The sequence below is a fragment of the Colwellia psychrerythraea genome (genome assembly GCF_000764185.1).
Lineage (GTDB): Bacteria > Pseudomonadota > Gammaproteobacteria > Enterobacterales > Alteromonadaceae > Colwellia > Colwellia psychrerythraea_B.
On the sequence record NZ_JQEC01000002.1, the window covers coordinates 403,701 to 461,371 of the forward strand.

Sequence of the window (57,671 nt, forward strand, 5' to 3'; positions counted from 1 at the left end):
CAGTATGACTGCTTTTGCTCGCATTGAAATTAAAGGCGATTGGGGCAACGCCGTGTGGGAGATCCGCTCGGTTAATCAAAGGTTCTTAGAAACATATTTTCGCTTACCTGAACAATTCCGAGGCATAGAGCCTGTTTTACGTGAACGTTTTCGTAAACAACTTAATCGCGGCAAAGTAGAGTGTAACTTACGCTTTAATGCCAACCCGGCAAATAAAAGTGAATTAGCGCTAAATGAGAAGCTAGCTTTGCAACTTGTTGAACATGCTAATTGGATCAATGGACACACGCTTAACAGCCAAGTTAACCCTATTGAAGTAATGCGCTGGCCTGGTGTGATGGAAGCTCCTGAAACAGACATGAGTGCCATTCAAGCTGAGTTATTGGCTGGTTTTGATCAAGCGCTAAAAGATTTCATTGAAGCCCGCGCTAGCGAAGGTGAAAACCTTAAGGCTATGATTGAACAACGTCTTGATGCTATAGCTACCGAAGCCGATAAAGTACAAACGCATATGCCAGACGTAATTGCTTGGCAACGTAATCGCATTATCGAAAAATTCACCGATGCTAAAATTGATTTAGACTCTGGCCGTGTTGAGCAGGAGTTAGTTTTATTAGCGCAAAAAATGGATGTTGCCGAAGAGCTAGATCGCCTGAACAGCCATGTTAGCGAAACCAAAAAAATCTTGAAAAAAGGTGGCGCTCAAGGTCGCCGTTTAGACTTCATGATGCAAGAGTTTAATCGCGAAGCGAATACCCTAGGCTCTAAATCTATTAATACCGACATTACCGCCAGCGCGGTAGAGTTAAAAGTACTCATTGAACAGATGCGTGAACAGATTGCGAATATAGAGTAGCTTTTCCAAGTCATCACAAACGCATCTACATGCAACTAAAGCCTCGTTTTACGGGGCTTTTTTGTTCCTGCGCATTCCCATCTGTTTACAGGTGTTGTAGTATTTGTGGTGGGCAATATGGTGAGCAAACGATCACCGTAAAAATATCATTGGTGGGCAGGAAGCGATATGGCAACTATTACAGCAAAACAAATACAAGCTTTTGTAAAGGGAGTGCCTAAAAGGCACCCTATTGGTAGCGGACTGTATTTAGTGGTAAGGAATTCAGCAACGCCATATTGGATGTTACGCTATTCGTCAAATGGTAAACGAAAGGAAATAACTTTAGGCCAATACCCTGATTTATCATTAGCCGATGCTAAAGGCGATGCTGCAATTAAAAAACGAGAAATAAACTTAGGCGCTGATCCGCTAATTGCTAGAAAGCGAATAAAGGAACAAGCAATAAGGTTAGTCGATGATTTATTTGCTGATTGGTATGAGAGCGATTTAGTTAAACGTCTTAAATATCCGAACATACCGAAGCGTATTTATACTAACGATGTGAAACCTCATATTGGTGATATGAAAATAGAAGAGGTTAACGCGCGTGATATACGTAATATAATTCAGCTTATCTCTACAACTAGACCAACAGTGAGCAATGATGCGCTAATTTATTTAAAACAGTTATTCAGGCATGGAATTAAGCTTGATCTAACTAGCCAGAACCCTGCCAGTGCTTTTACGTATTCAGATGCAGGTGGTATTGAAAAAAGTCGTGACCGACACTTAACTATTGAAGAATTGACCAAAGTTTTTGACGTATTTAAAAAACACTCTGCTAAGTTTAATCGTGATAATTATCTAGCATGTGCCTTGTTAGTAACATTAGGCGTCCGTAAAAGTGAGCTTTGTTGTGCCAAGTGGGAAGAATTTGAGCTTAATAAAGCTTTATGGCACTTACCAGAAGGTAGGAGTAAAACAGGCGCACCAATTACCATTCCCTTACCTAATCAAGTTTTAGCATGGTTAAATGAGCTATCTATGCGTGCTTGCGGCTCTGATTATGTATTCCCTGCTAGACGAGCATCAAAAAAACCTCATATGGGCGACGATACGTTAAATAGAGCTATTTCATCGATGTTTGGTCATGAGGCTGGCCGTAAAATTCAGCCATCAAACCTAATGGGGGAAATAAAGCCATTTTCGCCACACGATTTAAGACGAACATTTAGAAGTTTAGCGGCATCACAAGGGGTTTCAGGCCATGTTGCGGAACGATGTTTAAATCATAAATTAAAAGGTGTTGAAGGTATTTATGATCGCCATGATTACCTTGAAGAGAGAAAAGAAGCACACGAAAAAATAGCAAATTTGTTAGAGCCAATAATTGATAAATAATTTTAAGTTTATTTCGAGTCACTTCGATATTGGCTCTGACTTAATCGTCCACTTGATTAGGTCAGCTCAAACCTAAAACCGGCAACCTCTTTAAATCTGCGGCTACAACAGAATGTTAAGTAAAGGCTTATGTAATTAAATAACTAACTCAATATAACTATGAAATAGCTAACGATTCCCAAATATTACTGAACACTTAGGAAGTCACCGTGAATATTCCTAGGTTAAGATTAAAGGAAAACATCTTCTGACATAAGTTCAACGCTACCATTATCCATAGTGGCAAGTTCCCATTTTTTCTGGAATTCATTATTTAGCCCGCTTAAGTGTTTGTCAATATAGCGAGACAACACTCTGAATTTATATATTAAATCGAGCTTTTTGTTATGTTTTAATTCTCTGTATTTGTGGTTGATTTTTTCATCCAAAAATAGTAAATCGTATATGCCAACCTGCGCTAAACCAATAGAAAAATGGTCTTGATCTTGAAGGTGAACCTTTTTAATGGCTTGAGCAAAAGTTACTGGTTTCTGCCTTGCCATATAGGCCATAAGTCCCAAGTATTTTCTTTTTAAATTAGATGTTTTTATTCCATAAAAATAATACCATCGAAAGTTTTCTTCTTGATAGAAAATATCAAACAAACCACAGTATTCAAGGAGTTCTAAGCTGTACTCTGGCTGGATATTATCTATCTCCATACCAAAATCGATAATATTTTCCATGTCTTCATCATAACAATCGACCGCATATTTAATATGACGACATATACTTTTACAAGCATTTTGAATATGTATATTTTGAGTAACTTTATTATCAACAGACAATGTTTTTTGCCAAGCCCCTATCGAATTAATCAGGTCTACTGCTATTTCGTCATAGTCAATGATCTCACTATCATACAGCCTCGCATGCGTGTTTCCACGGTCATTAATTAGATATGATGCCCTAGCTAATACTAATTCATACGAATTTCTTTTCATGTCGCTACTTATTTCGTAGATTACTTTTTTAAAATCGATTATAAATTTTTGGATTGGATTAACCATGAAAATTTTCCTTTCATTGTTGTGAATTTAAAAGTTCAGTTAATGTTTCTGTGATGTCATCGATGCACTCATTTTGAGTAGATTGGCTTTCGCGGGTATGCTTTTAATAAATGTGCTTCACGCAAAAAGTCCTATCACCGTCACTTCTACTAAGAGAGGTTATTTTTCAGTTAGCTGAAAAATAATATCTAAGTAGACAAGTAACTTGTTTAAATTAATATGAGCATGCCTAGGTAAGCTTTTTAGCTAAAAAAGCAGAGAATGTATATAGCAATTTCTGACAATATTATTCAACTTGGATTCGCTTTACTGCCATAAAAAACACTTTATATACAACCACTTAACAAAACATATGAAAGGACATAAAAATTAAAGGTTTTAGGGGGTATTTAAGTTCATGAAACTAAATGAATTTCCCAAAATAACTTTTTTATAATAAATATCCAAAAAATTTGCACATAGACAACATGAAACTCAATTTCAAAGGTAAATCCTGACTAATTCACTTTAATAGGTCACTATCAAACCTACGTCCTCTTTTTTTTAAATCTAATTTATTAATCTCTACTTAGACTTAAAACAGATCTAGTTCATATTTATTAATTAACTCCTACCTAGTTCAACCCAAAGTTTGTTAATCCCTAAAATCATGAAGAAATCGTCACGCTTCGTGACTAACTTATATGAAATCGTCACAGAACGTGGCGTAAGTCATTGTTTTATATAAATTAGTTGACCTTTTATTTTTTGCTGCGTAGGATTCCCACACACATTAAGAAACGTACAAGGGAACACCATGACAGCACAATACACACAACCCACTTCAGAGAGACGTCAGGAGTTATTAAAAATAGCTGGTGAATCTGAGCGGCTAGTAAAGGACGAAGAACGAAAAAAAATTACTACTCTGAGCCGTAGTGAAGCATGGAAAAAAGAAAGAGAAGGGGCATATCCTAAAAGGATTCGATTAAGTCAAAATTCTGTGGCGTGGTTATTATCTGACCTTCTCAGCTTTATCTATCAACAAGTTCCAACTAATAAGAAGCCTGATTAATAGATAATTAACTATGAAAAGATTAATCGGTCATCAATATTTTTAGGATGAATGATGGGTGCTGAAAAAAATAAAAGGTTCAAGCCGAAAGAACGCTTCGCAGGAATTCCCCACATAGTAATGAGTCACCCTGATTACATTGGCCTTGGGGGAAATGCGGTTAAATTATTACTAGAAGCAGCTAGGCAATACAACGGAAGGAATAATGGAAAACTATGCTTCCCTTGGTCACAGATGTCTCAACGAGGTTGGAGATCTCAAGAGACATTACAAACAGCCAAGAATAAGTTATTAGCGAATAACCTATTCGTTATAAGTAAATATGGTGGCTTCTTAAATGGTAGAGGGGTTCCGCAATACTACGCAATAACATGGCAATCAATTGATGAAATCATTGGCTTTGAAATGGATATAGAGCCAAGTAATACCCCTGTAAGAAGCTTTAATTTATAAAAATTTCCTTATACGAAATTCGTCTCGATTCACGACGATAATCGTAGGGCTCTCAATACGTTTTTCGGTACACGATGGTAAATTTCAAGACGAAAACCGTAGCAGGGATAAAATAGAAATTACTATTTATAAGGAACTTAAAGGTATGTAGGTACTAACTACAGTAATACGGTTTTCGTATTCCTATATATATAACCATACCTAAACATAAAAAGTGCTCATTAATCGAAGGTTAACCCTTAGCTAGTTAATCAACATAATCATAGACAAAGGAATAGGTATGACAGTAACTGAAACAATAACTTTAAAAGACACCATTGCTACTAAAGCAGAGCAAATAACTGCATTAGCTTTAGTAGCACAAGCAGGAAGCATTGAAGAACTAACCATTGATAAAATTGAAAGCCTATTTAGTTTATTTATTTATCGACTGATATTGCAAACCTTACAGATCAAATTAATTATCCATTCATAAAAATAGAGGTGAAATAATGCCTAGAGTTCATTCAGCAAGAAACCGCGATGAATTTGAAGTGATATTAAATTCATTAGAAAAAAATAGAGGTAAAAAAGCTCGTTGGATAGCTGAGTTAACTTCCCTCTGGGCTTTAAGAATTAGTGACTTATTGGCATTAACCACAGCTCAAATAGATGAATCATTTAGAAAAGGTGAGATTAAAGTTATTGAAGGTAAAACTAAAAAGCGAAAGACAATTACTTTAACCCCTTATGCCATCAATATTTTAGAGGAAATACGAAAAACATATCCATATGAAAAATATTTGTTTGAAAGTCGCTACGGTGGAGCTAGAAAGCCTATTAGTAGAAAAACCGTGTGGGGCTGGATGTGCGAAGTTGAAATAGATGTTATTAAGTGGAGGCGCTCAATTGGCTACATGGGCGGGGTTAATCTAGGCACACACTCTTTACGTAAATCAGGCTCTAGATTAAGGCTACAAGCAGGGATTTCATTAGAAGAAATACAACAACTCTTAAACCATAGTAAGCCTGAAACTACTATTAATTATATTGATAATAATGAACAGGATTTAGTTAATACTTACGTTGTTGGTGATTATGCTTTGTTTGGTAAAAAACCTGATTAAAGACAGTTTATAAGTTACATCCTAAAGGCACCTTAAGTTATTGATTCTACTAAATAATACCAGACCTAAAAAACACACGGATAAAGTTGATTCGTTAGGTCTAGTTTAAACATTAACTAATTGATAAATAGCGGCCTTTGAAACAACGTGAAATATTGGATATTTGCTAGGAGAAACAAAGATTGAATCAATTTAACTGTGATTAAATAGCTCTATTCCATAGAGGGAGGGGTGGGTTAGATTTCTACAGCTTTATACACTCTAGACCGACGCCTAAGTCCACGTGAAATTTTGCCAAAACTGAAAAGTTTTTTTGTACGTGCTTACTGGGCTGTAGCGAAGCATGTTTACATTTACTATTTTGATAGAACCTCAATATGAATAGGGGTTAGAGTGAGTTCTTGTCGTAAATAATGGCCTTGATTCTTGGTCAGACGAAAACGGGATTTTTCTGTGTCACTTTAATCAACTTGTGATTATGTGCAGCATAAAAATTCATTGAAAACTAATTACCACCATCAAGGGAGATTACAAAAATGTTATTAGAACTTAAGAACAGAGCTATTGAAGCAGATCAAGTCCATTCAGAAATTCTCGATCGATGTTGTGAGTGGGATAATATTGTTGAACGTTCGGATGACCTAGTGAAATTTCTAGACTTGGATATCGGTGAAGAAAGTAAAACATTAATCCGGAGGTTGATAGATACTAACCTTGCCTTAAATCTTACTCATGCCGAACTAGAAGCAAAAAGAGATAAATCAGTATTAGAGTATGCATTAGCAAAACTAGGAGGAAATCTTGGGAGTATTATTGATTACGTTGATAACAAAGGAAGAAAGCGGACTATTGTTGTAGAAGACGCTCAACTTCTAGCGGGAGACGTTGCGGTAACAGGCACGCGTCTTCTTCAATCCGGAAAGATTGGTAAGTTAGAAGGCTATGTTTGTCTAGATTCCTGCCAATGGCAGCTAAGATAACAGTGGCTTCGCGTAAAACAGGTCGCCCTTGTAGAAGTTGTAGAGTTGGCATTCATTACGGCTCTGGCTATTGTGATAAGTGCCAAGGCTCCGCAGCAACAAAACGCTGGTCACATCACCACAAAGGGCGAACAACTGATCAACGAGGTTACGGCTCACAATGGAGGGTTATTAGGGAACAAGTTTTAATCCGTGATAAGAACCTATGCCAACCATGCTTACGCAACAATGTTGCAACACCAGCTAAACAAGTCGATCATATAATTGCTAAAGCTCTTGGTGGTAGTGATGCTGAAAGCAATTTAGAAGCTATTTGCATAGAGTGCCACAAGGTTAAAACAGCTAATGAGAAGCATAAAAGGAAGGTTGATTTAAGTACCATCTAGCTTCAAGTATATCTATCAATCAGTGTCTATTAGTACCTGATAAGTAAAATAACAGTTGATAAAGCAGTTAATTGCACCTAAAAAGATACAAAAAAAACCCTTTTTTAGCCTAAAAACAGTAAAAATCATCTTATAATTGATGAATTATTCAACCCGTTGAGAATCGCACGATAATGAGTCTATTATATTAGACCCTTTATTAACAAGGGCTGCATAGGGGGGGGAGGTAAAATCTCTAGAGCCTATAGCATGGTGACCGTACCCTCAGGATTTTTTTTACGTGCGCGCATTAAAAAGTTTCTGACCCCACCAAGATCGAGGCGTAATTGTTGGGGTGTGACACGTCACATTTATACCCACTTAAAAATAGCTCAACAGAAATAAGCATTTTTTCGTGGCTTAAGCCATATAAGCTGGTTTAAATCTTAATATATCAATTCAAAAAATTAGCGTCTTAATTAGAGAGTACAATTGAAAATGAATAAAGAAAAAAGAAAAATAAATGAGCATTGACGAAAGGACATATAGTCAAACAAATGATATATTGAGGCACATAAAAATAATATATTCATGAATGTTCAATGAGCTTTGATTTCCCACAGGATTCCGTGCAATCCAATTATAGTAGCTCAAAACCTTCTGATGAAAGCGTTGCAATCTCACATCACGAAGAAATTGATGCGGAATTAAGTAGGCTTTTTAATAAATTCAAAACTGATGGTCTACCTATAGAGGTAGATTTTAGGGAGTTAGTGAATTGGATTCCATATTCTGATTCATACACACACTATATTCATAGTTACCCTGCTAAACTATTAAAACATATACCTATCTTTTTTTTGAATTCTAAAATTCTTCTTCCAGAAAAAGGAAGTGTAGTATTAGACCCTTTCTGTGGCTCTGGTACTGTTCTCTTGGAATCCATGTTGTCAGGTCATAACAGCCTAGGCTGCGATGCTAACCCTCTAGCTCGCTTAATTGCGAAAGTTAAAACTACAAAGCTGGATAGCAACGTAATCAGAAGTCAAAAAAATAATATTGTTGCTAAAGCTAAAAGGTTAAGAAAGTTCGCTCCTTTAAACGTGACTAATATTGATCATTGGTTCCCAAAAAAGACTCAATTACATTTGTCTAAATTGATTAGAGCGATAGAGGGTTTACCAGAAAGTAATGAAAAAGATTTTTTCAAGGCTACTTTTTCTAGCATAATTAAAAAGGTTAGTTTTTCTGATCCTAACTTGAGCGTGCCAGTAAAAATTAAACCGAGCAAATATAACGACCCTACAACGAAAGAAAAAGCAGAAAAGCAGCTACTTTCGGTTGAAAATACAGATGTGCTATCCGTATTTGAAAAGCATATAGAACAAAATATAAAAAGAATAGATTTACTTGAACAAGTGGATACTGAATCCCTTAAATGTGAGGTAATTTCCAAAGATGCAAGAAAAATATCTAGCTCATTATCCCCTAATTCAGAACCACTCAAAGCAAACTCCGTTGACTTTATAGTGACATCTCCGCCTTATGCTGGAGCACAAAAATATGTTAGATCTTCTTCTTTAAATCTTGGGTGGCTTGGCTTTTGTGAAAAAAACACTCTACGTGACTATGAGCGGTTGAATATTGGAAGAGAGCATTATAGTAAATCTGAATATAAAGATATAATTCAGCTTTCTATCGAAGAAATAGACAGAGTGTTAGAACGAATTTGGGAAAAAAATCCTTTACGGGCTCATATAAATGGCAATTATCTTTTAGAAATGAAATCAGCAATAGCTGAAATGTATAGGGTATTAAAAACAGACAAATATTGCACTATAGTCATTGGAAATAATGAAGTGTGCGGTGAACCTTTTGAGACGCAAAAATTCATTAGGCTTTTGGCTGAACAAACAGGATTTAAAACCGAATTGGTATTAGTTGATGAAATACACTCAAGAGGGCTCATGACTAAAAGGAATAAAACTGCTAGCGTTATTAATTCAGAATGGATTTTGGTTTTCAAAAAATGAATGAATTCGACTTTAAAGAACAATTAGAAATTAAAATAACTAAACTTTCTCAAAATATTTGGGAAGATAAAGTTGGTGGTATAAGTCTTAATAAGTGGTTAGAAAACTTCCAGACTAATGATGATCCGAGTAAATGTGAACAAACTCATGCCTTATATCTAGTTAGCAATTTTATGTATTTTGGTACACGAGAAATTAGAGAGTTATTGAAATCATTGTATAGAGATAAATTCCTAAAGCCACTTGTACAAACAATTAGAAGACAAAATCAAGATACTAAATTACTCCGAGATATACAGAGCAGCATAAAAAAAGATTTATCAGAAACAAGGTTTTTAGGGATTGGAAACCCTTCAGAGAGTGGAACTCACTTGCTCTATTTCTTTCGACAAGAAAATAATTTGAGTAAAGATGATTTTTTACATAGTCATGAAATAATTTCAATGGCTCGTTCGCCTGTCAATCAACAAGTTACTTTAAGATTAAAAAATTCTAAAATTAGAAGATATATTTTTTTAGATGATGTTTGTGGCAGTGGCACTCAAGCAATTGAGTACTCTAAAACACTATTGTCTGAAATTAAAGCTTTAGACCCAACAATTAAGATATGCTATTTCTCTTTATTTTCGACTGCACATGGAATGAAGAATATAAGGAAAAATACTCATTTTGATGAAGTTGGTTGTATTTTTGAGCTAGATGAATCGTTCAAGTGCTTTTCTGATGAAGCTAGGCAATTTAAGGGGGAAGCTGAACTTCCTATATCCAAAGATTTTGCCAAGGCTTTTTGTGAGAAATATGGAATAAACCTTTTAAATTCACAAGAGCATGCTTTAGGCTATAAAAGTAGCCAGTTACTATTAGGCTTCGCCCACAATACTCCAGATAACACTTTACCAATCATTTGGGGCGAAACCGCTACTTGGACGCCTTTGTTCAAGAGATATCAGAAATATTAACTTATCGGTACAACATACTAGGAAAATAAGAGGCCCAAGTGGATTTATTACAGAAGAACCCATTTACAACATTAAAAGCCAATGATCTCAATGATGCTGAAATTAATGAGCAATGGGTGGATTCGCAAGGTGGATTTGCCGATTTTTTTTGTCCTACTCATAAAGTTTCTCAATATATTTTAGGAGGCAAAGGGAGCGGAAAAACTCATTTAATGAGATATTTTTCATATAACTCTCAAATGGTCAGGAATAGTCATTCTATTTTGGAAGGTATAAAAAATGATGGCTATTTTGGAATTTATTTTCAAGCAAGTGGCTTAAATGGAGAGCGTTTTGAAGGCTTACCATTTGCAGCTAAGAAGAAAAGTGCACTCTTTGAATACTCTTATGAACTTTGGTGTGCCGGCTTAATCATACAAGCATTAATTGAAATAAATGCTATTGATCCCCTTTTAGAGGATGAATCTGCTTTTTGTGAAGAAGTATTATCCTTATTTTTTAAGAAAACTGATTTATTTAACCAGGTTAATAATTTAGTTAGTTTACAGCAGCTAATAAAAGAGCTGTCCAATAAAGTTGATTATGAAGTTAATAATGCATTTTTTTCGGATGACACTCATTTTGAAGTTTTAACGAAAAGAGGTAGTTTGATTTTTGGAATTCCAAAGCTTATCACTGCTCATATAGATAGTTTTGCTGAAATCACATTCTTATACCTTATAGATGAATTAGAGAATATTAATCCTGAACAGCAAAAATATATAAATACACTACTTAGAGAGAAACAACTTCCTTGCTCTTTTCGGCTAGGGGCTCGAGGGTATGGAATTAAAACTTTCAAAACCCTTGGTTCAAATGAAGAAAATAGAGAAGGTCATGAGTATGAAATAACAAAACTTGATAACATATTACACGATAAGTCTGACTATGAGTTATTTGCAATAAACTTAATAATTAACCGACTTGAGAAGTCTGGTTTTATTTCGAAATCTCAAAAACATTTAGATATTTTTGGGGATAATATCAAGGCGAAAAAAACGTTCTTAAATAGCTTATTCGAAGAACCCGATTTAAATTCCGTTTTAGCATTAAAGCAGCCTGAAAATGAAGAAAAGTCATCACATATGACGGCTATGAAAAATAGAATTTCTAGTAAAAGACTTCCCGATAAGACAGCGGAAATAATTGTATCTTACTTATCAAATAGAGCTGCTCCATTGGTTGAAGCAGCCAGTATTCATTTATTCTCACAGTACTGGAAAGATGCAGCTAGAACACCTGAAGAACTTGTAAGTGAAGCTAAAAAAACCAAAGAGCTAGCATACAAATATATCGATTCAAGGTCAAATAACTCACTCATTCACAAAAAAATAAATTACTATAAAAACAACTACCTAGCATCCTCCCTAAGAGCAAAAAGTCAAAAGAATATTGAGCAATATTTAGGTTTAGAAAATTTACTACTTGTTACTAAGGGGTTTCCTCGGCATATATTAACCGCGCTAAGGAATATATATAAAAATGAGGTGTTTGCCGGTAATGTTCCTTTTTCTGGTTCAACTCCAATCTCAATAAAATCACAAAAAATTTCATTAATGGAAGCCGCCAATTGGTTTCATAATGAATGCTCTTGTGAAGGGGTACTGGGAAATAGGGTTCTTGACGCTTTAGCTAATATTTGTGAAATATTAAGAATTGAAATGTATGCCGATAAACCTGTCGAATGCTCTGCATCATCATTTACAGTTGATGAATCCCTAGTCTCTGATGAAACAAGGGATATTTTAAGATGGGGCGTTCTTATCAGAGTATTTATAGAGGCTCCCGATAGACAAGAGAAAAACTCTCAAAAATTAATTTCCAAGTTTCATATTAACAGCCTTCTTTGCCCTAAGTGGGGACTTTCAGCAAAGAAAAGAGGTGCTATTTCTTTCACACCGGACACTTTAGATGTCATTTGCTCTAAGGACAGAAGAAAAGAGTTTGATGCCTTAGTTAATACATTTACAAGCTCTCGTAACATGCCATTTAAAGTAGCTACAGACGAAGATGAAAGTAAAGATACTCAACAGAATGGGTTTGGGTTCTAGATGCATTACTATATGTATTACAAAGATGAATTGGCCCTTGACAATGATTGGCCACAGTGGGATTTGTTTATATCTGCTTATAATTTAAGTGAGCGATTAAATACAATTTTCAATAAAGTTCAAGCTAAAGATAAATATTGGTTAGTTTTTCCAGAATATGGTTTTTCCGAGGATGAAAAACCAAATGGTGACTCTGTTTATAATGTACTTCAAGGATCTGAAGCAGAACAGTTGATGCCTATAATTCAGCAGATAAAGTTAAATGAATATAAAGATAAAAATATTTGTATTGATGCTACTGGCTTTATGAGAGCTCAATTATTATTTTTACTCGCATATTTTAAAAAATTGGGTTTTACGAAAATTGATTTTTTATATAGTGAACCAGATCATTATTCTAAAAAAGAAAATACAACATTCTCTGCAGGAACAATCACGGAGACAAGGCAAGTGATTGGCTACCAGGGAAACTCAAAGCTATCGAATAAAAAAGATCTATTAATTATTTCTGCTGGATATGATACTAATCTAATAGCGAAAGTAGCTCAACAATATGAAAATTCAGAAATAGTTCCTCTACTTGGTTTCCCATCTTTAAGAGCTGACATGTTCCAAGAGAATATTTTAAGAACTGTCGCTGCTGATGAATCCTTTAGTGCTGAAACATTGAAATATCCTTTATTCGCACCTGCAGCCGATCCATTTGAAACAGCTGAATCAATAAGCCATTACATTAAAAAACACGATTGCTTAAATAATTTTGATCACATATACCTCTGTCCTTTAGCTACTAAGCCTCAAGTATTAGGCATGGGTTTAGTATTCCTGAATGAATATGAAAACATGAATGTCAGTATCTTATATCCATTTAGTGAGGGCTACTCTAAGGAAACCTCTATAGGGGTTTCCAAAATCTGGAAGTATACTTTTGAGTTTTAAATTGGTGGGCAAAAAGGTGGGCAAAGTACAGGGTTTTATCATATATCGAATGCAGCCCCCTAATTAATAACACCAAGGCTTTAAAACAATAAGCAGATTGCGAATATAGAATAATAACCACTAAGAACTATCAACGATACCAAAGCCCTTTATTTTTATAGGGCTTTTTTTATATATTCAATTTAAAAATTTATGGAGCTACTTGGCTGATATAACAAGTTCCGATACAGAAACTAAATCTCAGACAAGCATTCATGGCATCATGCGTGATATTACTGAGCGAAACTCAGATATTGCTAAAACATAACACCTTACCCTTCAATATAGAGAATCTAATCAAAAAAACAGTCTATCAACTGATTTCATTGGTTATTTTCGATACTAACACTATCAAGTTGATAAGACCTGTTTACAATATATGCTGCTTTACTCTAGGTATGATGAGATAATAAACATAAAAGGAATTATTTATGTGTGTAAACAACCTAGGCAGAAAATTTTTTATTTTCTTCCTCTTCGCTATATCCATTATTCTTCAGGGCTGCGGAGGTGGTGATGATAAAGGCGAGACTAAAAAAACAAATCAAACAATAATCCCTGTTACCTTTTCTGGTGACAATTCTGTTATTGAGTCTAAAGAATTTTCCATTACAGCAACAGCAAATGGAGCTACTTCTTTTGCATGGACAATTAGTGACAATAACATTGTTTTAAGCGGTGCAGACAGTAATACCGCCTCTTTTACAGCGCCAGCTATTGATCAAGATACCGCTGTTACTCTTACACTTAATGTAACGGGTAACAATGCAACCGGAAGTGGTACTTTCGATATCACAATGAACAGAAAAGTATCCACTCTTACTATCAGTGGTTTAGTTACTGATAAACCCATTGCTAATGCAACGGTAACGTTTGAAGCAGGTACAGATTCACAACAAACAACAACGGATTCTGAAGGCTATTATGATATTACCTTAGAGATTGATGAATCGAATGTTGATAAATTACTTAAAATAACAGCCGTTGGTGATGCGACTAATGGTGCTGTTGAGTTTGTATCATTACTTCCCACTATTGCTACTTTAGTGGCAGCTGCCGGTGAAGACGGTACGCTTGATATCGAAGACGAATTTGGTGTAAACATCACTAACGTTTCAACCGCTGAGTTTACTTTGCTAGAGAAAGCCAATGGCGGCGAAGCAATCACCTCAGAAGAGCAGTTAGCCGTTTTAGCTATTGAGATTAACCCGCAAGAAAAATTAGAACTTGCTGCCGTTATTAAACTTATTGTTGATGACCCTGACTATGATTTACCTGAAGGTTTTGAATCAACGTTAGATTTAGTTGCCGATGAGCAAGCAACAGAAGATTTTGTTACCGAAATTGGCTCGCAAGACCCTAATGCCTTAGACAATGTTCTTGAAGAAATAAAACAAGATGAGAAGTTAACAGGAAAGGTTACTGCTTTAATGGTTGGCGAGTACCTAATTACCAATCCTCAATATTACTTCAGCTCATCACTTCATGTAAGTTTACTTGCTGATAATGTAGCTAAAGTTTCTCAGAATAATGGTGCTGGCGAAGGTACTTGGCAAGCAACAGATACTGGCGTTAGTATTAGTCTAACTAAGCCTATTAAATCAGAGGATAGATCTTACTGTACTGATGAAGACTCCGGCATACAATTTGAGTGTCAGGAGACAATTACTCATTTAGATATTGAATTAATCGCCATGAATGATGTGCATTATGATGTTTCATATCTATATACAGGCGTTCAAAAGGACATAAATAATCAGTATCAAGATAGAGAAATTGATTTTTACGAACCTTCAACGGCCAGCTTAATATCGCTTAACAACACCTTAATGCTAACCGAAGCAGAGCTACTAGGTAGTTTCACTATTGATAACTTTATCAATAGTGAACACTCTGAGCCTGCATTAGTGACTTTTTCTGAAGGTGCTGTTGGTACTGTAGTGATTGCCGAAGACGTATATTCTCTAACTTGGGAAATAAAAGGCACGCAGTTAACTGTCAGAGTGCCTGATTATGACCATACAACTACTGATGTGCATGATGTTGAAACCTTGCATGAAGGTTTAACTAACCAATATTGGTTTATTAAGCAAAGTGATGTGTTATCACAAACAGTATCACTAAGCTCTACAGGTAAATCATCATCGGCGTTATTTGTTGAAAATAAACCTGGCTTAGCATTTACTGAAGACAATGCTGTTGGTGGTTGGTTGTTCCATTACAATAGCATTATTTATCGTTACGACTTATATGAAGACGGTAGCTTTATTCCTGACTGGAACTGGGAAGGGCGTCCATACATTTGGTCAATTACTGATGATGGGCAAATGTTCCGTGAACGTGAACGCTGCGATATTATCAATGATGGCACAGAAGTCTGTTATACCTATCAAAAGGTTTATCACAAAAAACTAGCTGAAGATGGAGATTTCTTTTATGTCGCTAGAGACTTCCAACAATACTGGGTGAATTATGACACGGGTGTTGTTGAGTTTTATAAATCTTTTAAAGGGATTTTTGTATTTGAAAAGTCCGAACACTATGGTCACACACGTTTTTATGAATGGACTGAGGGGCGTTCTTTTTATAGCTTGAGTGCAGAAGATCCGAAAGCGCCGATTCACAAATTAGAATTTACCAACCCTGGTGAAGGTTCTTGGAATTATAACGAAGTTCCTAAAGATGATAATGGCTACTTTGTTATTGATAATAAGAATAACGGTACTGATGTACAGTTTACGCCGTACCATTTTGCTAGTGGTACTATTGTTTTTAATAGTTTTGATGATGACAAAGAAATGCGTTTGAGTATTATCGATCATGAACGTAATTTTTATACGGTTTGTCATTATGAAACAGGTACCAGCGCACAAGAAATTCAAGATTGTTCAACAGGTGAGCTACTCTATGTCTTTGATGAGGCTTCAAAAGCTGAGGCTATGCAAGGTCAATCAGTCATTAACCAGCAAAAATTTGTCGGTAAAACGGTATATAATTTTGAATTATCCGATGGGAGTGATGCTGATATAATTGTTATGGAAATGGCTGATAATGGAACGGTTACCTTAACGGCTCAAGACGGTACTAGTTCTTCAGGTACATATACATTTAATGATAACCAAGTAATTTCTTTCAATGTTTCAGCTGAAGGTGAATACCGGGATACTTTTGCGGTAATCACAGGCTATGATTCTGCAGATAATATTTATGAGTATTGCTATGTTGATGATAACAACATTACTGCTGCTAGCGCTAAGCAAGCATGTTTAGCGGATGATGTGTCAGGTACTTCAATTGATAAATTATATTACGGGGAATTTATTTTTGATAAAGCACTTGCTCAAAGTATTATTGCACGTCTTCCTCTAGTGGGTGAATACCTACTCGCTGATATGTTTATCTCACTTAATGCCGACGGTGGCCATGTTCAGCTTAACGCCTCATCTACCATTGATATTGATTGGAGCCTAAATGATGATCAAATAGTTATTATGCCAAGTGAAGTTGGTCGTTTATTTAATGAGACATCTACATGCATTAATAACGAGTCGGGTAATTCATATGATTGTGCAGCAAAACTTGCAAAAATCACCATCGATATCGTCTCTGAAAATCAAAGTAACTATGTTGTTGACTACCAAATTGAGTTAATTGACTTTGATATTAGTAATACATACCCAGATAAAACGGTTGGTTTAGCAGAAGTGATCCCTAGCGTTACTATGTTTGATACCGATAGCACGTTACCAATGCTGACCGAAAATATGACGGGTCAATGGTATATTGAGAGCTTCTTACCTAATGAAAATACAGCCTTAGTTACCTTTAACGCTGACGGAAGCGGCTCTACTATAGTTACAGGTGAAGAATACGGATTTACTTGGACTATTAGCGGTGTTCGTCTTCATATCAATGTACCCAATTACACTTACTTAAATTATCCAGATAACGACAACCTTACCGGCTATAGCAATACCTTTTGGTTAACGGATGATAGCCACAGCCTTTATCGTAATATTACCATGAGTGGTATAAATGGTATTTCCCAAGCGCGTATTTTTGATACTCCAACAGTTACTGATTTTACTTTTGACGAAGCCGCAACAGGTTGGAATATTGAATTAAGCCAGAAGCAAACAACGGTATATGATTTTCATCAAGATGGTGAATATTTTTATGGCTGGGGTTATAGCTCATATAATGAGTGGCGAATTGATAATGGAGAAATTTTAAGATATCACACTCTTTGTGAAGTCTCTTTCAATGGCTGTGTTGAATATGCCCAAATAATTCATCGTAAAATTGCTGTTGAAGGTGATGTTATTTATGCCTTAAGGCAGTGGCAATTTTTAAATGAAGAGCTCTATGCCAACACCGGTGAAATACAGTACCAATTAAATAGTAGCCACATTCTGACTATGGATCGTAAGGAGACTTATGGCGAGTCAAATTTCAGTTCAAATTTTGATAATTCTTATAGCTATGTTGTTAAAGGTACTGATAATGATTTAGTGAATGAATCATGGGTGTTTAGTTCAGCGAATGGTTGGAGCCGCGACGATTATGGCCTACCTGATGACAAATTAAATTATATTATAAGAGATACTGGCGGTACGCCAACAAATGTGGCTTATGAATATGCTGATGGCCAAATTGCTTACACTGAAAATGGCATCAATTATCGTATCTCTATTCTGGAAACAGCTCGTTATTATATTAAAGTTTGTATTGCTGAGCAAAGTGTACTAACCAATGATTGTGTTAACGGTGAAACAATGTATTTTTACCGTAACTCGGAAAGAGCTGAACAACATACTCAATTTAATACGCCTTCACCTGAGGCACGCTTCCTAGCTGAAATGGTATACGATAAATCTTTTAATGTTACCATGCCAAATGATGTTGTTTCTGCCTTTACCTTCAATGCTGATGGTACAGGTTTTATTCAATACCCACCAAGTGCAGATAATAACTTTGATGCTCATGACACAAACACAATTACTTGGCAGGTAAGTAGAACAGGAACACTTACCTTCACGGAAGCAAGAGATAATGGTAATAGTTGGCTTTGGACTATTTTAGCATCTGATACCTCTACTAATAGCACCTCTTTCACTTGGTATTCAAGTGGACAACAAGACAGTGGTCTTCAGGGATTAGAAACAGGCACAGGAACCATGACACGGCAACCATAAGTTAATTCAATAACAATATTGATTAAAAGCCATACCTTTACCATGCTCTAAAAATGGTTGAGTTATGGCTTTTTTGTGTGCAATCAAACATACCAACATAGTAATGAGTCATCTTGCTTGCTATAACATCAGTAGCCATTTTATAAGGATATCTTCAATATGATCACACTCTCTGCAGAGCAATGCCGCGTTATCGGCGTTATGTTAGAAAAAGAAACCACTACGCCTGAGCAATATCCTCTTTCGCCAAACGGCATCCTCATTGGTTGCAACCAAAAAAGCAATCGTGAGCCGGTCATGTCTCTTATCGAAAGCGATATTCAAAATATTATAGATGAACTAGTACAAATGAATCAGCTGATGGTTGATCACAAGGCATCAAGCCGAGTGAATAAGTACTTTCATCGTTTCTGTAATACCGAATTTGGCAGCTTACAATTCACCCCTCAGCAAAGAGCAATTATTTGTGTATTATTGCTGCGAGGCCCACAAACTCCCGGAGAATTGAGAACTCGTACCAACCGCCTAGCTGACTTTAGTGATGTCAGTGAAGTAGAAGCAACCTTAAACGAACTACAAGAATTAAACGGGCAAACTTTAGTTAAAAAACTTGCTCGTGAGCCTGGAAAACGTGATTCACGCTACGTACATTTACTCGCTGACTTTGATGAAACAAGCTTAACTCAAGCTGTTGAGAGTCAAACTAACCTAGCACCATTAGAAGATAAAAATCAATTAGCGCAAAGAGTCATTGAGTTAGAAGAGCAAGTTGCTTCGTTAACAGCAAGAATGACCAGTTTGACTGAATTTTTAAAAAATAAATAATATAAATTTAAATAAACTTTTTATACGAATTTTTATGTCCACTTTTTTTACAAAAAATAACTCTAGGCTAAGAATAAACGCCATAAAGCCATACCGCTCAATTGGTTACATTTTCGGCATGTTTTAAGCATAATGACAGATGTATATTTCGTGGAACTTTCTAATAAAAATTAAAAGGGACATTTAGATGAATAATAAATTAAGTAAAACTTTAGTAACCTTAACTCTTAGTGCTAGCTGTTTAATTAATGCCGCAAATGCGGGTCTTATCACTGATGCAAATGAAATTACCTCAACAGATCCAAATTATAGTTTAGTAACTTTTGATGAACTAACATTCACCGATGGCACGCTAATCACAGATCAATTTTTACCGTATGGCGTATCATTCAGTCCTAATTTAGGTTATGAAACCACTCGCCCAGACTTTACTGGCTTTAGTGGTAATAATTTACAAAACTTCAATAATAACTTACCGTTCGACATTATGTTTGCTGAAAACGTAAACGCTTTTGGTGCATTCTGGGAAACCAATATAAATCAAGTATTGTCTTTTACCGCATTTTTAGACGGTGTAGAGTTGGCAACAGTAAGTAGTTCAACTAATGACAATTGCTGTAGTAGCGCTAGCTTCTTAGGTTTTAATGGCATGACATTTGATAAAATATCAGTGTCTGGTGCCGGTGCAAATGGACATTTAATTATGGATAATTTGCACTTCTCCGCTACAGATGTACCTGAGCCTGCAACTGTTGCTCTCTTTGGTCTAGCATTAATGGGCTTAGCTACACGTAAATATAAAAAGTAACAATCATAACTCTCCCATACAAAAGCACCCTACTATCAACTGTACGGTGCTTTTTTATAATTTTAATTCGAAATCCATCAGATTAGATTGGTAATTTAACCTGTGTTCAAAGGACAGAACAGTATAAAATAGCTAACAAAATCACATCCATTTACGGAAAGTAGCTATATGGCTAACGATTTACTGTTATTAAGTTTTTTATCCTGTTCTTTATTAACATTTACAGTGCAAGGTAACGATATAGCCGCCGTAAATAAACAAGCTGACGCTATTAAACCTGATGACAACACAAAGCAAAACAATAACGAATCAGCAATAACGCTTACCGAGCAACAAAAAAATCAGTGTGCACAATATTGTAGTGAAGTTAACCCTGACGATAGTTATAAACAGCAAGTCCATAACCGGCAAAATCCGGCCTCAAGTGTCGGATATGAATTAGTAATACCTGAGGCTTTGCCACCAAGAAACCGCTGGTCTGATTTTTTACCTATTTTGGGTAAAGAAGCTCGTGAGGCTGGTTATTTACTACCACTACCTTTTGGTATATCAATCGTTGGCTTAACCCAGCAACAACCTTTTTCAGTGTCTAAAATTGGTTTAGAAATTGATGGCCAACAAAGTGATATTATTAATGACTTTATTGATGACACTATTACCGCTAAAAACCTAAAGGTATCAGACACCACTTACAATTTGCGTCTTGATGCTTGGATCTTGCCTTTCTGGAATGTATACGGCATTGTCGGTAAAACGAAAGGCAAAGCAGAGCTTGAGTTAGATGTTAATTTAGAGCTACCGACCTTACTTTTAGCTGCTACAGGTATTGGTAGTGGTTATAATGATAAACGCTGTACTAGCATTGATTTGCCTTTTCAGGGACCAGCACCCGGTCATTGCTTAGTCTCGCTTGATAGTATTCAAACGACTTTACACTTTAATGGTACTGTACTTGGTTACGGTACTACCATTGCAGGTGGTTATGGTGATTTTTTTGGTATGTTTGATGTTAATTATTCTGAAGCCGATATCAACATTGCCATTGAAAAAACTCAGCAAACGGTTTATTCGACTCGTTTAGGTTGGAATGGCAGTATTGGTGTCTACCAAGGGCAACTTTGGGTTGGCGCCATGAAGCAAGACATTGAACAACAAATTGCTATAACCACACCAGGTAATAAAATAGCTGTGCTTATCGACCAACATACTAGCTCTCCAATAAACTATCTTATTGGTGCTCAATGGAATATTACCGAAGAATGGGCGGTAATTGCTGAAACTAACTTCGCCTTTAGTGATCGTCAGCAATTTATGATGCAAGTAGGATATCGTTTCTAAGCATCCCTGCAGTTAATTAAACCTCAAGTTATATTTTAATGGAAATTTAAATGTCAGATCCCAAAAGCGAAAACGCTGAAAACCTAACTACTACCATTGCTGACACTGCGCAACAAGCAGTAGATCTTCCTGCTGAACTATTACGCACTGAAATCCAACAAGCTTCAGAGATTTATCAAGTCATTATAGATTTTTTTACCAACTACAGTTTTCAATTGGTTGGTGCCTTACTGATCTTTTTATTAGGCTACTCTGTTGCGGGTAAAGTCGCTAAAGCTGTATTACGCCTTTGTGAAAAGCAAAAACTTGATGTTACTTTAAGTCGTTTTCTTGCGAGTACCACCAAAATGGCAGTGATGGTGATGATAACTATCATGGCACTGAGTAAACTTGGCATTAGTGTTACGCCATTTATTGCCGCTATAGGCGCTATTTCATTGGGTGCCGGTTTAGCATTACAAGGTTTATTAGCCAATTATGCTGCCGGATTCAACATCATCATTATTCGTCCATTTGTCGTTGGAGATACTATTGAAGTGCAGGGAGTAACGGGCATAGTTAAAGAAGTACAGCTGGCCTATACCATCATAAAAAATGAAGACTCAGCAGAAATTACTATTCCCAATAAACATATTGTTGGGGAAGTAGTATTGAATTCTAGAAAAGATTCCTTATTAAAACTTTCAGTTGGTATCTCGTATAAAGATAACCCCATTGACGTTGTAAAACTTGTTGAACGTACTCTGTCAGATCTCGACATTTATACTGATGAAGTCCGTATGCAAGTTGGGATTGATGAGTTTGCTGACAGTGCTATTACAATTGGAATTAGGTTATGGATACCAACAACAAATTTATATGCCGCTAAATACAGCGCCTATGAAGCGATTTATTTAGCTTTTGAACAAGAGAACGTGACTATTCCATTCCCACAGCAAGATATACATCTGATTGAGCCAAAGCAAGTTCCAGAGCCCACCTCATTATAGGTTTCATTAAAATACAGTTAAGCGACCTTAACTGTATTTTTATTGGCGGCTTTAGCATCAAGCAAGGCATCTTCAGCATTATGCAGTATATCCTGCATAGAAAGGCCTTTTTTCCAGGGTGCTAAGCCAATACTACAAGTAATGGTGTCAGTACTAAAAAGCTGCTGTTCAATGACTTTTCGCAGCTTATTGGCAAACTCATAAGCAAGTGTGGGGCTTGCTGGTAACACTATAATGAAGTTATCACTGTGCCAATGAATCAGCTGACTATTAACTGGCGAATGCTGCCGAATAATATTCACTAAATTAATCAGAATGTCATCACCTACACTAGGTCCGTATAAATCATTAATACGTTTAAAATTATCAACGTTAAGTTGCAATAAAAAGAAAATTTCTCCAGCTCGATTAGCTCTGTTAAAAAAATTATAAAGTACTGCCTGACCTGCGCGCCTGTTTAGCGCATTAGTGAGAGGGTCTCGTTTAGCAAGATCTTCAAATGCTTGTGTAACTCGCCCCAATTCAGCCAAACGGCGATAAGTAAAAATAACTAAACTAAATGCTAACGTGCCACCTAAAGGTAGAAACTCATCAAGCTCCCAGTGCTCATGCTCTTTTACAATATTCATAATTAACTCTAAGACATCAAATTGAGCAAAAAAGACAAATAAAAGGCCATTGATGGCCAATAGCCATAACGCATCTCTAATAAAGGTACTTCGATGTAAATATTTATAATGCAACATGCTCGATACTCAGAATAATTCTGACCTTACTGATAATCAACTAGACTAAAATCAAATACGAGTGATTTTCACTCAATTTTGTACAGTAGCACAAATATATTATTCATTATTAATTTAAGTTTCATTTATCTATTAAGCTTTAATTTAACTCATGAAAAATAATAGTGCTTATGCCATAGTTAAGTTAACTGTGTTTTTTGGAGTTAGCATGTTGCCCCATATTCAAGAGATTGTAGAAGCAGTATCAAATAGATACGGCGATGAGTTTTTTACTAAAGTGGCTTTGGCACTTAATAAAGCAATTACCGCTGATTATACTTTTATTGCCCGGATAAATTCTGAGCAATATAGCTGTAAAAGCGAGGTTCTTGTAGCTAAAGGTCAAATAGCCGAGAATTTTGAATATTCATTAACGGGCACTCCTTGCGCTGAAGTTGCTGATAATTCACTTCGCTTCTACCCGAGAGACGTCTTGAATATTTATCCTGAAGATACATTGTTAAAGCAGCTAAAAGTACAAGCTTACTTTGGCATACCAATGATTAACTCTAAACAGCAAGTCATAGGTTTGATCGTTGCCTTGTATGAAGCTGAACAAGAAAATATGGATGAAACAGCTGCGTTATTCCAGCTGTTCTCAGGTCGTATTGCCGCTGAACTTGAACGTCTAGATTATGAACAATGCCTTGAAGACAAAATAACAGCACGCACAAAAGAACTTTCCAAAACCGTACAACAATTACAAACAACACAAAAACAGCTAGTAGAGTCCGAAAAAATGGCTGCTTTAGGTAATTTAGTTGCCGGTGTTTCCCATGAGGTAAATACCCCATTAGGTATAGCGATAACCACACACAGCATTATGGCTGATGAATTTAAAAAACTAAAAGATAAGCTTGATAGTCAAAGCCTTAGTATGAAAGACATGGAAAACTTCCGTAATACCTCTGAAAGTGCCATAACAATGCAAGGTGAGAACCTAAATCGGGCGAAAAAACTCATTGAAAATTTCAAAAAAACTGCCGCAGATCAACATCAATTAGAGATTGAAAACCTTGATATTGGCCAATATTACCAGCAAGTTATTTCCACACTACGCTCTATTCTCAAACCTCATAAAGTGAACTTAGAAATAAATTGCCAAGAGAAAATTATTTTGGCTACTTACCCCGGTATTCATGCACAAATATTAACTAACTTAATCAATAACAGTGTTAAACATGGTTTTGCCAGCAATAATGAACAAGGGATAGATACTGGCAATATCACTCAAGAGAATAAAATCACAATAGTGATTAACCAACTTGCAGAAAATGAAGTGGAAGTTACCTACTGTGATAATGGTCGTGGTCTATCTAAAAAAGCCCAGCAACATGTTTTTGAACCCTTTTTTACCACGGCCCGTGAACATGGTGGTATAGGTTTAGGCATGTCCATTGTTTTTAACTTAATTAGCCAAAAAATCAATGGTTCTATCGAATCAAAAAGCACCAAAGTAGGTGCTTATTTTCACTATACCTTCAAAGCGAACTTGCTCAATAAACAAGCAAGCACTTAGCGTAAAAAGTATTTTGTTATCAGTTGTGAACTCTGTATAATCCATGTTAATCGATTGTTTTATCTAAATATCATGGACGTTACGACATGCATTCCTTTCACAAATATCGCCTAAGTACCCTATCAAATATACTAATCCCGCTAATGTTAAGCTTTAACTGTATTGCCCATGCGGTAGAAGATCAAGAAGCCAAGCAAAATATTGAAAATACCGTTCAGCAAATACAGGCGGCCTTGCCCTCTTCTTATTTCTATTTCGGTGGTAAGTTAGGTATTAATCACTATCAGCATGGTTGTGAGTCTTGGAGCCTTGACTGCGATAAAGATAGCTTTGCTCCCGGCCTTTTCGCCGGTTACCAATTCAATGATAACTTTGCTTTTGAAGCTGCTTATATTGATTTGGGTGAAGCAAAAGCAACTTATCTCGACTCAGCAAGTGAACACCTTTACAAAGGTACAATGAAAGGTTTAAACCTATCTGCTATTGGCTCAATCTATTTAATCGAAGATGTAACATTGTTTGGTAAAGCCGGTGTTTTTAACTGGTATGGCGAAAATAAAGGGCCTTACTCAACAAGCAAAGCAGATGATTGGGCGCCATCGGCTGGTGCCGGCCTGTCATATCAATTAAACGATTCTTGGCAAGCACGCTTTGAATATCAATACTTTCATCACTTAGGTAACGACACTATCGGTGGCACCAATGCGCACTTCACATCTATCGGTATCAGTTATCAATTGGGTCGCACAAGGCCAACCATAGTCACTAAAACTGTAATGAAGCCAGCGCCAATAAAGCTTGAAGAAGTCACCTTTCCACTATTATTTGATTTTGATAGTAGTGACCTCTTGTTAGTAGACTCATTAGCCGTCATTGTCAGTCGATTAACTAAATACCCTCAGGCGAGCGTAATATTACGTGGTTATTCTGACTCTAAAGGTAGCGAAAAGTATAACTTAGCCTTATCTCAACGACGAACAGATAAAATAGCAAGTTACCTTATCGACAAAGGTGTTCAAGAACAGCAGATAACTTCTGAGTATTACGGTGAAAAAAATCCTATTTCAGATAATCTTACGGAAGAACATCGACACTTAAATCGGCATGTACAGATATTGCTACCTAGCGTATTTATTAACACTACGCAGGAGCAAAAATAATGCAGCTATTCAATTCAATTAAATATGTACTGCTATCTTCATTACTTTTATTACTCACCGCCTGTGGTGAAGGCAGTAATTCAGGGTTCCCAACTGCTGAGTGTGGTAATGCATCCAATCTTTGTATTAACTCGTTTGTTATTAATCCTGATAAAGCTGCAATTTTGCTTGGTGGTACACAAACGTATCAAGCTATAGCAACATTAACCGACGGCAGCGAGCGTGATATCACAGAATTGGTTACTTGGTCTGTTGATGACCAGGAAAAAGCAGTAATAGTGGTAGATGGTAGTTCAGTTATTGCCACTGGCTTAGCAGAAGGTTCGGTAAATATTTTAGCCAACTACCGAGGTATAGATGTTACCGCTCAGCTGTCCGTTGGTGCTATAACTTTTACCATTAGCCCAATTGAAGCCAGTATTTTAACTGGCATGGTGCAGTCTTATAAAGCCTTCGCTATTTTACCTAGTGGCGTGCAAATAGATGTAACAGAGCAAGCAACTTGGACATCAATTAATCCTATCATTGCTAGCCTAACCGCCGACGGTGCGAATGTTGAAGTTACCGGCCTTACTAGCGGAGTAGATGCTATCTCTGCAACTTATAATGGCACTAGCATTTTTGCCCAGCTTACCGTGATCAGTACCACACCAGAATCATTGCTTATTACTCCTGCCAGCACCACACTTCCTGCAGGTACTAGTCAACAATATAATGCTTATTTAACCACTACTGATAACGCAGTAATTGATGTGACAGCCAGCTCAACTTGGACGGTAGTCGATGCCAGTATTGCCAGCATTGATGTTAACGCCTGGCTAACAGCTAACACTATCGGTGATACTCAGGTGCAAGCTTCAATTGTTCATGAAGGTATTACCCTAAGTAATACTGCTGCTTTATCTGTTAACAATGCCGTGCTTAGCAGCTTAGTTATTAGTCCTGAGAATGGTAAATTTCCTGTTGGTAAAATTGGAGTTTATCGAGCAGCAGCTTATTTTTCAGATGGTAGCGTCATAGATGTAACGCGTGAGGCTTCATGGCAAGTTGCTGATGAAACTATTGGCAGCATTGTTGGATCAGGCATTTTTGCAGGCGACAGCATTGCCTTATCACCAGGGAAAACCACAATTAGTGCGAGTTTATTATCGGTTAGCGATAGTACTAATGTTGAAGTAAGTACAGCTGAAATAAAGGCTATTAGTCTAAGTCCACAAAATGCCACTACGCCAGTTGGCACAGCAATTAATTATCAAGCCTTTGCTTTCTACTCAGATGGTAGTAAGCGTGATATTACTCAATTTGGCGCTTGGTCAAGTAGCAAGCCCAGTGTCGCTGCTATCAACTTTGTCGGAGCACAATCAGGGCAAGCAACGGCCTTTGTTGTAGGCACAACTGATATTACTATTACTTTTGACGGTATAACAAAGTCCACCTCACTCACCGTTAGTGACGCTATAGTGACAAAATTACAAATATCGCCATTAGACCCTAGTGTGCCCGTCGGTATTGAAGGTCAATTTACAGCTATCGCTTATTATTCCGATAACACCACTGCTGATGTTACCACAACAACAAATTGGCTAGTGGACGATTATACTGTTGCTGCAGTTATACCTACGGGTGAATTTTCTGGTTACGCCAAAGCGTTATCGCAAGGCACTACTCAATTAACAGCAAGCTATCAAGGACAAAGTAGCAGTACTTTAATTACCGTGTCACCGGCAATATTAGAGTCACTGTCTTTATCGCCAACTCAAGTAACCATTCCCGTTGGCACCACGCAGCAATATCAACTATTTGGTGTTTTCTCTGATGGCAGCAATCATGATCTGACTCTTTTTGCTAGCTATCAAAGCAGCAAGCCTATCATCGCCTCTATTGATGTCACGGCGTTAGCTAGTGCTCATTTAATTTCAACCAACTCAGTGGCTATTACTGCCGCTTATAACGGTATACAAACAACCGCATCGTTATCTGTTGCTGCAGGTGTACTTGAATATATTACACTTGAACCTGCTGACCAGAGTATTCCTGTCGGTCATAAAGCTCGCTTAGAAGCGAGAGCCTTTTATACCGGTGGTATAAATAAAGATATTACAGATCTAGCCACTTGGAGTGTCGATGATGGTGATATCGCTTCGGTAGATAATACTCAAGCAGATGCAGGTAGTGTGCTTGGTATTAGTGAGGGTATTGTCACTATTACAGCCACTTTTGAGGGTGAACAAGCTGCGGGAATCACCACTGTGACTGCTGCTGTGCTAGAGAGCGTCACTATAACACCTATCTCTGAAACGATTGCTGCAGGTTTAACTCAACAGTATCGATTGTTTGCAATATTTTCAGATCATACCAGCCGTGAAGTCACTCTAGTAAGTGATTGGCAGTCTGCAGAGCCCAAAGCAGCTTCAATTGATAGTAATGGCTTGGCTACTACATATCAAGAGTGGCAAACCATGATAACGGGTACTTATCAAGGTTTAAGTGCTAGCTCAAATTTAACCATTACCAGCGCCGTAGCAAGTATTTTACAAATAACCCCCCCTAATCCAAGTAAACCACTAGGCACTATTGGTAACTTTGTAGCAACCGTGTTTTACACAGATGGCTATGCTGCTAATGTCACAGAGAGTACCACTTGGACCTCAAATCAATCTGATGTGGTGCAAATAAATGCCAGTGGACCAAGTGCTGGCTTAGCTAGTGCAGACAAAATTGGCATAAGTGAAATAACTGCTAGTTTCTCTGGATTATCAGCAACAACCAATGCCACGGTAACTTCTGCGGAATTAACCGATATTTACATTAACCCGGTAAATAATGCTATCGATATTGGTGATAAAGTCAGCTATAACGCAATTTGCAAGTTTAGTGATGGCTCATTACATAATTTACCAAGCAATGGTATATGGCAAAGCTCAAATACCGAGGTTGCTACCATACAAATTACCGGCCCAACCACTGCATGGGCTACAGGAATCGATGGAGGCTCAGTAACAATCACGGCTAGTGTCGGGGATATTGTTAGTAATGTTGCAATATTAAAGGTAGCACCGAAAGCAGTAATCCCTGTAGTTATTACCTCTATTCAAGTAACGCCTGCCACTGCGACTGTTGCCGTCGGTGCTCAGGATCAATTTGCTGCAATCGCTCATTATTCTGATGGTTCAGATGCTGATATCACTTCAAAAGCCACTTGGCTTTCAGATAATAGCGATGTGGTAAATGTTACTACTACCGGTGATAATGCCGGCTTTGCTTATTCCATAGCAGTAGGAGAAGCAAATATTACCGCGGTGATGGATAACATAGCCAGTAATAGCGCAAAGATTACCGTCATAGGCAAGACCCTTGATAACATACAAATAGTCCCTAACAATAAAAGTTATAATATTGGAGATACCGAACAGTATAAAGTTACCGCTATTTATGATGATTATTCCATAAAGGATATTACTGCTGTTTCACAAATTCAAAGTTTAGATTTAACTATTGCTACTTTTGATGAAAATAATTTGATGACTGCTGCCGGTATTGGTAATGCTGAGCTTACCGCTGTCTATCAAGGCATGATAAGTGAAAGAGAGTTTTTACACGTTTTTGCTCCAGCCCCTACACCACCAATACTTGAAGTATCACCAGCCAACATTGAAGTGCCACAAGGCACCATTGATCGTTACACGGCAACATTGCACTATGCTGATGGCACCAATAAGGATGTTACCAGCCAAGCATTATGGTTCTCTAACGACACTAATATTGTGAACATTATGCCGAATGGAGAAGATGCCGGCTTTGCCCTGGCTACTAGCGCCGGTACCACTAGTATTAATGCCAGCTACAAGGATATAAATAGTAATACCGCTGAGGTAACCGTACTAGCAACAGAGTTGCTCTCCGTTGAAATTGTCATTGAGGATAATGCCCACTTCCCTGAAGGTACAACCAAACATTACACCGCCTTTGCTACCTATAGCGATGAGAGTGTTGTCGAAATAACCCGAGATGCCACTTGGAAAAGTGATAATGCTAGCACGGTAGTAACTGTAAAAGGTTTCGTATATGGCGTTAACATGGGTGAGACCAACATTAACATTTCTTTTGATGGAAAAAGCGACAGCCAAGCAGTTGTAGTTACCGATGCAGTAGCAACTAGCTTAACGATCACACCGAGCTATCATGAAATGGCCGTGCATTCGACGGTAGATTATACTGTTGTCGCAATATTATCTGATGGTACTACAGAGAATGTCACTAAAGACGTACTTAAAAGTGCTACAGGTACTGCCGAGTTAGCAATTATTTATCAAGAGGACTCATTAGTTAAAGTTGAGGGCATCACTAGTGGTAATGCCGTTGTACAGGCTAATTACCAGAACTTAAGTGCTACCGCGAATATTGTAATTTTACCGGCAACTTTAGATTCAATCACGATTACACCTTTAAATGAGACCATTTCACTTAGCTCGACCCTCCAATATCAGGCAAAAGCACAATATAGTGATGGCTCTGAAGTTAATATTACTGAGCAAGCAAATTGGTTCAGTTCCGAGCTAGATATTGCAGCTATCGATAACAATACTTATATCGGCTTAGCATCTGCTATATCAACTGGTACAACAACAATTCAAGCAACATTTAATGGATTGAGTGCTTCGACTAGCCTGTCGGTTGATGCAAGTTGTGGAACACATAAGCCTGTCAGTATTTATATTCATCCAGAGAATACAGTGATCAGTGTAAATACTGAAATGCAGTACACTCTGTATGGGCTGTGGTCTAATGGCTGTACTACACAACTAACACAGAACAATGCGGCAAATTGGTCAAGTAGTGATAACAAAATAGTATCTATCGGTAAAAAAGATGGTATTGCTTTAGCTAAAAAAGTCGGTGCAACAACCATCAATGCTGACTACCAAAGCTTAACGGCAATTCCTGTCAACGTTACTGTTACCAACGAAGAAGTATTATCAGTGAGTATTCAGCCAGCACCATCGGCAATTTTATCTAAAGGTTCTTCGTTAAATTATTTATGTTCGGCAAGAACTGCCATTGATGGTATTGAGCAAGCAGAGAAGTTTATTACGGGTTTAGCAAGTTTCAGCTCAAACGATATCAGCTTAGCTGTTATTGCTGACAATGACGGCAGCACTCAAACAGTAACCGCGCAGAATAAAGCAGGAAGTACAACTATCACTTGTAGTTATGGTGGTAAAGAAAGTAGTTCCAGTTTAACGGTACAATAAAGACTAGTTAACCCGAATCCTGGATAATGAGCACTTAATGTTTTAGTAAAAACAATAACTTAGATTATTAAGAACATAATTTACAAGATTAAGTAGATATATACTCTATCAATGTTTCAATTTATTCGATTATCAAGACAAAACGTTTATGAATAACAGATTATTTATCGACGTTTTAACGCTAAGAATCGGATAAAGGGGATATTGAGCAGGTGCTGCTTATTCAGCAGTTCAGGTTAGTTACCCTTTCGATTAAGACACTAACATTACTTATGTTGGTGTGCTTAATACTTACGGATTCAAGTTAACGTAGTATTCGACACCGTGTAATTACCCCCCTCCAATATTGCCACCCCGCTTCATTCTAATGACTCTTTAAGGATGAGCAATAAGTAATCAATTAAACTGCTTCTTTTCAGCAATGACTTCTGTATAATCCATGTTAATCGATTGTTTTATCTAAATATCATGGACGTTACGACATGCATTCCTTTCAAAAATATCGCCTAAGCTCCCCTGTAAGTATATTGATCCCTATTGTGCTATTTTTTAGCTTCATTACCCATGCGGTAGAAGATCAAGAAGCCAAGCCAAATATTGAAAATACCGATCAGCAAACACAAGCTGCCTTGCCCTCTTCTTATTTCTATCTCGGTGGTAAGTTAGGTATTAATCACTACCAACATGGTTGTGAGTCTTGGAGCCTTGACTGTGATAAAAACAGCTTTGCTGCCGGAGTATTTACCGGTTTCCAGTTTAATGAAAACTTTGCTTTGGAAGCTGCCTACATAGATTTAGGTGATGCTAAAGCAAGCTACTTAGAAAATGGTAATGCCTATCAGCATACCGGTAGCATGAAAGGTTTAGAGCTCTCCGCACTTGGTTCAATGTACCTAACTGAAAAAGTTACAGCTTTTGCCAAGGCCGGCGTATTTAATTGGCACGGCGAAAACAAAGGTCCTTTTAATAAAACCACTGCCGATGATTGGTCAACAACCGTTGGCGCTGGCATAACTTATCAACTGAACGATGCTTGGCAAGCACGCTTTGAATATCAATATTTTAATAATTTAGGTAACGATACAATTGGTGGTACCAATGCGCACTTAACCTCAATCGGTATCAGTTATCAATTTGGTCGCACTAGGCCAAGCATAGTCACTAAAACAGTGGTGAAGTTTTCCCCTGTAGAGCTTGAAGAAGTCACCTTTCCATTATTATTTGATTTCGATAAGAGCAACTTATTACTGACCGACTCATTAAACGTGATCATTAACCGCTTAACCAAATACCGACAAGCGCAAGTAATTTTACGTGGTTACTCTGATACCAAGGGCAACAGTGACTACAACTTAGCGCTGTCTAAACGACGTGTAGATAGCATTGCAAATTATCTAATTGCGGCTGGTGTTAATGAAACACAAATAATCTCTGAGTACTTTGGTGAGCAATACCCAGTGTCTGACAACACCACTGAAGAACACAGACACTTAAATCGTAATGTGAAAATATTGCTACCTAAAACCTTTGTTAATGCACCGCAGGAGCAATAATCATGAAATTATTTTCTCAAACTAAATACCTTATTTTGTCATTATTACTTTTGCTATTAACCGCTTGTGGTGAAGGCAGTAATTCTGGTTTTCCCACTGCTGATTGTGGCGGTGAAGATAACTTGTGTGTCAGTGAATTTACCATCACCCCAAACAAAGCAGCAATATTAATTGATGGCCTGCAAAATTACCAAGCCATTGCTACCTTAACCGATGGTAGCGAACTTGATATTACCGATCACGTTACTTGGGCGGTTGATAATGAAACTATTGCTACCATCGCGATAGATGGTAATACCGTTGTTGCTACTGGCATTGCCGATGGTGTCGCTGTTATTACCGGAAAATATCGCGGTATGAATGCCAGCGCCCAACTTTCAGTTGGCGCAATTACTTTTAGTATTATCCCAAGTTTAACCACCATACTCACGGATATGCAGCAAAACTATCAAGCATTTGCTGTTTTCCCTAATGGTGTCCAAGTAGAAGTAACTGAACAGGTTTCTTGGGCAAGCGATAATAGTGCTATTGCTACTATCAATGTTGTTGATAACTTAGTTACAGCTTCAGGCTTAAGTGAAGGTTTAGCAACAATCTCAGCTAGCTATAATGGTAAAGCTATTTATGCTCAGTTAAATGTTATCAATAGTACTGCTGAAACACTGTTGATTAGTCCTGCGAGCGCAGTAATGCCACTGGGCACAGCAAAACAATACAGTGCCTTTTTAACCACTACCAGTGGTGAAGTTATTGATGTTTCTACCACGGTAAACTGGCAAATAACAGATGAAACCATCGCCACTATTGATGCTACTGCTCGGCTTACTGCGACAGAAGTAGGCTCAACCGAAATAACTGCTAATATAGTTCATAGCAACAACACTTTAACCGCAAGCTCGGCCTTAATGGTTAATAATGCTCAGCTTGATACTATTGCCATTAGCCCAGTCGATGGTATATACCCTGTCGGGAAAATAGGTGTATATCGCGCCAATGCCCATTATGCTGATGGTAGTGTTATTGATGTTACGCGAGAAACTACTTGGCAAGTTGTAGATACCAACATAGGCACTATTGTTGAATCGGGTATTTTTGCCGGTGACAGTGTTGCCTTATCTCCAGGAAAAACCACGATTAGTGCTAGATTTCAAGCGCAAACTAGCCAAACCAATGTCGAAGTAACCGCGGCTAAAACAATCAAACTAAGCATTAGTCCAATTGATGCATCGACACCGGTAGGTACGCAACTCGCTTATCAAGGCTTTGCGCTTTATTCTGATGGTACTAAGCGTAATATTACCGTATTGGCAGCTTGGTCCAGTAGCGAATCGAGTGTCGCCGCTATTGGCTTTACCGGTGCTTTATCTGGCATAACCAATGCGCTTGACATTGGCACCACCAACATCTCAGTTAATTATGACGGCCTAACGGCTAGCACACCATTAACCGTGACTAATGCGGTAGTGACTAACTTGCAGGTTTCGCCTTTAAACCCAAGCGTGCCAGTAGGTATTGAAGGTCAATTTACCGCTATTGCCTATTACTCAGATAATACCACTGTCGATGTTACTCATAACGCTAACTGGACAGTAGATGACTACAGTATTGCCGCCGTTATCCCTAATGGTGAATTTTCCGGTTATGCTAAAGCATTAAATGAAGGCTCAAATCAATTAACCGCCAGCTTTTCTGGTCAAAGTGCCAATACCTCGATAACGGTTACTGCCGCGACCCTTAGTTCATTATCTTTATCGCCATCAACCGCTGAAATCCCAGCCGGTACTACCCAGCAATATCAATTGTTTGGTCTGTTTTCTGATGGTACAAATCATGATTTAACCGAATTTTCTAGTTTTCAAACCAGTGATAATGCTGCCGTTTCAATTGACAGCAATGGCCTTGCCATAGCTCATAACGATGATGCCAATCCAATTACAGTTACCGCCAGTTATAGGGGCATGCAAGCTACTGCTTCATTAGTTGTTACCGCTGGTTTGTTAGAATACATTGAAGTTACCCCCTCTGAAATATCTATACCTGTTGGCCATAAAGGCCAGCTCTACGCCCGTGCTTTTTATAGCGACGGTTCAAATGCCGATATTACTTATCTGGCTACTTGGAGCCTTGATGATGGTGATATCGCTTCGGTTGATAATACCAACACAGATGCCGGCGAAGTTTTAGGAATTAGCCAAGGTGTGGTGACTGTTACCGCTAGTTATCTAGGTACAACGGCCACCACCAACGTTTTGATCACCGCTGCAGTATTAGAGAGTGTCAGCATCACCCCTGTTGCTAAAACTATTGCCGCCGGCTTAACGCAACAATACACCTTAACAGCTGAATTCTCTGATAAAACTAGCAGTGATGTCACTAAGAGCAGCGCTTGGATATCAAGTGATCCAACAACAGCCTCGATTGATAATTTAGGGCTAGCCACCAGTTACTGGGAAGGAAAAATAACAATTACCGGTACTTACCAAGGCATCTCTGCTGTCGCAACCCTCACCATTACAGGGGCTGAACTGTTAAATATACAAGTAACACCTGCGGATCCAAAAGAACCAATAGGCACAGAAGGAAGGTTTACAGCAACAGCATTTTATACTGATGGTTTTGCTGCAGATGTCACTAGCAACGCCACTTGGTCATCTCTTGACGATGGTATTGTTCATATCACCACTAGCGGTATTGCTGGCGGTCGAGCAAGTGCCGATAAAGTAGGTATTAGTGTTATCACTGCAAAATTCGCAGGTAAAACTGACTCAACAACAGCAACAGTGACTGAGGCAGTACTGGAGAGTTTAGTTATTTCACCGCCAAGCGCAGAGGTTCCACAGGGAACAAACTTTCAGTATCGAGTTGATGGCATATACAGTGATAAAGTTATTAAAGATCTAACTCATAGTGCTACTTGGCTGACAGGTGATATTAACATCGCAACTATTGATACTACGGGCTTAGCTATGGGTGAAAACCAAGGGGATACAAGTATCACCGCTAGCGTTGATGGCATGTCTACCATGGCGACAATTAAAGTGACCTCAACAGGAATAGACCATCTTGAAGTTAGCCCTAGCTCATGGCAATTACCTTTAGGTACCAGCACAAAATTAATTGCTTATGCTTTTGACGGTGCGGGCATTAAAACTGATATTAGTAATGATGCCGATTGGAAAGTATTAGCCACGGGCACTGATAATATTCATGTTGATAATAGCGTGACTAATGGCGGTTTTGTTAGTTCAATTGCTATAGGTAATGGCACTGTAGAGGTGAGTTATGCAGGTTTAGCCGCAACAGCAGAAATTGATGTAACCGACGCCACGGTGGACACACTTACAATTAGCCCGCAGAATACTGAAATAAATATGCCTGGTAACCAGCAATATACCGCAATGGCGACCTTGACCGATACCACTGTGGTCGATTATACCAAGCAAGTTTATTGGCACACTAGTGATAAAACCGTCGCGACTATTGACGCTGCACATCAAGATACTTTAGGTCTAGCATCGGCGGTTAGTGAAGGAACCACTACCATTAAAGCCTCTTTTGGCCCTATATTTACTGAAACTAATTTAACCGTTACCTTATTAGGTGGTGGCGTAGATAGTATTCAAATACATCCACATGTAAACCACCTTACAGTGGGTGAAAAAGTACAATTAACATGTTCACTTATCCATCTTGATTCTACCCTAAGTGACTGTAACGATGATGTCGTTTGGACTATGGCTGATGACAGTATTGCTCATGTTGAACCCACCGGCAGTACTGGTGGCTTAATTACTGGCTTAAAAGCAGACACCACACGTGTTTTTGCAACTTACCAAGGGATCACTAGTAGTAACCTTGACGGCCAAATTACCGTAACAGAGCCAGTTTTAGAGTCAATTACAGTCAATCCTAGCACTCAGACTTTAGCAAGAGAGCAAGCTTTTACTTATAGCGCCACTGCCCATTACAGTGATGGCGATGATAAAGATATTTCCAATAGTGTTACTTGGTCGGTAAGCAAACCAAATATTGCCACCGTCAACAATCACGGCCGCGTCATTGGTAAAGTTGTTGGCGATACTCAGGTAACAGCTCGCTTAAACGATATTAGCGGTCAAGCAAGTCTCACTATTGATAACCGCACATATTTATCAGCCGAGTTTATTCCTGATCCGAGCTCACTTACCGTAGGCGATATTATTGATATTACCTGCATGGTCACCTACGGCTTTCCCCCTTCAGGTACTGATCCTGTTGTGGTCGACATGACCGAACAAGCAGCCTGGCAGTTTAAATACTCAATAGATGACATAGGCAACTTAAGTAACTCTCCTGGCAGTAAGGGTCACTTTGAAGCGACTAAAGCTGGCTCTAATGTAATATCCTGCATGTTGCCACAATCAAATGGCAGCTTTATTGCACCAAATATAAGAATCACTGTTACCAACTAATCAAAATATTAAGGAATAATGATGTTAAAGAAGGGATTTTTTATTGCTGCATTAATGTTGCTTAGCGGCTGTGAAACAGCACGTAATACTGATAAAGCGCACGTTAAACAAGACTCGCCCTACAGACTTTATTTTGGTGGCGATATTGTCACCATGACTGATGAGCAGCCTAGTTATGTGGAAGCTGTAGTTGAACATAAAGGTAAAATTGTTTTTGTTGGTAATAAAGATTCTGCACTAAGACAATACCCTGAAACAATGACTCAAATGGATCTACAAGGTAGCACCATGTTACCTGGTTTTATTGACCCCCATAGTCATTTTATGTCGGCATTAATGATGGTCAATCAAATTAATGTTTCAGCTCCTCCCGTTGGTACAGCCACCAATATTGCACAAATTATCGCTAAACTTGCCAATTACCAGCAAGAGAAAAATATTGCTGAGGGAGGCTGGCTTGTTGGTTGGGGCTATGACCAAGAACTTATTGATGAAAAACGTCATATCATCAAAACAGAACTTGATGCCGCCTTTCCCAAGCATAAAGTTATCTTGATTCATGTATCTATGCACGGCGCAGTACTCAATTCAAATGCCCTTGCCTGGGCAAATATTGATAAAAATACTAAAACGCCAAAAGGTGGTGTTATTGCCAGAATGCCCAACAGTAATGAGCCGGCTGGTTTAATTATGGAAATGGCTTATATACCGGTTTTTGAACAGCTACCGCAACCTAACGAAGCAGAAATGTTAGATCTAATGGCTGAGGCACAAGAACATTATACTAGCCAAGGTTACACCCATGCGGTAGAAGGTTTCACCCATACCAAACATATAGATTTCTTATTAAAAGCAGCAGAGCAAAATAAATTAATAATTGATATTGCCTCGCTAGCGGCTTTTACAGAAATGGATAAATGGTTCGATAATGCAAAATACAAATTTGGTGAGTACCATAATAAATTTAAGCTACATGCCTGTAAAATTACCTTAGATGGTTCACCACAAGGTAAAACCGCTTTTGTTTCTAAGCCATATTTAACAACCGGACCTGCGGGTCAAGAACATTGGCACGGTGAGTCGTCAATTACCCAAATCCAGCTTGATGCATTAACTAAAAAAATGTTTGCTGCTAATATTCCGCTGCAAATACATACCAATGGTGATGCTGCTATTGATATGATGATTAAAACGGTAGAGCAGGCAGGTATCACCGCAAAAGACGATAGACGCACCGTTATTGTCCATTCACAATTTCAACGCCCAGAACACTTAGCTAAGTATGCGGAACTAGGTTTAACACCGTCATATTTTTCTATGCACACCTATTTTTGGGGTGATGTTCATGTTAAAAATATTGGTAAAAAACAAGCTGACTTTATCAGTCCTATGAAGGCTGCCAAAGAGGCAGGTCTTATTACTTCTAACCATTCTGATTTTAATGTTACGCCATTAGACCCATTTTTTATCATGTGGTCAGCCATGGCACGTGAATCAAGATCTGGCGCGATTATAGGTGCTGAACAACGTATCGATGCCTATAGTGCGTTACAAGCCTTAACCACAGGGCCAGCTTATCAGTTCTTTGAAGAAAACCGTAAAGGCATGATCAAGGAAGGTTTATTAGCGGACTTTGTAATTGTTGAGAATAATCCGTTAAAGCAAGATGTTACTATGATTAAAAATAATAAAGTACTGGCTACCATTAAAGAAGGTCAAACTGTTTTCAGTAGCTTGCAGCTTGTCGGTGCTGATAGTGATTTACATGGCTGTAAAAGCTCGGCAGGTTATGCTTGGTGTACTAACACTAATCAATGTGAGCGTCCTTGGCTGTTGGCGAAAGAACAAAGTTTTGCCAATGAACCGGCAGCATTTACAGAATTTTGTAAAAACTAACAATACAGAGCCATAAAACACATAACGAAGAAAGTGCTTAAATAGATTTCACTAAATATCATCTAGATACAAGTAGCTGAAATATTTAAGCTGATGCCTCAATAAAAAGGAAGAAGCACGGAATTGATGACTATCAATGAATGCTTTTGACGAATCAAACCAAACGGATTAGTTGAGTTTTACCGCGACAAGGTTTATTGCTACTAAGCTGGAGTTACCTTATATGCACAGCGCCTTGCGCCGTCAATGATATGTTCTTCTCGACTCACGGTAGCAACTTCACTCATTAAGGTTTGAAACATCTGCAATTCTGAGCGACAGAAACTTAAACACTTAGTGGCCGCGGCACAAATAGGGCAATGGTTTTCCATTAACCAATAGATACCTTCATGCTGCTCTACTGTCGCCATATAACCTTCATCACTACGTATTTTGGCTAACATTTGTAACTTTTCTTCGACGCCGAATCTATCTGCAAGAGCTAATCTATAATTTGCCATAGCAGTTTCTTCACGGTGGCTGATCAGTTTTTCCATACCATCATCACCAAATAAAGTAATTACAGAATCCAGTAACTGCACCGTTAATTCATCATGCCTATCAGCAAAGCGACTATTGCCTTTATCCGTTAATGACCAATAACGGGTCGGTCTGCCACGAGCTGCTTTTTCATCTTTAAAGACCACATCGCCCGAATCTTCCAAGCCTTGTACATGCTGGCGCACACCCATGGTGGTCAGAGCCAGTTCACTCGCCAATATTTTTGCCGTTAACGGCCCTTGCGTCTTTAATAGCTGAATTATTTTTTCATGCGTCTTCATTAGAATTACGGCCAAAAAGTTATCTATAGTGCCATTATTACCCATTTTTATCGTCTAGCACAACATTAAGTAAAGGTTTTTATTTATATTATACTTGATCTTCTTTAGTAAAGTGTTTACCTTATTAAGTAAATAAAAAGCTTTACTTAATAACAGATGGAAGAAATGTTATGAATTTACTTATTATCAGTGCCAGTCAACGCACTCAATCACAAAGCGCTAAAGTCGCTAATTATATCGCTGAAACGAGTAGTCAATTTAGTGAAACTAACCATATTGAGTTATGCAAACAACGTTTGCCAATGTGGGATGGCGAGGATGACAGTAAACAAGATAACGATAGTGATTGGCTCGCTATTAATAGTCAATTACAAAAAATGGACGCATTAATACTGATTACACCTGAGTGGGGTGGCACTGCCTCACCGTTATTAAAAAACTTATTAATGATGGCGCAAGCGACTGATATCGGTCATAAACCGGTTTTAATAGTGTCAGTAGTGAACGGCATTAGTGGTGCTTACCCTGTAGCAGAGTTACGAATGAACGCTTTCTCTAATAACAAGCTGGTAGCGATTCCCGATCACCTAATTATCAGAAACGTTGAAGATATTTTAAATACCTTCAAGAAACATAACCAGCAAGAAGACAAGGTTATAACTCGCCAAGACAAAAGTATCCGTCATCGAATTGGCTATAGTTTGCATACTTTACTGCATTACAGCCAGGCAATGAAAACTTTACGTGATAGCTTACGAGGCAACATCTACAACAATGAACATCTTTATCCATACGGCATGTAAATTAATCATCAGATAAAAATCTGAATAAAAAAAGGAATATTTATGAATTTAAATCAAGTTACCTTACCAGTAAGAGATATGGACATTAGCACTGATTTCTACCGTCGTTTGGGCTTTTTACAAATTGTTGATACGCCGCATTACGCAAGGTTTTCCTGCCCCGATGATGGTGCAACTTTCTCATTAAGTCTTGATGAAGAGTTAACTGATAACAAAAGCCAAAGTGGGGCTGTCATCTACTTTGAGCATCAAGAATTAGATGTTTGGGTTGCAGAGGTTCAACAACGAGGCATTCAATTTGAACAGTTACCAACTGAGCAAAGCTATCTATGGCGTGAAGCAACATTACGTGACCTTAGCGGCAATAAAATCAAACTCTATTGGGCCGGAGAGAACCGTTTAAATCCGCCTTGGCGAGTTGAGAAAACATACCAAGCATAAACAAATAAACTACTATAAAAGCATACATTTAAAACGTAAAGGAGAGCACAATGATCACTTTAGAACACATTAACTTAGTCGTTAGCGATATAGAAAAGAGTTTAACTTTTTATCAAGCCGCTTTTCCTCACTGGCATGTACGCGGTGGGGACAAAGGTGAATGGTCAGGTAAACCGAGAAACTGGTTACATTTTGGTGATGACTATCAATATATAGCCCTTGCCGATAATGGTGTTGGTGATAATAGAGACTTAACCGGTCATCAAGTAGGTTTAGCACACTTTGCTTATATCACCAGTGACCTAAAAGGTACTATCGCACGTATTACAGAGGCTGGTTTCCCAATTCATAAAGATGGTACACCCGATGATTATAGAGAGAATATCTATTTTCTTGATGCCGATGGTTATGAAGTCGAGTTTGTTCAATATCACACTGATATCCCAGAGCTAAGAAATCGCTATTAGACTGAATAAACAAGCCCGTTCAATGTTGATGAATACTGATTGCAACCCACAACAACTTTACAGTATTCATCAACATAGCTTAAACTGATACTAATTCCACTAAGTTTCTTCTCACTCATCGAGAATTAAAAGCCTTAGAGGCAAGGCATTGATTGCAGATAATGGTTATTCCCTTATCAAAAATAATAACGCAGCATGTAAGGCTTTTAAACTCCCCCTAAGGGAACTAACTTAATGGACTTGGTATTCCATCAATGTACACACTTAGATAAGTTAAGGTTTTTCATGCGTAAGTTCCAATGGCTATTTATTTTTCTATTTCTCTCCGGTTGCGCCACCTTAGGGGTGATGGAGTTTGATAAGTTATATGGTCCTAGCCATGTCGACAATAGGTTAAGCCAGCCTAAGGCAACCGCTGCGCAAGAAATACATTTTAACCAACAAATACAGCCTATTATAGAAAACCGCTGTGTTGTTTGTCACGGCTGTTACGACGCCCCTTGCCAATTAAAAATGGAAAGTCGTGCTGGTATTGAACGTGGCGCCAATAAAGCTATCGTCTATAGCGGTGAACGTTTACTTACTGCTAAGATCAGCGATAGCTTAAGTAAATTAACTGAATTGAATAGCCAGAGCTTAGCGCCGCTACGCCAGCAAGGTTTTTTCCCTGTACTTAATGAACGCCAACAAACTGAGCAGGTCAATACTCAAGCCAGTTTAATCTATCAAATGCTGCTGCTAAAAAAACAGCATCCTCTGCCCAACGAAGCATTACTTAATAAAAGCTTCGATATTTCACTTGATAGAAGTCAGCAATGTCCAACCATCGAAGAGTTTGAACAATATAAGAGTAACTTCCCTCTTGGCGGTATGCCTTACGCACTGCCTGGGTTAACGAATATAGAGCATAATAAATTAACGGCTTGGTTGACCCAAGGCGCAATTATGCCAGCCACAACACCGCTGACTAGCGCTGAACAAAAAATGATTAACCGTTGGGAGATATTACTTAATGGTAGTTCGGCGAAAGAGCAGCTGATCGCTCGTTATTTATATGAGCACTTATACCTAGCCAATTTATATTTTGATAAAGCACAAACTAGCTATTTCAAACTAGTGCGTTCAAGTACTGCCAGTGGCGAAAAAATCGCAGTTATTACTACCCGCCGTCCCTTTGACTCACCTTATGCTGATGGTCGAAATGATGCCGTTATTGATAAACCAGACGTTTTTTACCGACTCATTAAACACAACGATACCATTATTGCCAAACGCCATATGCCCTATCCCTTTGGTGAGGAAAAATTCGCCCGACTTAATGCACTTTTTTATCAGCCAGATTATACGGTGAACTCGCTACCCGATTACCAATTAGCGAATGCTTCAAACCCCTTTAAAACATTTCAAGCCATTCCAAATAAGTCGCGTTATCAGTTTTTATTAGATCAAGCACAGTTCTCCATCATGAACTTTATCAAAGGTCCTGTTTGTCGAGGCCAAATTGCTTTAAACGTAATTGAAGATAACTTCTGGGTATTCTTCCTTAATCCAGATAGTTTTGATAATTACCCTAATGATGAATTCATTAACGCTAATACTGATTTATTACAATTACCCGCAGCTACCAGTGATAATGCCATGTCACTACTATACTGGCGCCAATATGCTAATCGCCAGCAGCAATATGTAAAAAATAAATTGGCTTATATAGAAGAGCTGAATTTACAAAGCGATGAGATAAACCTAGATTTAATTTGGTCAGGCAAAGGCAACCCAAATGCCAGCTTAACGGTATTTAGACACTATGACAGCGCTTCTGTGTTAAAAGGTTTTGTTGGCCCAACACCTAAAACGGCTTGGTTGATAACTTACCCATTATTAGAACGTATTCATTATCTGTTAGTGGCTGGATTTGATGTTTATGGCAATGTTGGTCATCAATTAAAAACTCGTCTTTATATGGACTTTTTGCGTATGGAAGCGGAGAGTAATTTCATTAGCTTACTGCCTAAAAAACAACGTAAATCGGTCCATGAACATTGGTACCGAGACACTGATGATACTGTAAAAGATTATATTTTTTCAGACGATTTCTATCAATTACCTGACACAGGCCTTAACTACCAAACAAGCACCCCGAAAAAAGAGCTTTTTCAATTCATCGCTAATTACACTAAAAATAGCCAAGTAAACCAGTTTAACCTCACTTCATTACCATTAAGTGCTAGCGATAAACTAATAGCAGACATAGAAAATATGCCCGGAGAAAGCGTCGCCTTATTACCACAAGTAAGTTATGTCATGGTAGAAAATAACGGCAAGCAACAAGTTTATAGCTTGATCAATAATTCTGCACATACTAATGTTGCCCACTTATTTTCTGAAGAAAATAGACGGCTTCCTGCAGAAGATAATTTAGCGGTTTTGCGTGGTGTTGTTGGCACCTACCCCAATGCCTTTTTTAAAATAGACCAAGTTCACCTCGTTGAATTTGTTAATAGCTTGGTGGCATTAAAAACTGAGCAAGATTATCAAACACTTAAAGACCAATTTTCCATTCGTCGAACCAATTCGGATTTCTGGATTTTTGCCGATGAATTACATGCTTGGTATAAAACTAATCAGCCGGATTCTGCTGGTTTACTTGACTTCAACCGTTTAGAAAACCGCTAGTTATTAATGTAAACTTCTATGCCAAACGCTGTAAAAAAATACTGCCGCTTGCCTCAGATGTCAATGAGGCAAGCAATAGTCTTGCTCAACCCTCATCTGCTACACTGCCAATCGAAATGTAAAATAAATGTCAATCTACGGCGGGTTACTCGTATTAACTTGCCTATTGCTCACTTCAACAAGCGAGATTTAAATGAACAAACAAAGCCTTTTCTTGACCAGTATTTTGGTCACTAGTGTATTAGCCGGTTGTACTGGTAGCAGTGTTGAAAAAACACCTGACACCTCTGTGTTAGCTCAAAATCAAGCACTACAAATCACTTACCCTGTCACTCAGAAAGGTGATGTTGTTGATAATTATTTTGGCAGTGATGTTGCTGACCCATACCGTTGGTTAGAAGATGATCGTAGCGAAGAAACTGGCGCTTGGGTTAAAGCAGAAAACAAAGTAACGTTTGATTACTTAGCGCAAATACCATACCGCGGCCAACTTAAATCTCGTTTAGCTGAACTATGGAACTATGAAAAAGTTGGCGCGCCATTTAAAGAAGGTAACTACACCTATTTTTATAAAAATGACGGTCTACAAAACCAATACGTTGTATATCGCCAAAAAGACGATGACAAAGCTGAAGTGTTTTTAGATCCTAATACATTTAGTAAAGATGGAACCACCTCTATGGGACAGCTTAGCTTCTCAAAAGATGGCTCAATTGCCGCTTATGCTATCTCTGAAGGTGGTAGTGATTGGCGCAAAATTATTATTATTGATGTAGAGACAAAAAAAGTATTAGAAACACCACTAGTTGACGTTAAATTTTCTGGTATTTCATGGTTTAAAAATGAAGGTTTTTACTACTCAAGTTACGACAAACCAGAAGGCAGTGAATTATCTGCCAAGACTGACCAACATAAACTTTATTATCATGTCTTAGGTCAGTCACAAAAAGACGATAAAGTTATTTTTGGTGATACACCAGAAGAAAAGCGTCGTTACGTTAGTGGTGACGTTACCGAAGATAACCGTTTTTTACTTATCTCTGGAGCAGTTTCAACATCAGGCAATGATCTTTACCTTAAAGATTTAACTAAGCCAAATAGCCCGTTAGTTACCATTATCGATAATTTTGATGCTGATACTTATGTGATCGAAAATGAAGATGACAAGTTATTTTTAGTGACTAACTTAAATGCGCCAAATAAGAAAGTTGTTACAGTGAATGCTAAAGCGCCAGCAAGTAAAAACTGGACTGACTTTATTGCCGAAACAGAATACGTATTAAGCGCTTCAACGGGTGGTGGTTACTTTTTTACTGAGTATATGGTTGATGCCATTTCGAAAGTTTACCAATATGACTATCAAGGTAAACAAGTGCGTGAAATCAACTTACCGGGCGTTGGTAGCTCTTCAGCGCTTGAAGGCGGAAAAGATGAAAGCACCTTGTATTACTCTTTTAGTAACTACAAAACCCCAGGCACTATCTATAGCTTCAACATAGATAAAGGTAACAGCGATGTTTACCGCAAGTCAGGCGCAAAGTTTGATAGTGCTGCTTATGAGTCCAAACAAGTATTCTACCCTTCAAAAGACGGTACTAAGGTACCTATGATCATTACCTATAAAAAAGGTATTGAACTAAATAGTAAAAACCCAACTATTTTATATGGTTACGGTGGCTTCAATGTTAGCTTAACACCACGATTCAGTGTTTCTCGTGCGGTATGGTTAGAGCAAGGTGGCATTTATGCTGTGGCTAACTTACGTGGCGGTGGTGAATACGGTAAGAAATGGCATAAAGCGGGTACTCAGCTAGACAAGCAAAATGTTTTTGATGACTTTATTGCCGCTGGTGAGTATTTAATCAAACAAGATTATACCTCGAGTGATTATTTAGCGATTAATGGCGGCTCTAATGGTGGTTTATTAGTAGGTGCTGTTATGACACAACGTCCTGATCTAATGAAAGTTGCCTTACCTGCCGTTGGTGTATTAGATATGCTGAGATACCATACCTTCACAGCTGGTGCCGGTTGGGCATACGATTATGGTACTGCTGAGCAAAGTGAAGCGATGTTCAAATATTTGCAAGCTTATTCACCAGTACACAATGTTAAAGCCGGTGTGAGCTACCCTGCAACTATGGTTACCACTGGCGATCATGATGACCGTGTTGTGCCGGCACATTCATTCAAGTTTGCTGCAGAGTTACAAGCCAAACAAGCAGGTACTGCACCGACATTAATTCGCATTGAAACTAATGCTGGACATGGCGCTGGTACGCCAGTATCTAAAACTATCGAGCAGTACGCCGATATCTATGCATTTACTTTGTTCAACATGGGTTTTACTTCATTACCTCAGTAATGCGGTAAACTTTGCCTTAAAAGAATAAAGCTGATCTCGATCAAGTACCTGAGTAAATTACTCAGGTACTATTTCAACAAGTCTTAATAATACTAATGAAGTAAATAGATTCTATTTAAATAACTGGAGTAAATTATGGATTGTTGCGGTGGTTGTGGTGGCGAAGGTCATGTTGATAAAACAGAGCAAGAACAAGCTAACGAAAAACCAGCTGAGAAAACTGAAGCTACTGAGAAAGAGTAATTTACCTTACTATAAATTTTTATTTTTTGTCTTGGGATCGCTCAGTGCCTCTATGTTAACAAGCCACTAACTTATTTAAGTTCAGTGGCTTTTTTATCTGCACTTATAAATAACTGCCAACGTTAACTACACCAATTTTTCTTAGTTTTACCGTGATATTCAGTGGCATGATTATACTTAATCAGTTGCTCAGCAAGATTAAGACCATCGACATAAACATCGGCTATCAAGCGGAAATATTTACCACGTTTGATATTTTTTAAGGTGATACGTTTCGCACCACGTAAGTGTTTAACGGTAAACTGCTTTGCTAGCTTAGCTTGCGCTTTTTCTTTGGGACATTTACCTCGTAATTCCGGTGTATCTATACCATTGATACGAATCGACATATGCTCACCAACAATCGTTGGAAAACCCTCTATATTCGCCCTAAAAGTATCACCATCATAAATACTGGTGATTTCTGCAACGGTTGCATTACCATAACTATTGTTTTTTGCACTGATACTAAAAGACTGTATGGCTAATAGAGCAGCTAACAAAAGGGTGAATGATAGAGTTAATAAAGATTTATTCATAAATACTGCAAGTAAGATAACTAGTTTTTAGCTATGACCTTAATTATATTCCTGGTTATGCCGCTTATTTATGTTCTTTAATTAATGCTAAGAACGGCTGACCATAACGTGATAGCTTCACCTCACCAATACCACTAACACTCAGCATTGCTCTTGAGGTTTGTGGCTTTATACGTGCCAATTCAGATAAGGTGGCGTCATTAAAGACAATAAAAGGTGCAATATCTTCGCCATCAGCAATACCTTTGCGCAATTCACGTAACTTAGCGAATAAAGCACGGTCATAGCTTTTTTGTGGTGCCTTCTGCTGCCAGTAACTGGCTTTTTGTAAACGCGGGCTTGCTAGCATTAATGGCTCTTGTGCTTTTAGAACCACACCTGAGGCTTGCGTTAAACATAAAATGGATTGTTGCTCTATATCTTGCTGCAAATAGCCAAGATGTATTAGCTGACCAATAATAGAGAACCAATAACCTGCGGTTTTACCTTTACCTAAACCAAAGGTTGAAACTTTATCATGACCTAATTGTTTAATTTTATCAGAAAGTTCGCCGCGTAATACCGCAATAACATGATTAATATCACCTTGCTGCTCGATACGATAAACACATGACAATACTTTTTGTGCCTCTATAGTGCCATCAAACTGACTCGGCGGATCGAGACAAATATCGCAGTTACCACAGCCTTTTTCGGTATATTCAGCAAAATAATTCAGTACTACCTGTCGGCGACAAGTTTGTGCATCTATAAAAGCATCCATAGCGGCAAAGCGCTGCATCTCAACATTGACTCGCTCAGGGTTATCGCCTTCACTAATACGTTTCTTAATACGGGCGACATCTTTTTCATCAACCAAAAATAAAGCTTCTGCATCTAAACCATCACGACCAGCGCGACCAATTTCTTGATAATAAGACTCTAACGTACGTGGTGGCTCATAATGAATAACATAGCGGACATTAGGTTTATTAATGCCTAAGCCAAAGGCAACGGTAGCGATCACTATTTGAATATTATCTTTGGTAAAACCTTCTTGTACTATGGAGCGAATTTCATTTTCTAAACCAGCATGGTAAGCGGCACAATTAATGCCACTAGCAGCCAAATATTTTGCCAATTTCTCTACTTGCCAACGGCTATTGCAATAAATAATGCCACTATCTTCTGCCCGCTTTTTGATATAACCCAAGAGCTGCTTTTCGCCATTGTATTTCGGCGCTAAGGTAAAGCGGATATTAGGTCGGTCAAAGCTATCAAGATGAATATATGGATTTGGCAGCGCTAACTGGTTTAAAATATCTTTACGAGTAGTAACATCCGCCGTAGCGGTTAATGCCATCACCGGCACGGTAGGAAAGTTTTGTTTTAAACATTGCAGTTTGGTGTAGGCCGGTCTGAAATCATGGCCCCATTGAGAAATACAATGCGCTTCATCAATGGCAAACAAGCTTAATGGCAACTGGCTCAAGCTTTGTAAGAAGTAATAATTAGTTAAACGCTCAGGTGCCACATACAATAACTTGATTTCACCACGTCCTAAGCGAGCAAAGATATCACTGATCTCACTTTGCTCTAAACTAGAGTTAATAAACGCCGCCGATATGCCTTGGTGAGTTAAACCGTCAACTTGATCTTTCATCAAGGCGATTAATGGCGACACAACGATAGTAACTCCGGGTAACAACACCGCCGGCAGTTGGTAACATAACGACTTACCACCGCCCGTTGGCATTAACACCAGAGAATCTTGCCCTTGTAGTAAATTGTTAATAATTTCTGCTTGCCCAGCACGAAAGCTCTCATAGCCAAAATGGTGCTTTAAGGTATCGAGCAATAAGGCCATATTTGCAGTACCGGCTTGGCTACTGACTTCAGCACTGCTTTCTGCGCTTATTTGGGTATTGTCTACTGGGGAGTTCAAGAAGCTGTCGACTATTTTTCTTAGGAGTAATACGCTATTTTAACTCAGCAACATGGTGAAAACCTAGTACAGAAAAATATATTTATAACTCGTACAAAATCATTCAGTTGCTTAGACAGTAAACTTAATAGTATTCGTAAGTTTACACCGTTAGAAATAAGCACTGAGCTTTTAGTACTCTCCCTCTTTAATGTCATGTTATTATCCCGCCTTTCCTACACTTTGTCCGTGGAATGATGAACTCATGAGCACAACAACTTCTGATCAACTTGAAGACAATAGCAGCCGTAACGGCACCTTAAGTGCGTTATGCGCATACCTGCTATGGGGCTTTGCGCCGATTTATTTTAAATTACTCAGCGAAATTGAGCCTGGTGAAATATTAATGCATAGGGTTATTTGGTCAGCATTGTTTTTACTGGTGATGATTATCGCTATGAAAAAGTGGTCACAGTTGGTTGCTGTTTTCCGTCAACCAAAGGTATTACTCTTGTTGTCTTTATCGGCCAGTTTTCTGGCGATAAATTGGTTTCTTTTTATCTGGGCCATTAACAATAACCATTTACTCGATGCCAGCTTAGGCTACTACATTAACCCACTATTTAATGTTGTCCTCGGTATGCTGTTTTTTCACGAGCGTTTACGCCGTAATCAATTAATAGCGGTAGGTTTAGCCTTTACTGGTGTATTGGTGCAACTGGTAACATTAGGTACTCTACCCATGATTTCACTGGCTTTGGCCAGTACATTTGCTATTTACGGTTTAATAAGAAAAAAACTGCCGGTAAATTCATTTATCGGCCTATTCATTGAATCACTGTTAATGCTGCCAATCGCCTTAGTTTATTGGTATTTCTTTGTGGAAACTAGCACCAGCGATATGGCGATAAACACGGCCAGCCTGAACTTTACTTTGATCATGGCCGGTGTAGTCACTACCGCACCTTTACTATTTTTTACTGTCGCAGCTAAACGACTAGCATTATCTACCTTAGGTTTTTTTCAATACTTGGGACCAAGCATAATGTTTTTACTGGCAACCTTTTATTATCAGGAAACTATGAAAAGTGCTGAACTGATCACCTTCATTTTTATCTGGGCAGCCTTAATACTCTATAGTCTGGATTCACTGAAAAAACGTGCTTAACGCTGCTCTTTAAATACCTAAAGAATTTACCAACAATAATAACCAGCAAAAAAAAGCGCTCATTCTCAGTAAGAGAACAAGCGCTTTTATTCATGCTTTTTTTGTCAAAAAATTAGCTATTCTTCAAGCTCTGCACCAGAAATCACCACCTGGTTACGACCATTTTCTTTAGCTAAATAAAGCGCATTATCGGCTTCATTCAATTGTTTAGCGAATTCGTCGTGACTATCAAAAATCACCCCTAAACTTAATGTTATTGATATCGGCGTTTCACCTGCAGGAATTGTTGATACCGCTATTTCTCGTCTAAAATCATCTAACTTGTTATACAAATTATCTGTATCTAAACCATGCAACAGTACCGCAAATTCTTCACCACCCAAACGTGCAGTTAGCCCTGAACCAAAGTGTTTACGCATATAAAGCGCCACTATTTTTAATACCTGATCGCCAGCATCATGGCCGTAGCTATCATTAACTTTTTTAAAGAAATCAATGTCAATCATCGCCAGACAGTAAGGCACTTTCTTACTGATATACTCTTTAATTCGTGGTTCAGCGTTGCGGAAAAAAGCACGTCGATTAGCCAGATCGGTTAAATAATCCGTATTGGCTGCATGCTGAATTTTGGCAATATTATTCAGGCTATCAATGTTCTGAGTTATACGACAATAGAATTCTTCAGGGCAAAATGGTTTACGTAAAAAGTCATCCGCGCCATTTTTAATAAAACGCGCTGAATGAATGCCGTTACTGGCACCTGAAATACCTATTACAGCTAACTGTTCACGCGTATAAATACGGCGAATTTCATTCGTCAATTCAATACCATCCATTACTGGCATTTCTAAATCGGTAATGACCATCTTAATATTTTTGTGTTGCTTAATTTTTTCTAATGCCTGCACACCGTTATTAGCCGTGATGACAGTAAAGTTACGGCGCTTTAATAATTCAACAATATGATTTCGCGCTGCCGATGAATCATCAACCACTAAAATGGTATTTTGATCATTGGTTTGCTGCCAATGTAAAATACGTTTTAAATATAAAAAAGCTTGGCTGTTTTCCTTAGGAATATAATCAATAACTGGCTGCGACAATATTTTTTGGCGTGTCTCATCATCCATTTTTCCCGTCATAACAACGCTTGGAATGCCGTGAGACAACACACAGGCTATTGCTTCGCCATCGAGCGCATCAGGTAAGGCATAATCGATGGTCGCTGCAAAAAAATCTGTATCCGCAGATAATATATTTTCCACTTCAGCCAAGTTAGTGGCAATGACCACCTCAAACTTTAAAGAGCGGGCTATCTGTTTGATAACGGTAGCTATAGGTTTACTGTCTTCTACTACTAATAATCTTTGCGACATCTCAACACCTTTTAATTTTTATTAGGCTACTTTGCATGTTCTTTCTAGCACTTAACAAATAGCCGAATGCTCAGTTAAACCGCTTGTAAATTAGCGTATTCCACTACAAGCCACTTGCTACCTACAGCCTCAAAATTCACCTGAATTCTTGATTGGGCACCACTACCTTCATAGTTAAGTACTACACCTTCCCCAAACTTAGCATGTTTAACCTGCTGACCCAACTTAAACCCTGTATTTTCAAAGGTTTCAAGGGTAAAGGTATTTGAAAACTTGCCAACTTTACTCGGACGTTTTACTTGCGATTGCATACGAATTTCTTCGATGCAATCTTCAGGTAATTCACGTAAAAAACGACTCGCTTTATGGAATTTTTCCTGGCCATATAAGCGACGACTTTCTGCATGGCATAAGTATAGCTTAACCATTGCCCTTGTCATACCGACATAACATAAACGACGTTCTTCCTCTAGACGGCCAATTTCCTCAACCGATTGTTGCGATGGGAACATACCTTCTTCAAGACCGGCAATAAACACTAAAGGAAATTCTAAGCCTTTAGCCGAATGCATAGTCATTAACTGTACTGCGGCTTCAAACTCATCGGCCTGAGATTCACCCGATTCTAATGCCGCATGGGTTAAAAATGCGGTTAATGGTGTTTGTTCTTCAACTAATTCAGGATCGCTTTCAAAAGTTTGACAAGCGGTAACTAGCTCGTTTAAATTTTCTATACGTTGTTCAGCACGCTCACCTTTTTCAGCTTGATACATCGCTTTCAAACCACTATGGCTAATAATAAAATTCGCTTGCTGATCTAAATCTAAATTACCGGTATCATCTTCTAATTGCTCAATAAGTTGCATAAAGGCGGTAATCGTTTTAGCACCTCTGCCTTTCAATTGCTCTGCTTGCAACATTTGCTGACATGCCTGCCACATTGTTACTTCCATACCCCGAGCGGCATCTCTAACTAAAGACAAGGTTTGATTGCCTATGCCACGGGTTGGTGTATTGATAATACGCTCAAAAGCCGCATCATCATCACGGTTATTGATAAGACGCATGTAAGCAAGTGCATCTTTGACTTCCTGACGTTCGAAGAATCGCTGACCACCATAAATACGGTAGGGTAATTGCCCTTGTAATAACGCTTCCTCAAGTAAACGTGACTGGGCATTTGAGCGATACAAAATGGCCACTTCATCAAGCTTACCACCATCATCACGCCATTGCTTAATACGACCCGCGATAAAGCGAGCCTCATCGATTTCATTAAAAGCTGTATATATTGATATCTTTTCGCCCGCTTCACCATCAGTCCACAATTCTTTACCCATGCGATTGCTATTATTACTGATCAATTGATTAGCTGCGTTCAAAATATTAGCGGTTGAGCGATAGTTTTGCTCAAGACGAATAGTTTTGGCTTCATCATATTCTTTTAAGAAACGCTCGATATTTTCTATTTTGGCTCCACGCCAGCCATAAATGGATTGATCGTCATCACCAACAATCATCACCTTACTGCGAGCTTTACCCAACATAGTCAGCCAAGCATATTGAATGGCATTGGTATCTTGAAACTCATCCACCAAAATATGACCAAATCGTTGCTGATAATGATCTAATAATGCAGGGTTTTTCAACCATAATTCGTGCGCACGCAGTAATAGTTCCGCAAAATCCACTAAACCTGATCTATCACAGGTTTCTTGGTATGCTTTATAAACTTTAACAAATAATTCTTCTGTTGGGTCAAACTGGGCATCAATATGCTGAGGACGTAATCCTTCATCTTTTTTACCATTGATGTACCAAACAAATTGTTTAGGCGGCCACTTTTTCTCATCTAGCTCTAATGAGCGAACTATGCGTTTAATTAAACGTAGCTGATCATCGCTGTCTAAGACTTGGAAACTTTGCGGTAAGTTAGCTTCTTGAAAATGCATACGTAATAAACGGTGCGCTAGACCATGAAAGGTACCAATCCACATACCATGCGTATTGCCATTTGTTACTTGCTCAACTCGAGCACGCATTTCTGCCGCCGCTTTATTGGTAAAGGTTACCGCCAAAATACTGTGTGAAGAGGCTCCTTCTACCTGCATTAACCAAGCAATACGTTGTACTAATACTCGAGTTTTACCACTACCAGCACCTGCTAAAATAAGCATATTTTGCTTAGGGGCAGCAACAACTTCACGCTGCTTATCATTAAGAGAGTCGAGTAATTCTGAAACATCCATAGGGTTAAAGACCTTAATTGAGGTGGCATCATCTAATGCAGTAGATAGCTGTACTAAAAAATAAGCAAAAGTATATCACTAATTAGGGTGACTTGTTATTGTGTGCTGTTTATTTTTACAGTACACCTAATCTAATCAAAATAAATAATTGACTGGCGTTATCAATCAAAACAGTCAGTGGGTTAATGAGTCACTAAAAAACAAAAAAGCACGCTACTTTATCAATAGGGTGCTTTTGAATGCGACTTATCTTAACAGCATTTACGCTACGTTTAGCGACTTAAAGTGCCGTCAACTCTGTAACCTGAGCTAATTCAATATGAGGAATTTGCTGTAGTCTTTTACCAACACCGTATTGTGGTAACCAAGCGGTTTGACAGCCAGCTTTTAACGCACCATAAATATCAGCAAAACCACAATCACCAACATGTAATAATTGCTCAGGACGAATAGCTAACTGCTTACATACCAAAGTAAACATATCTGTTGCCGGTTTTTGCCTAAGCAAATATTCACTTTCCCCTTGAGCGGTAGGGGCTTGAAAACCGGCATGGTAAATATGAGTAAAATAATGATCAATACCCAAGGCTTTAGTATCGACATTACCATTACTAATAGCCACTAATGGAAATTTTTTGCTTAAAGTCGCCAATAATTCATGGCTTGCTTTGGGTACCGTAAAGTCACTACGTAAGCTAATAAAATATTCTAAACCTGCTTGTGCTTCTTTTATCGACTCTTCTACTGAAAGTTGCAACGCTAAAAAACCTAATCGATATGTCTCATAGCGAACTCTAACAACGTCATGACCAAGTTCAGGGGTTATGCTTATTGCTTGTTGACGATATGGTGCCCAAAAACGTCGATTAAATACCTGCTTCGGTTCAATGTGAAGCTTAGGTAACAAGCTAGAAAATTTTTCAGTAAAATACTGTAGCATCTTTTTTTCAATCGCCAGCATTACTGGACGATTGTTATATAAGGTGTCATCTAAATCAAAGCTAATCGCTTTAATTTCAGTTAAACGTCGGTAAATTTGCATGCTTACAAACCAAGTGTTGAAGTAATAATTTAGCCATTTACTAGGTAAACAGCCGTTTAAGCTGATTAAGCAACTTTGCGTTTTTACAACTTAAGCTGTTGGTGTAAAAGTTTAGCAACTAGTCGTTTGAATTGATTAAGCAACAAGGTATCCATACGTGGATCAAAATGGTGGGCATCTTCACTACCAATGGCTAAAAAGCCAACTGATTGTTCATCATGTATGAGTTTAATCAATACTACAGAGCCTGAACAAGGCTGAGAGAAAATCAGTATCTGTTCACTTTCTTGCAAACGACCAAAATAATACTCTTCATTCGTTAAGCGATTTTGCATTACGCCAGCACAGTCATTAGTCGATAAACTATGGTGACTAATCGATGAATTATCTGTAGGAACTAACCACAATTTAAAGGCAGATAAGGATAATAACTCAGTGGTCGCTTGATGTAGGCAATCGAGCAATTCTTCTGCTGATTGACAATCTAGTAAGCGTAAATAGAGATCGCTATAGAGCACAAATAACTGCTCATTATGATTAGCCACAGACATTAACTGGGTAATTTCATCTTCTAAACCGTGTACTTTTTGCCTAAGCAGTTGCTGTTGACGTTCTACTAAAGAAACAGTACCACGTTGCTCATCATTTAAACGCAAGCTGGTCATTAAACTGTTATTGCGATTAAAAAACTCTGGATTATCTTGCAGGTAACTTACCACTAACTCATCGGTTAGTGGTATTTCTTCACAGTTAATACTCTTTTGTACATCATTCATTTTACTAGATTCATCTTTCATTGGAGGCCATCACTAATAGGATAAGGAGAGTAGCGGCTTAAATAGATAATTGACCATCAAATACGTGTGTTGCCGGTCCTGACATTTTTACAGGGTGACCTGGTCCTTGCCAAAATATGCGTAATTTACCGCCTGGTAGCTCTACGGTTACTTGTTTAGCTAATTTTTTCTGCATATAGCCAACAACAACTGCCGCACAAGCACCACTACCACAAGCCAAGGTTTCTGCTGCGCCACGTTCATAAACTCTTAATTTAATATAATTAGGTGAGATTATTTCCATAAAACCAACATTAGCGTCTTTTGGAAAACGCTCATGGGTTGACAATTCTTGGCCCAATGATTCAACTTGTGCCTCAAGGACATTGTCCACGGTAACAACACAATGTGGGTTACCCATTGACACAGCACCACATAAAACGGTTTCACTTTCACTGCGTAGAATATATGTACCTTCCATTTTTTGCGCATTAAAAGGAATTTTATTTGGCTCAAATTGTGGCACTGGCATGGTCACTGAAATATTACCATCACGCTCAATGTGTAAATTCATCTTGCCTGTACTAGTAGAGACTTTAATCTTATGTTTATTACACAAACCTTTCATGCGGACAAACTTGGCAAAACAACGAGCGCCATTACCACACTGCCCCACTTCACTACCATCGGCATTATAAATGCGATAATGAAAGTCTAAATCTGGGTCATAAGGCGGTTCAACCACTAATAACTGGTCGAAACCAACACCAAAATTTCTGTCGGCAAATTTAGTAATTTGTTCAGGCGATAAAAAAACATTCTGCGTGACATTATCAAGCACTAAAAAATCATTACCTAAACCATGCATTTTGGAAAAATTAACTAGCATTAATGGTTACTCTTTAATAGCATCTGTTGATTGCTTAGCTGATGGAGTAGTTGATTGCTCAATGGCTTGTGGAACAGCTTCTTGCTGCTCTACTTCATCAGGTGTAGTTGCTGACTTTTGCTGTGACTCAGCACTTTTATTAACATCACTTTCTTGGCTGTCTTCGCCGGACTCAGTAACTTTATTTTCTTCGCTAACAACTGGCTCTGGAGTTTCATATAAATCACCTTTAATACCACAAGCAGATAGCAAAATAGTTGCAAAAAATGCCAGTAAAGTCGATTTAAACTTAAATTCTTGATGTAACTTTTGTTGTAGGTATCGGAGTCTTTTGCTACGCATGATGGTTTTTTGCCATGAAAGTCGTTTAAATCAAGCTTTTTAGCGTAACTTAACCGCTCTGTATCTATATTTATTTTGTCTGATTGCTATTATACTCACATGCTTATCAACATTTATACCAATTCTAATAAGTTTATTCTCGCTACGCTGACAGGCTCTGAGAGGCGACGAACTAAAGAGACTTGGTGTGTTACTCACTTAGACTAATAATGATATTTAAAGGATAGGCAATGAACGATAGCCAATACAACTTGATCGCTGATGAACTTCTTCTTGCGATAGAAGAAGCGATTGAAGACTCTGGTGTCGACATAGATTACGAAGGCGTTGGCGGATTATTAACGCTGACCTTTTTAAATACCAGCAAAGTGATCATAAACAAACAAGCTCCTTTACATGAAATATGGGTAGCAACAAAATTCAACGGTCACCACTTTACCTTTAACAACGATAGTTGG

The 57,671-nt window shown here is 38.1% G+C and carries 41 protein-coding genes (2 of these 41 cut by a window edge); 30 read left to right on the forward strand and 11 right to left on the reverse strand.

Annotated elements, in window-relative coordinates; genetic code table 11:
- Both GAB14E_RS20615 and GAB14E_RS20610 read left to right on the forward strand, forming a co-directional pair.
- On the forward strand, positions 1 to 856 hold the 3' portion of the coding sequence (locus tag GAB14E_RS20615) for a YicC/YloC family endoribonuclease (protein ID WP_033080468.1). 8 nt of this gene lie to the left of the window's left edge; only the last 856 of its 864 coding nucleotides appear in the window; the start codon falls outside the window, past its left edge; it ends in the stop codon at positions 854 to 856.
- Positions 857 to 1,024: 168 nt separating this feature from the next.
- Positions 1,025 to 2,239, forward strand: coding sequence for a tyrosine-type recombinase/integrase (locus tag GAB14E_RS20610; RefSeq protein ID WP_033080469.1), 1,215 nt, complete (start codon positions 1,025 to 1,027; stop codon positions 2,237 to 2,239).
- A 230-nt stretch (positions 2,240 to 2,469) separates the two neighbouring features.
- Here GAB14E_RS20610 and GAB14E_RS20605 read toward each other — a convergent pair whose 3' ends face one another.
- On the reverse strand, positions 2,470 to 3,288 hold the full coding sequence (locus GAB14E_RS20605; protein ID WP_033080470.1) for a hypothetical protein: 819 nt from the start codon (positions 3,286 to 3,288) through the stop codon (positions 2,470 to 2,472).
- A 796-nt stretch (positions 3,289 to 4,084) separates the two neighbouring features.
- Between GAB14E_RS20605 and GAB14E_RS20600 the strand changes: the two genes are divergently transcribed.
- From GAB14E_RS20600 to GAB14E_RS20530, 15 genes are all read left to right on the forward strand, one after another.
- A complete protein-coding gene (locus GAB14E_RS20600; RefSeq protein WP_033080471.1) occupies positions 4,085 to 4,342 on the forward strand; it encodes an AlpA family phage regulatory protein in 258 nt (85 codons plus the stop codon).
- 120 nt (positions 4,343 to 4,462) lie between these two features.
- Complete coding sequence (locus GAB14E_RS20595; RefSeq protein WP_156115641.1) at positions 4,463 to 4,795, forward strand: hypothetical protein; 333 nt, start codon at positions 4,463 to 4,465, stop codon at positions 4,793 to 4,795.
- 280 nt (positions 4,796 to 5,075) lie between these two features.
- Positions 5,076 to 5,270, forward strand: coding sequence for a hypothetical protein (locus GAB14E_RS20590; protein WP_033080473.1), 195 nt, complete (start codon positions 5,076 to 5,078; stop codon positions 5,268 to 5,270).
- A 16-nt stretch (positions 5,271 to 5,286) separates the two neighbouring features.
- Positions 5,287 to 5,901, forward strand: coding sequence for a tyrosine-type recombinase/integrase (locus tag GAB14E_RS20585; RefSeq protein WP_033080474.1), 615 nt, complete (start codon positions 5,287 to 5,289; stop codon positions 5,899 to 5,901).
- 536 nt (positions 5,902 to 6,437) lie between these two features.
- On the forward strand, positions 6,438 to 6,881 hold the full coding sequence (locus GAB14E_RS20580) for a hypothetical protein (protein ID WP_033080475.1): 444 nt from the start codon (positions 6,438 to 6,440) through the stop codon (positions 6,879 to 6,881).
- Positions 6,866 to 7,267: an HNH endonuclease gene (locus tag GAB14E_RS20575; protein WP_033080476.1), complete on the forward strand. Its 402-nt coding sequence runs from the start codon at positions 6,866 to 6,868 to the stop codon at positions 7,265 to 7,267. Before GAB14E_RS20580 ends, GAB14E_RS20575 begins: the two co-directional genes overlap by 16 nt.
- Before the next feature lie 581 nt (positions 7,268 to 7,848).
- Positions 7,849 to 9,279, forward strand: coding sequence for a DNA methyltransferase (locus GAB14E_RS20570; protein ID WP_052093406.1), 1,431 nt, complete (start codon positions 7,849 to 7,851; stop codon positions 9,277 to 9,279).
- Positions 9,276 to 10,238 (forward strand): phosphoribosyltransferase-like protein, encoded by a 963-nt coding sequence (locus tag GAB14E_RS20565; RefSeq protein WP_033080595.1) that lies wholly within the window; start codon positions 9,276 to 9,278, stop codon positions 10,236 to 10,238. The genes GAB14E_RS20570 and GAB14E_RS20565 overlap by 4 nt, the downstream gene beginning before the upstream one ends.
- A gap of 38 nt (positions 10,239 to 10,276) precedes the next feature.
- The gene (locus GAB14E_RS20560; protein WP_033080477.1) at positions 10,277 to 12,328 is read left to right on the forward strand and encodes an ORC-CDC6 family AAA ATPase; all 2,052 of its coding nucleotides are present in this window, start codon (positions 10,277 to 10,279) and stop codon (positions 12,326 to 12,328) included.
- 12 nt (positions 12,329 to 12,340) lie between these two features.
- Positions 12,341 to 13,267, forward strand: a complete 927-nt coding sequence (locus GAB14E_RS20555) for a hypothetical protein (protein WP_156115642.1) — start codon at positions 12,341 to 12,343, stop codon at positions 13,265 to 13,267.
- A 470-nt stretch (positions 13,268 to 13,737) separates the two neighbouring features.
- A complete protein-coding gene (locus tag GAB14E_RS20550; protein WP_033080479.1) occupies positions 13,738 to 18,501 on the forward strand; it encodes a carboxypeptidase-like regulatory domain-containing protein in 4,764 nt (1,587 codons plus the stop codon).
- A gap of 159 nt (positions 18,502 to 18,660) precedes the next feature.
- Positions 18,661 to 19,326, forward strand: coding sequence for a YceH family protein (locus tag GAB14E_RS20545; RefSeq protein WP_033080480.1), 666 nt, complete (start codon positions 18,661 to 18,663; stop codon positions 19,324 to 19,326).
- Between the two features lie 187 nt (positions 19,327 to 19,513).
- Positions 19,514 to 20,134, forward strand: coding sequence for a PEP-CTERM sorting domain-containing protein (locus GAB14E_RS20540; protein ID WP_033080481.1), 621 nt, complete (start codon positions 19,514 to 19,516; stop codon positions 20,132 to 20,134).
- Positions 20,135 to 20,302: 168 nt separating this feature from the next.
- Entirely contained in the window at positions 20,303 to 21,472 is a 1,170-nt protein-coding gene (locus GAB14E_RS20535; protein WP_033080482.1) for a hypothetical protein, read from the forward strand.
- Positions 21,473 to 21,522: 50 nt separating this feature from the next.
- On the forward strand, positions 21,523 to 22,461 hold the full coding sequence (locus tag GAB14E_RS20530; protein ID WP_033080483.1) for a mechanosensitive ion channel family protein: 939 nt from the start codon (positions 21,523 to 21,525) through the stop codon (positions 22,459 to 22,461).
- 17 nt (positions 22,462 to 22,478) lie between these two features.
- On the opposite strand, the gene GAB14E_RS20525 is transcribed toward GAB14E_RS20530, so the two are convergent.
- Complete coding sequence (locus tag GAB14E_RS20525) at positions 22,479 to 23,207, reverse strand: GGDEF domain-containing protein (RefSeq protein ID WP_033080484.1); 729 nt, start codon at positions 23,205 to 23,207, stop codon at positions 22,479 to 22,481.
- 151 nt (positions 23,208 to 23,358) lie between these two features.
- On the opposite strand from GAB14E_RS20525, the gene GAB14E_RS0122470 reads away from it, so the two are divergent.
- The 6 genes from GAB14E_RS0122470 (at position 23,359) to GAB14E_RS20505 (ending at position 39,077) form a co-directional block, all read left to right on the forward strand.
- Positions 23,359 to 24,765 carry a sensor histidine kinase gene (locus GAB14E_RS0122470; RefSeq protein WP_052093408.1) on the forward strand — a complete coding sequence of 469 codons (1,407 nt, stop codon included), beginning with the start codon at positions 23,359 to 23,361 and terminating at the stop codon, positions 24,763 to 24,765.
- Between the two features lie 86 nt (positions 24,766 to 24,851).
- The gene (locus GAB14E_RS20520) at positions 24,852 to 25,925 is read left to right on the forward strand and encodes an OmpA family protein (RefSeq protein ID WP_033080485.1); all 1,074 of its coding nucleotides are present in this window, start codon (positions 24,852 to 24,854) and stop codon (positions 25,923 to 25,925) included.
- A complete protein-coding gene (locus tag GAB14E_RS0122475) occupies positions 25,925 to 31,177 on the forward strand; it encodes a beta strand repeat-containing protein (RefSeq protein ID WP_052093409.1) in 5,253 nt (1,750 codons plus the stop codon). The genes GAB14E_RS20520 and GAB14E_RS0122475 overlap by 1 nt, the downstream gene beginning before the upstream one ends.
- Positions 31,178 to 31,659: 482 nt before the next feature.
- On the forward strand, positions 31,660 to 32,730 hold the full coding sequence (locus GAB14E_RS20515) for an OmpA family protein (RefSeq protein ID WP_052093410.1): 1,071 nt from the start codon (positions 31,660 to 31,662) through the stop codon (positions 32,728 to 32,730).
- 2 nt (positions 32,731 to 32,732) lie between these two features.
- Positions 32,733 to 37,181: a beta strand repeat-containing protein gene (locus GAB14E_RS20510; protein WP_197061142.1), complete on the forward strand. Its 4,449-nt coding sequence runs from the start codon at positions 32,733 to 32,735 to the stop codon at positions 37,179 to 37,181.
- An 18-nt stretch (positions 37,182 to 37,199) separates the two neighbouring features.
- Positions 37,200 to 39,077, forward strand: a complete 1,878-nt coding sequence (locus GAB14E_RS20505) for an amidohydrolase (protein WP_231561959.1) — start codon at positions 37,200 to 37,202, stop codon at positions 39,075 to 39,077.
- 203 nt (positions 39,078 to 39,280) lie between these two features.
- Here the strand turns inward: GAB14E_RS20505 and GAB14E_RS20500 are convergent, their stop codons facing one another.
- Positions 39,281 to 39,898: a helix-turn-helix transcriptional regulator gene (locus GAB14E_RS20500; protein WP_033080601.1), complete on the reverse strand. Its 618-nt coding sequence runs from the start codon at positions 39,896 to 39,898 to the stop codon at positions 39,281 to 39,283.
- Between the two features lie 170 nt (positions 39,899 to 40,068).
- Here GAB14E_RS20500 and GAB14E_RS20495 point away from each other — a divergent pair, with 170 nt between their 5' ends.
- The 5 genes from GAB14E_RS20495 to GAB14E_RS20475 all read left to right on the forward strand — a co-directional run bounded on the left by GAB14E_RS20495 (position 40,069) and on the right by GAB14E_RS20475 (position 46,647).
- Complete coding sequence (locus tag GAB14E_RS20495; RefSeq protein WP_033080486.1) at positions 40,069 to 40,701, forward strand: NAD(P)H-dependent oxidoreductase; 633 nt, start codon at positions 40,069 to 40,071, stop codon at positions 40,699 to 40,701.
- 42 nt (positions 40,702 to 40,743) lie between these two features.
- Entirely contained in the window at positions 40,744 to 41,142 is a 399-nt protein-coding gene (locus GAB14E_RS20490) for a VOC family protein (protein WP_033080487.1), read from the forward strand.
- Between the two features lie 50 nt (positions 41,143 to 41,192).
- Complete coding sequence (locus GAB14E_RS20485; protein ID WP_033080488.1) at positions 41,193 to 41,609, forward strand: VOC family protein; 417 nt, start codon at positions 41,193 to 41,195, stop codon at positions 41,607 to 41,609.
- 285 nt (positions 41,610 to 41,894) lie between these two features.
- Positions 41,895 to 44,282 carry a fatty acid cis/trans isomerase gene (locus GAB14E_RS20480; RefSeq protein WP_033080489.1) on the forward strand — a complete coding sequence of 796 codons (2,388 nt, stop codon included), beginning with the start codon at positions 41,895 to 41,897 and terminating at the stop codon, positions 44,280 to 44,282.
- 193 nt (positions 44,283 to 44,475) lie between these two features.
- Positions 44,476 to 46,647 carry a prolyl oligopeptidase family serine peptidase gene (locus tag GAB14E_RS20475; protein ID WP_081967676.1) on the forward strand — a complete coding sequence of 724 codons (2,172 nt, stop codon included), beginning with the start codon at positions 44,476 to 44,478 and terminating at the stop codon, positions 46,645 to 46,647.
- Between the two features lie 365 nt (positions 46,648 to 47,012).
- Here the strand turns inward: GAB14E_RS20475 and GAB14E_RS20470 are convergent, their stop codons facing one another.
- Positions 47,013 to 47,468, reverse strand: coding sequence for a thermonuclease family protein (locus GAB14E_RS20470; RefSeq protein ID WP_033080490.1), 456 nt, complete (start codon positions 47,466 to 47,468; stop codon positions 47,013 to 47,015).
- 64 nt (positions 47,469 to 47,532) lie between these two features.
- Entirely contained in the window at positions 47,533 to 49,314 is a 1,782-nt protein-coding gene (gene recQ / locus GAB14E_RS20465) for a DNA helicase RecQ (protein WP_033080603.1), read from the reverse strand.
- 322 nt (positions 49,315 to 49,636) lie between these two features.
- Here recQ and rarD point away from each other — a divergent pair, with 322 nt between their 5' ends.
- On the forward strand, positions 49,637 to 50,539 hold the full coding sequence (gene rarD / locus GAB14E_RS20460) for an EamA family transporter RarD (protein ID WP_033080491.1): 903 nt from the start codon (positions 49,637 to 49,639) through the stop codon (positions 50,537 to 50,539).
- Between the two features lie 116 nt (positions 50,540 to 50,655).
- On the opposite strand, the gene GAB14E_RS20455 is transcribed toward rarD, so the two are convergent.
- From GAB14E_RS20455 to lptM, 6 genes are all read right to left on the reverse strand, one after another.
- Complete coding sequence (locus GAB14E_RS20455) at positions 50,656 to 51,915, reverse strand: diguanylate cyclase (protein WP_033080492.1); 1,260 nt, start codon at positions 51,913 to 51,915, stop codon at positions 50,656 to 50,658.
- Between the two features lie 74 nt (positions 51,916 to 51,989).
- On the reverse strand, positions 51,990 to 54,164 hold the full coding sequence (gene uvrD / locus GAB14E_RS20450) for a DNA helicase II (protein WP_033080493.1): 2,175 nt from the start codon (positions 54,162 to 54,164) through the stop codon (positions 51,990 to 51,992).
- 280 nt (positions 54,165 to 54,444) lie between these two features.
- Positions 54,445 to 55,206 carry an HAD-IA family hydrolase gene (locus GAB14E_RS20445; RefSeq protein WP_033080494.1) on the reverse strand — a complete coding sequence of 254 codons (762 nt, stop codon included), beginning with the start codon at positions 55,204 to 55,206 and terminating at the stop codon, positions 54,445 to 54,447.
- Positions 55,207 to 55,289: 83 nt separating this feature from the next.
- Positions 55,290 to 56,003, reverse strand: a complete 714-nt coding sequence (locus GAB14E_RS20440; protein WP_231561960.1) for a DUF484 family protein — start codon at positions 56,001 to 56,003, stop codon at positions 55,290 to 55,292.
- Positions 56,004 to 56,040: 37 nt separating this feature from the next.
- A complete protein-coding gene (gene dapF / locus GAB14E_RS20435) occupies positions 56,041 to 56,871 on the reverse strand; it encodes a diaminopimelate epimerase (protein WP_033080495.1) in 831 nt (276 codons plus the stop codon).
- Positions 56,872 to 56,877: 6 nt separating this feature from the next.
- Entirely contained in the window at positions 56,878 to 57,213 is a 336-nt protein-coding gene (lptM, locus tag GAB14E_RS20430; RefSeq protein ID WP_033080496.1) for an LPS translocon maturation chaperone LptM, read from the reverse strand.
- A gap of 230 nt (positions 57,214 to 57,443) precedes the next feature.
- Here lptM and cyaY point away from each other — a divergent pair, with 230 nt between their 5' ends.
- Positions 57,444 to 57,671, forward strand: partial view of an iron donor protein CyaY gene (cyaY, locus tag GAB14E_RS20425; protein WP_033080497.1) — the 5' portion only. 93 nt of this gene lie beyond the right edge of the window; the window shows 228 of its 321 coding nt (coding positions 1-228); its start codon is at positions 57,444 to 57,446; its stop codon lies beyond the right edge, outside the window.

Coding starts and splice junctions, on each gene's coding strand:
- GAB14E_RS20565 (WP_033080595.1), top strand. CDS start 9,276: ATGAATGAATTCGACTTTAAAGAACAATTAGAAATTAAAATAACTAAA.
- GAB14E_RS20515 (WP_052093410.1), top strand. CDS start 31,660: ATGCATTCCTTTCAAAAATATCGCCTAAGCTCCCCTGTAAGTATATTG.
- GAB14E_RS20525 (WP_033080484.1), bottom strand. CDS start 23,207: ATGTTGCATTATAAATATTTACATCGAAGTACCTTTATTAGAGATGCG.
- GAB14E_RS20575 (WP_033080476.1), top strand. CDS start 6,866: ATGGCAGCTAAGATAACAGTGGCTTCGCGTAAAACAGGTCGCCCTTGT.
- GAB14E_RS20600 (WP_033080471.1), top strand. CDS start 4,085: ATGACAGCACAATACACACAACCCACTTCAGAGAGACGTCAGGAGTTA.
- GAB14E_RS20505 (WP_231561959.1), top strand. CDS start 37,200: ATGATGTTAAAGAAGGGATTTTTTATTGCTGCATTAATGTTGCTTAGC.
- GAB14E_RS20590 (WP_033080473.1), top strand. CDS start 5,076: ATGACAGTAACTGAAACAATAACTTTAAAAGACACCATTGCTACTAAA.
- GAB14E_RS20570 (WP_052093406.1), top strand. CDS start 7,849: ATGAGCTTTGATTTCCCACAGGATTCCGTGCAATCCAATTATAGTAGC.
- GAB14E_RS20475 (WP_081967676.1), top strand. CDS start 44,476: ATGAACAAACAAAGCCTTTTCTTGACCAGTATTTTGGTCACTAGTGTA.
- GAB14E_RS20555 (WP_156115642.1), top strand. CDS start 12,341: ATGTATTACAAAGATGAATTGGCCCTTGACAATGATTGGCCACAGTGG.
- GAB14E_RS20490 (WP_033080487.1), top strand. CDS start 40,744: ATGAATTTAAATCAAGTTACCTTACCAGTAAGAGATATGGACATTAGC.
- uvrD (WP_033080493.1), bottom strand. CDS start 54,164: ATGGATGTTTCAGAATTACTCGACTCTCTTAATGATAAGCAGCGTGAA.
- lptM (WP_033080496.1), bottom strand. CDS start 57,213: ATGCGTAGCAAAAGACTCCGATACCTACAACAAAAGTTACATCAAGAA.
- GAB14E_RS20605 (WP_033080470.1), bottom strand. CDS start 3,288: ATGGTTAATCCAATCCAAAAATTTATAATCGATTTTAAAAAAGTAATC.
- GAB14E_RS20500 (WP_033080601.1), bottom strand. CDS start 39,898: ATGAAGACGCATGAAAAAATAATTCAGCTATTAAAGACGCAAGGGCCG.
- GAB14E_RS20550 (WP_033080479.1), top strand. CDS start 13,738: ATGTGTGTAAACAACCTAGGCAGAAAATTTTTTATTTTCTTCCTCTTC.
- rarD (WP_033080491.1), top strand. CDS start 49,637: ATGAGCACAACAACTTCTGATCAACTTGAAGACAATAGCAGCCGTAAC.
- GAB14E_RS20585 (WP_033080474.1), top strand. CDS start 5,287: ATGCCTAGAGTTCATTCAGCAAGAAACCGCGATGAATTTGAAGTGATA.
- GAB14E_RS20470 (WP_033080490.1), bottom strand. CDS start 47,468: ATGAATAAATCTTTATTAACTCTATCATTCACCCTTTTGTTAGCTGCT.
- GAB14E_RS0122470 (WP_052093408.1), top strand. CDS start 23,359: ATGAAAAATAATAGTGCTTATGCCATAGTTAAGTTAACTGTGTTTTTT.
- GAB14E_RS20445 (WP_033080494.1), bottom strand. CDS start 55,206: ATGCAAATTTACCGACGTTTAACTGAAATTAAAGCGATTAGCTTTGAT.
- GAB14E_RS20440 (WP_231561960.1), bottom strand. CDS start 56,003: ATGAAAGATGAATCTAGTAAAATGAATGATGTACAAAAGAGTATTAAC.
- GAB14E_RS20530 (WP_033080483.1), top strand. CDS start 21,523: ATGTCAGATCCCAAAAGCGAAAACGCTGAAAACCTAACTACTACCATT.
- GAB14E_RS20480 (WP_033080489.1), top strand. CDS start 41,895: ATGCGTAAGTTCCAATGGCTATTTATTTTTCTATTTCTCTCCGGTTGC.
- GAB14E_RS20510 (WP_197061142.1), top strand. CDS start 32,733: ATGAAATTATTTTCTCAAACTAAATACCTTATTTTGTCATTATTACTT.
- GAB14E_RS20520 (WP_033080485.1), top strand. CDS start 24,852: ATGCATTCCTTTCACAAATATCGCCTAAGTACCCTATCAAATATACTA.
- GAB14E_RS20540 (WP_033080481.1), top strand. CDS start 19,514: ATGAATAATAAATTAAGTAAAACTTTAGTAACCTTAACTCTTAGTGCT.
- GAB14E_RS20610 (WP_033080469.1), top strand. CDS start 1,025: ATGGCAACTATTACAGCAAAACAAATACAAGCTTTTGTAAAGGGAGTG.
- GAB14E_RS20580 (WP_033080475.1), top strand. CDS start 6,438: ATGTTATTAGAACTTAAGAACAGAGCTATTGAAGCAGATCAAGTCCAT.
- dapF (WP_033080495.1), bottom strand. CDS start 56,871: ATGCTAGTTAATTTTTCCAAAATGCATGGTTTAGGTAATGATTTTTTA.
- GAB14E_RS20495 (WP_033080486.1), top strand. CDS start 40,069: ATGAATTTACTTATTATCAGTGCCAGTCAACGCACTCAATCACAAAGC.
- GAB14E_RS20535 (WP_033080482.1), top strand. CDS start 20,303: ATGGCTAACGATTTACTGTTATTAAGTTTTTTATCCTGTTCTTTATTA.
- GAB14E_RS20595 (WP_156115641.1), top strand. CDS start 4,463: ATGAGTCACCCTGATTACATTGGCCTTGGGGGAAATGCGGTTAAATTA.
- GAB14E_RS20485 (WP_033080488.1), top strand. CDS start 41,193: ATGATCACTTTAGAACACATTAACTTAGTCGTTAGCGATATAGAAAAG.
- GAB14E_RS20455 (WP_033080492.1), bottom strand. CDS start 51,915: ATGTCGCAAAGATTATTAGTAGTAGAAGACAGTAAACCTATAGCTACC.
- GAB14E_RS0122475 (WP_052093409.1), top strand. CDS start 25,925: ATGCAGCTATTCAATTCAATTAAATATGTACTGCTATCTTCATTACTT.
- recQ (WP_033080603.1), bottom strand. CDS start 49,314: ATGGCCTTATTGCTCGATACCTTAAAGCACCATTTTGGCTATGAGAGC.
- GAB14E_RS20545 (WP_033080480.1), top strand. CDS start 18,661: ATGATCACACTCTCTGCAGAGCAATGCCGCGTTATCGGCGTTATGTTA.